Below are 57,671 nucleotides of genomic sequence, written 5' to 3'. Positions count from 1 at the left end.
TCGACAGAGGTGTGACTAAGCTTCCAGCGATTGGTGGTTATACGGAAGAAAGTCGGCCAATTCTGTTAGTTGTCGTCCACCAAACAGAGTTCACAAAACTGAAACATGTTGTGAAAAATGTTGATTCTACTGCTTTTGTCATAGTTTCTGATGCTTACGAAGTATTAGGGGAAGGTTTCAAAAAGTATTAAAGGTGGTATAATATTCATGTATTATAATCATGGTTGAGGAGGAAAAAACATGAACAAAAAGCTTTTAGCAGCAATTTTTGGAACTACTTTATTGTTAGCAGCATGTGGTGGCGGTGAAGAATCAAAAACACCGGATACTACTACTGGTGAAGGTACTTCTGAAACAGTTACAGTAGATGCCGAAAAAATTGTTAATTCAAAATGTATTTCTTGTCATGGTAACAACTTGCAAGGTCAAGGGAACTTCCCAGCATTATCAGACATAGGAGCTCGTTTATCAAAAGATGAAATTTTAGCAGTAATTAATGATGGAAAAGGTGCAATGCCTGGTAAAATCATTTCTGGTGAAGATGCAGATGCAGTAGCAGAATGGCTATCGAATAAAAAATAATGTATGGAATCAGTTGCTCTTTGAGGGCGACTGATTTTTTATTTTGAAAAAAAGAAGGATAATGAAGGTTTTTGTAGAAATTAATGTGTTGGTAGATAATTTGTACTTATGCTTATTGTCCTGTTAATATGATTAAGAGGGAATCACTCCCTAATATTACCTAGAAATTGAAATGTAATTGTAACAAATAGACTGTCGTCTAGTGTTATAATAGGCATGTTAAATTTTTTTATTAATGCGAAACGAATTAGGTGGTTTAAAGATGATATCGATGAAAAATGTCTATAAGAAATATCCAAATGGAATTGTGGCTGCAAATGGTATTGATGTTGAAATTAAGCAAGGCGAATTTGTCTATGTAGTTGGGCCAAGTGGTGCCGGTAAATCTACATTTATCAAAATGATGTATCGAGAAGAAAGACCAACTTCAGGAGATATATTTATTAATGATGTAAATTTGGCTACTTTGAAACCTAAAAAAGTTCCTTACTTAAGAAGGCAAATCGGGGTAGTTTTTCAAGATTTTAAATTGCTCCCTCGTTTAAATGTATATGAAAATGTAGCGTTCGCTTTGGAAGTGATTGAAGAATCTCCTAAAGTGATTCGTAAGCGCGTAATGGAAGTATTGGAATTAGTCGGATTAAAACATAAAGCAAGAATGTTTCCTACAGAGCTTTCTGGAGGCGAGCAACAAAGGGTGTCTATTGCGAGGTCGATAGTGAATACACCGAAAGTTGTTATTGCAGATGAGCCTACAGGAAACTTAGATCCAGATACTTCATGGGAAATTATGAATATTTTTGAGGAAATTAATGCTCGAGGAACTACAATTGTAATGGCGACACATAATAAGGAAATTGTAAATACAATTAGACACCGTGTTATTGTAGTGGAGAGTGGCTTAATCACTCGAGACGAATACGGAGGAGAATACGGTTATGAAAGCTAGAACAGCAGGACGACACTTCAGAGAAAGCTTTAAAAGCATTAGCCGAAACGGATGGATGACTTTTGCATCGGTCAGTGCAGTAACAGTAACTTTATTACTTGTTGGTGTTTTCGTCATGATTATGATGAATTTAAATAAAGTAGCAGATGATTTAGAACGAGATGTAACGATTAAAGTAATGGTAGAGCTAACTGCAGATGAGGAAGCGGTTGCAACATTAGGAGAACAGATTAAAAGTATTGCAGGGGTAGCGGAAGTCGTTACTTCTTCAAAGGAACAAGAGTTGGAGAAGTTAATGTTAGATTTAGGAGACGAATTACGTTTATATGAACAAGAAAACCCACTACATAATGTGTTTTATGCAAAAGCATTAGATCCGCAAGAAACGGAAAAAATAGCACAAAAGATTAAGCGATTAGACAATGCATTTGAAGTGAAGTATGGAGAAGGAAAAATTGAAAAGCTTTTTTCAGCAATCAATACGAGTAGAAATGTTGGGTTAATTTTAATCCTTGGTTTATTATTTACGGCAATGTTTTTAATATCGAATACGATTCGAATTACTATAGTGGCAAGACGACGAGATATTGAAATTATGAAACTTGTTGGTGCAACGAACTGGTTTATCCGTATTCCTTTTGTACTGGAAGGTATGTGGTTAGGAGTTTTAGGTGCGATTATTCCAATGACTGCCGTTACTGTACTCTATTATAATATTTATAAAGTGCTAGAACCGAAGTTGGAACAAGGGAAGCTATTTGCGTTACTGGAATTTTCACCGTTCATCTACCAAGTGAATGGGCTCATTTTATTAATGGGAATATTCATCGGGATTTGGGGAAGTTTCATGTCCGTTCGAAAGTTTTTACGAGTTTAACTAAAAGAATGAATTGTGTTCCATGAGAAGTGCAATTTGAAAGGGGCAAGAAGCGTTGCAAACAAAGTCAAAATGGATGCTGCGAGTGATGGCAGTTGCTACAACCGGAGCACTTTTACTTACTGCTGGACCAAATGTACTTGCAAATACATTAAAAGATTTAAAAGGTGAGCAGCAACAGCTGGATCAGCAAAAAGATGAACTGAATTCGAATATCAAAAAAACAGAAGGTCAAATAAATTTAAATGTATCTAAAATAGACCAAATTATGGCTCAAATACAAGTGCTAGACAATGAGATTATAGCAACAGAAACGAATATTACAAACGCACTAAATGAAATTAAAATAACGACGAATGAAATTGAAAAATTGCATGAGTCGATTACAGAGTTAGAGCGTAAAATAGAAACGCGAGATGTACTTCTGCAAGAAAGACTTCGCGCAGTACAAGTAAGCGGTGGTACTGTTAGTTATTTAGACGTTCTATTAGGCGCTAATAGCTTTGTCGACTTTATCGATAGATTTTCAGCTGTAAATACATTGATGGAAGCAGACCGCAGCATTTTAAGAGAACAAGCATCTGATAAAAAGCAGTTAGAAGAGCAAAAAGCAAGTTTAGAAAATAAACTAAAACAACAAGAAGAAACGAAAGCTAAGCTTCTTAGTTTGAAAGCATCATTAGATGGCCAAAAAGCTTCTAAAGGTGTGTTAATCGATCAATTAGAAGCAGAGCAAAGTAAGTTACAAGAACAAAAAGAAGTGATGGAAACAGAATACGAAGAAGTACTAAATTTAAGCAAAGACGTACAAGATAAAATTGTAGCGGAGCAAAAGCGTTTAGCAGCAGTTGCACGAAAACAAGCAGAAGAGAAAAAGCGTAAACAGGAAGAAGAGCGCAAACGTCAACAAGCAGCGGGTGGATCTTCTACAGCAATCCCATCTGTTTCTCCAGGTTCATGGACTAAGCCAGCTAATGGAAGATTCACTTCTGGTTATGGATATCGTAAGCATCCAATTTATGGCACTGGATTAATGCATTATGGTATTGATTTTGCAAATAGTATTGGTACTCCTGTTATTTCGGCAGCAGATGGTGTTGTTTCGTATGCTTCTCCATTAAGTACATATGGTAATGTCGTAATGGTTACGCATTCTATAGATGGTAAAATACTCACGTCGTTATATGCACATTTAAGCAGTATTAAAGTGAGTGTTGGACAAGAAGTATCAAAAGGACAAATTATTGCGGCAATGGGGAATACGGGGAATTCTACAGGACCTCATTTACATTTTGAAATTCATGTTGGAAACTGGGAAGGTATGGCGAAAAACTCAGTAAACCCTCTAAGATATATATCATTTTAAGAAAATCGACACTCGTCTGTTTAAGGCGAGGTCTTTTTTCAATTTTCTAGTAAGGAGTGAGATGTTTGCAGGTTACTGAATGGTATATTATTCGCTCACTGACGTTGCCTGCTTCTTGGGTATCTGTTATTATTGCGCTTATTGTTACATGGCTTATTTTGTGGAAATTTTATGGGAGAGCTGTGGAAGATTGGTTTTCTGATTCTGCTATTATGTTTATTGTCGTATGGAAATTAAGTGTTATTTTGACAGACTTTAAAATGGTTGTGGAGTTTCCACTGTCTATTTTGTATTTTAATGGTGGGAAAATAGGTGTGTTTTTAGGGCTCTTTGCTGCGTTAACGAAGCTTTATGTATCACTAAGAAAACGTGGATTTAAAGAACAGGATTTGAAAGCGCTATTATTTGGTTTTATAAGCCTGCAAGTAATCTATCAGTTTTTGATGGTATTTTTAAACGATGGACTTATGTGGCAAAAAACAATAACTATTATCTTTTTTGGACTATTTGTCATTTTTGCGTCTGTACGAATTTTACGAGATGACAAAACGATACAACAAATTAGTATTGTCCTTCTACTTGTGCATATAATAGTAGCGATGCTTCAGCCAAATGGACTTTTTCAAACGCCTTTATTTGTAACGCTTAGTGTTACTCTCTTTATTAGCTTATTGCTATTTCAAAGAAAAAGTCAAAGCAAAATGATTCGTGTGGAGGGAAAATTGTGAAGAAAAAAATGATTGGATTATTGGTCGTCGGTTGTTTAGTTGCAATCGCTACTATTTCATTTGTCAAAAAAAATATTGATGAAAAAGAAGCATTTGAAGGGGAACAAATGGGCACAGATTTAGCTTTAAATCCTGCAAATGAAGGGATTGGTAAAGGAGATAGTGCACCTAACTTTACATTAACTACATTAGACGGGGAAGAAGTAACTTTAGCAGATTATCAAGGAAAAAAAGTAGTGTTGAATTTTTGGGCTACATGGTGTCCTCCTTGTAAGGCGGAAATGCCACATATGCAAAATTACTATGAAGATATGGCTGAAAAAGAGAATGTTGAAATTTTAGCTGTAAATTTAACAAGTGGTGATAGCGGAGTAGATAAAGTTCAAGCATTCCAAGAAGATTACGGTTTAACTTTCCCTATTCCACTCGATGAGGAAGGAACAGTAGGGGGAACATATAGTATTCTTACAATTCCAACTACATATATGATCGATACGACTGGTACAATTCAAAATAAAATTGTTGGTCCAATGGATGAACAGATGCTTACTAACTTAGTGAGTAATCTAAAATAATATCCGGCTTTGCACAAGTATTAAATTCTCTTGTCCTCACATATATTGTAGGAAAAGTAGGAGGTATAACTTGCGCAAAAGTCGGATTTTTTTATATGTTGTGTTGTTTATTATTTTGCTAGGGCTTGTGTATGTTTGGACAACGAAGTCACTGAAGGATGAGCAGACGGCGGCAGTTAGTAATAGCCAGGTGATTGATGAAGCTTTTAAAATGATTAAAAAAGAAGCGGTGTTTTCAAAGAGTGAAAAGGTTATTGTAGAAGGTGCAATTCGAGGGATGGCTGGAGCATTAGAAGATCCATATAGTACGTACTTAACGAAGGAAGAGGCTGCTGCTCAGGAAGCAACATTAGCAGAAGAACGAGTTGGTATTGGTGCAGAGATTATGCTATCTTCCGGTAAATTTGTTGTTGTTTCAGCAATAAAAGATTCACCAGCATATAAGGCTGGTGTGAAGCCACAGGATGAGATTGTCAAGGTAAATGATGTGCGTTTAGAAGGAAAAACGATGGCACAGTTAATACAAACTTTAAGTGGAGAAAAAGGAAGTAAAGTGAATATGACGGTGTTTCGAGCAAGCGAGGATCGCCATGTAGAGCTACATATGAAACGTGAAACGATTGCGATGCACACAGTATCGAGTGAAGTGTATAAGATGGATGATTACTCGATTGGTATAGTGACGATTTCTATATTTGGAGAAAAAACCGCAGAAGAATGGAAGAAGCAAACAACTGCATTAGTCGACCGTGGTATTGATGGTTTACTTATTGATGTGAGGGGTAACCCAGGTGGCTATTTGCATAGTGTTTCAGAGATTATTGGAACATTGCTAAAAGATGGTACGACATTTGCATATATGCAAGATCCTAAAGGTGTATTGGAAATGTTAAATACGGAAAGTAAGGAAAAGCCATATTTAAATAAAATACCGGCTGTTTTATTGCAAAATGGGGGAAGTGCTTCAGCTAGTGAAGTACTTGCTGGTGCTATGAAAGATCATAAACGAGCAATGATTATTGGGGAAAAAAGCTTCGGAAAAGGAACGGTTCAAGAAACACATCCCCTTTCCAACGGTGGAAAGTTAAAAATTTCTACGCATAAATGGTTAACACCGAAGCAGGAATGGATTCATGGAAAAGGAATTCAAGCAGATTTAGAAGTGTTGCCTGATGAGTTATATACGTTGGAAGTAAAATCTCTGCAAGGAGAGTTTAGAGTTGGAGAGTACGGGGAAGAAATTCAATATGTGCAAAATGTATTAACGGCTTTAGGATATAATGTCGCACGAAAAGATGGTTATTTCGGAGAAGATACAATGGAAGCGGTAGAAAAGTATCGCCAAGAGAAAAAGCTAGCACAAAGTGATCAAATAGACGCTGCATTATTTCAATCTCTTACTAAAACATTAACAGAGTATAGAGCGAGAAAAGAAAATGATAAGCAGCTGCAAATGGGCGTTAGTTATTTAATTCATGAAATGAAAAAATAATAGGAGCATAGTAAGGAAGAAAGTTTCGTATTAGTCTAAAATCCTATACGCAAAGGTGCCCTCATTTGTTACAATAATAGAATGATAGTTGCAAGTGAGGGGGCTGCGTATGATAGAAGAAATTTTAATAGAATTGGCTAAAGGAATAGGACGATTTTTCCTTCATCCAGCAGTATATATTACGCTTCTTTTCTCAGTGTTATTAGGATATGTTCGAGTGAAAAGAGAGAGAAAACATTTCCGAACGAGGGTTTTATGGGGATGGACTGAAACAAAACGGTTATTGGAAGGCTATGTACTAGCAATTATTATTTCGGTTATAAGTGTCGCTGTTGGACTAGTTGTTCCAACTCCATGGTTGTTTTTTTATAGTGCTTGGATGATTTTATTTATTGTTTTATTTCAGTATCAATTAGGTTCTGCTATTTACGCAATGGCATTAGGGGCTGGAGTTCTCTTTGTTATGTATATAAACGATTGGTCATTTACTCTTTTTTCTTTGGAATTCACAGGACTTAATATGTGGAATGAAGGGTTTACTACGATTGCGATTTTGGCAGGCTTGTTATTGATCGTAGAAGGAATTCTTATACAGAAACATGGTTTTTCTACTGTTTCCCCTTCTTTAGTAAAGGCATCTAGAGGAATTGAATCGGTTGAATACATAACAAAACGTTTATGGATGTTACCAATTTTGTTAGTTATTCCTGGAGATACTATTACAGCGTATATTCCATACTGGCCACAGTTTTCAATAGGTGAGTCTACGTTTTCTTTAGTCGTTTTTCCATTTGTTATTGGCTACCGACAAAAAAGCAGAAGAACACTTGCGGCGAAATTTTTCCCGGCGTATGGAAGAAAAGTTTGGCAATTAGGATTTGTTGTAACGGTTTTTGCAGTAGCGGGATATGTTATGCCAGTAATAGGTGCTGTTGCCATTATGTTAGGTGTTTTAGGAAGGTTTTTGATCTCATTAGTGGAATACAAAAAAGAAACTGCAGGTGGATTTGCTGTGTCTCCGCAATCAACAGGTGTTATGATAGCAGGAGTTTTAGCGGATTCTCCGGCTGAAAAAATGGGCTTACAAATTGGGGAACAAATTGTGAAAGTAAATGGACAAAAAGTGATGACGGAGCAGGAGCTTTATGAAGCTGTTCAAATAAATGCGGCACATTGCCGTTTAGAAGTTTTGGATTTTAACGGAGAGCTTCGTTTACGTCAGCATGTTTTGTTTCGACATGATCATTATCGCTTAGGCTTACTGTTAGTGAGATAAGGAGGGCCTATGGAAACATTATCTTTATCCACGCAAGTAATATTGGCTGTTTTTGCTCCAGCGTTGCTTGTTGTGTTGTTTACGCGTATTACGTTTAATCGTTATGTGGCGCTTGTGTTGACGGTTGCATTGTTTGCAGCGTCGGTGTATGCAGGTTATACGCATAGATGGTGGATTTATCTATTGGATGCTGCTTCTTTGACTGCTGGGTTTTGGTATGCAGTTCAAATGGGAGCACGAAATAAAAAAGGTAACAAAAAATCCGTCTCTCATTGAGGCGGATTTTTTGAAGAAAGTATATAATAGTGGATTTTGTTACAAGCCGGACGCTTTCAGCGGGCACGGCTTCAATCTCCTCGTCGTCGCAAAGATACTGGCCAAATAGAGTTCGGCCAGTGTCTTTCCTGCGGGGCTTTCAGCTCGCGCTTTTTCCGCCCGATTCGCCGGCTGGCTTTTCACTACATCCATTCTGCTTATGAGAGTGTATTTATATTCTTTCGACTCAAATGAGCTGAATTATCCATCTGTTTTTCCATTTTCTGTCCAAATGTAGAAGTATCTCTTTCTAAAAACTGCAAAGTACCGCCAAAATTGTATCTTTGGCGGTCTGCTTACTAGATAGAATGAATTTGCTTCTTCAATTGTCAAAAGTACTTAACTACTTAGCTCTGAAGTTTTTGGCGAACGGAAGGAGAACATTTGCCATAGTATGACCGAAGAAAAAGCTTGTTGGAAGTGGTGTAGCCGCCTTCAACAAGCTTTAAAATTTTACTATTTATCGTATGGGCGAATGTTAAGCCAGGAGTGAGTCGGAAACTACGTCGATAAAGTATTTTACTTTTTCACTAAAAAAACAAATCCTATGTATCAAAACAACAAACTATAGCCAGCGAGTATTGCGATTGTGCCTAATACTACGACCATTACATTAGACGAAATAATCGCCAGTGTAAAAGCAGAAATTGTGCCAATAATGCCGAACAATAAATTGCCTGCTTGCACATATAAAATAGCAGGGAATATTAATGCACCTAAAACGGCAAATGGGATATTTCGTAACACGCCAGAAATTACTGAAGGTAGCTCTTTACCTTCTAAAAAAGTGAGTGGGAAAGCCCTTGGAATGTACGTAACTAATGCCATACCCAATAACATCCACCAATACCATGCGCCCATTTTTCTATGCTCCTTTCGGCAAATTTCGATCACGCTTAGCATAAATAATTTCTACCAAAATAGAAGATGCCAACGTAGCGACTAAAATTGCCCAACCTGTCGATAATAAGTCTGTCCAATAAAAAAATCCATTAATAACAGCTGCAATAAGAGCTAGCATAACTACTTTTCGATTGCCCCGCATAGACGGGACAAGCAGTCCGACGAACATGGCATACAAAGCGATCGACATTGCCGCCTGTAAAAAAGCAGGCAGGTTTGCGCCTATTACATGACCTACGGCGGTGAAAATGACCCAGCTGGCATAAGCGATGAATGCAACTCCAAATGCGAAGGGGGTACGAATTTTATCTTCTTTTTGTGTTGCTAAGACAGAAAAGGATTCATCCGTAATACCGAATGCATAAATTCCCTTCACCCATCTTTTTTCACTCTGCATCTTTTCGTTCAGTGCAGCCGTCATTAAGAAGTGACGAATGTTGACGACAAATGTATTTAAAACGATTAAAATAGGATCAACGCTTTTTGCAATTAATGTTAAGGAAATGTACTGTGCTGCTCCTGCATAAACAAACATACTCATCGCAGTTGCTTCAATAATCGACAAGCCGGATGTTTTGGCTAATAAACCAAAAGTCAGCGCAACGGGAAAGTATCCTATCGCAATACTAGTTCCGGCTTTTATTCCTTGAAAAAATGAATTATTATTCAAATGTATTCACCACCTAAAATGACATAGTGCACAAATTATACTATAATTATAAAGTTTTATGTACATGAAATAAGGGAATAGTGTGAATATACATACATATTGTGGAGGAGAGTACCATGCCAAGCTGGTTTTCAATTGAGACATTAACAAATTTAGCACAAGATTATCGCGCACTCGGGCCGTTAATTGGTATCCTTCTACCGTTTATCGAGGCTTTTCTACCTTTTCTGCCACTCATCGTTTTTATCGTAGCAAATGTTACTGCATATGGAGTGTTATTTGGATTTTTACTTTCTTGGTTAGGTTCAGTTATCGGTGCGTATACAGTATTTTTAGTCATTCGAAAATATGGACGAGCTCGTGTTTTAGGTTTTATTACAAGGCATGAAAAGATACAAAAATTAATATTATGGGTAGAGAGAAATGGTTTTGGACCACTTTTTTTACTCATTTGTTTTCCGTTTACTCCATCAGCACTTGTGAATATTGTTGCAGGCTTGTCCAATATGAAAAAAAAGACGTATTTATGGACGGTTGCATTTGGTAAACTGATTATGATTTTAGTCATTAGCTTTATCGGATCTGATATCAAGGCACTCGTCACTCAACCAATACGAACTGCCATCGTTGTAATTATTATTTGTATTCTTTGGTATGTTGGTAAACATGTGGAAAAAAGACTCGATAAAAAGGTAGAGGCAGAATTTAAAAGTAGCAGCAAAGAGGAGAGCAAAATTGAGTAATACAGCAAAGGAAATAATAGAATGGATAGGTGCAATGCTAGTCGGTATCATAATCGTTATTGTTTTTCGGACATTTATCATGACGAATTACGAAGTGGTAGGCAATTCTATGATGCCGACATTACAAGATCGAGATAGAGTGGCTGTCAGTAAATTATCTAAAATAGAACGAATGGATATCGTTATTTTTCATGGAGAGGATAATGAAGATTACGTAAAGCGTATTATCGGTGTACCTGGAGATAAGATTGTGTATGAAAACGATACACTTTATGTTAATGATAAAAAAGTAATGGAGAAATTTCTCACTTCTTACGCTGCTTTTCAACATCCAGAAGAAAATTTCACGGAGGACTTTGAGTTATTTGAACTCACTGGCAATAAAACCGTTCCACCGAATAAATTTTTTGTATTAGGAGATAATCGGCTAGCTAGTATGGATAGCCGATATTTTTCCTTCATTGACAAAAAAGATGTTGTTGGGGAAGTAAAAGCAAAGTATTGGCCAATACGAGAGGCGAAAATGCAATTTGATTCCGAATAAGTTTCCTACTCTACTGTATATTTTGTACAATAGAGGAAAGGAATTATTCGGATTTTTTTTTTAGAAAGTGGTGAACTAATTTGTCGTTAAGAATCGTTATGGGACGTTCTGGAACTGGGAAGACGTCTTTTATTCAGCAGGAAATCATTGACACATTGCAAGCGTCTCGATTAGGAGATCCGATATTTTATATTGTGCCTGACCAAATGTCTTTCTCCGCAGAGTATAATCTTGCTGCTGAGTCTGGATTGAATGGATTAATACGGGCGCAGGTGACGACTTTTAAACGTTTGGCATGGCGTGTGCTGCAAGAAACGGGCGGGATTGCGAAAGAGGAAATTAGTGGTTTCGGTTATCGGATGCTAATTCGAAGTTTATTGGAGGAAAATAAAGATCAATTTAAATTATTCAAGCGAGCGGCAACGAAGCGAGGATTTACAGATCAAATTGAAGTTCTTTTAAAAGAATTTAATCGATATTGTTTGGATCATCAGTCAATGTCGAATGCATTAAATGATTTAACGAATGTGCAAGCTCCGAAAACATTGCTGGACAAATCTTCGGATTTACTTATGATGCTAGAGTTGATGGAGCAGCGTTTAGGTACGAGTTATATTGACGGGGAAGGGTATTTATCTTTACTTGCGACGAATATTCAAGATTCTACACTGCTTGCAACCTCGGATATGTATATAGATGGATTTACTTCTTTTACATCAAGAGAGTTAGAAATTATTCAGGCACTTATGAAAAAAGTGAAGCGCTTAACGATTTCACTTCCAATGGAGTCCTTTGCAGAGGCAGCCGACGAGCAGTCGTTATTTCATCAGCCCGCTAATACAGGAACCAGATTATTAGAATTAGCTCAGGCAGAAAATGTAGAAGTGGAAGAAACGACTCATTTAGTAGAGCAAAAGCGTTTTAACAATAAAGAGCTTGCGCATATTGAACGTAATTTCGATCAGCTACCACCAACTTCTATCGAGACGGAAGGGCATTTTCAAGTAATTGAGGCGGCCAATCGACGAGCAGAAGTACATGCGGTTGCTCGTAATATACGCACGCTTATGCAGCAAAAAAACGTTCTGTATAAAGAAATTGCGATTTTGCATCGAGATGCTGACAATTATGAAGGACTAATTGAAACGACGTTTGCACAGTATGACATTCCTGTTTTTATTAGCCAGAAAAAGCCGATGTTGCATCATCCGTTAATCGAGTTAAGCCGTTCTATTATGGAGATTATCCGTTCGGATTGGAAGTATGAGCCAATGTTTCGAGCGATTAAAACGGATTTGTTTTTCCCAGTGAGAGCGCCGAAAAATAATTGGAGAGAGCGAGCAGATAGTTTAGAAAACTTTGTTCTGTCGTTTGGGATATACGGGGATAGATGGTTCGATGACAAGCGTTGGATATATAAGAAGTACCGTGGTCTTGAATTTTATTCGAAAGTACAGACGGATGAAGAGTTAAGTGTGCAAGCGGATATTCATGCGATGCGGGATATTGTCGTAACTCCTTTAAAAGCGTTTTCGGAGCAATTGCGTGAAAATGCGACGGGTATGGAAATTGCAACGGCATTATTTACGGTGATTGAAAAGTTAGATGTGTATGAAAAATTGCAGCAGATGAAGCAAGAGGAAGAAGAAAAGGGGCTATTGTTGGAAGCTTCTGAGCATGATCAAGCATGGAATGAATGGATCAATGTGTTAGATCAATTCGTTTTAATGTTTGGAGATAAAGAAATGACATTGGATGAAGCGGCGAAAATTTTAGATGAAGGATATGACCAACTCGAATTTTCTCGAATTCCACCAACGGTCGATCAAGTAATTGTTGGTAGTGTGGATATTGCTAGGCTGTCGAAGATGAAAGCTGTTTTTGTAGTAGGGGTTATTGATGGTGTTTATCCGAAACGAATGGACCATGAAGGGCTGCTGTCAGATACAGAGCGGGAGTGGTTTACGCAAATAGGATTTGAGCTGGCTCCGACATCGAAAATGCGTTTACTAGATGAAAATTATTTGATTTATAAAGCATTCACTGCCGCTTCTGATTATTTGTTCGTGTCTTATCCAATGTCTGATAGCGAAGGAAAGGCATTGCTTCCGTCAATGTATGTGAAGAAGCTACAGCAAATGGTCGAGCATGCACATGTGCAACTAGCGGCTATGGACCCTAGCGAATTGACGGAAGAAGCGAATATTTTATCCACAATTAGTCACCCGCGCACAACGCTTCCTTTTGTCGTTCGACAGCTGCGAGAAGCGTTGGATACTGGTAAGCTACCGGCTGTTTGGCAATCCGTCTATCAATATTATGTAGATGATCCGTATTGGTCGAAGCTTTTAGATCGAGTCGTGAAACCATTAACATATGGCAATAAAACCGAAAAACTGTCTCAGCAAGTAACGACTGCTTTATACGGAGAAACGATTATTTCCAGTGTTTCACGAGTTGAAAAATACTATAGCTGTCCGTTTGCCCATTTTGCTTCTTACGGTTTAAAGCTGGAAGAACGTGCGGAATATCGTTTAGAGGCTCCGGCAATGGGGGATTTATTTCATGCTGCTTTGAAATGGATTGCAGATGAAACAGCTCGATTAAATATTACGTGGGCACAGCTTTCAAGAGCGCAATGTGTGGAGCTTGCTAAACAAGCGGTCGATTATATTGTGCCAGTTTTTGTGCATCAGCTTTTATTGAGTACAAATCGATACCGATATATTCAGCGCAAGCTAGAGCAAATCGTTGCATCGACTTTAATCGCATTAAGTAAGCATTCGAAAGTTTCCGGTTTTGTTCCGATTGCAATTGAAGCAGGGTTTGGACCAGGGGAGCAGCTTCCAGCATTAGAAATTCCATTAAAGCATAACAGAATAATGCAGCTGCGTGGTCGAATTGACCGTGTGGATGCAGCGAATGTAAATGGCAATATGTTTGTTCGAATCGTTGATTATAAATCGTCTAAAAAAGGCATTGATTTGAACGAAGTGTATTATGGTTTATCGCTTCAAATGCTGACGTATTTAGATGTTGCGTCTCAAAATGCTGCAATTTGGCTGCAAGAAGAAGCGGAGCCAGCGGGCGTGTTATATGTTCATCTTCATAATCCTTTTATTCAAACGAAAAAAGAGATGGAAGAAATGGAATTAGAGGATGCTATTTATAAATCGTATAAAATGAACGGTTTATTAATCGATAATGCTGAAGTGATTACGGAAATGGATGAACAAATCGATGGTTTTTCAAAAGTGATTCCTGTTCGCATGAACAAAGATGGGAATTTGTCGAAATCGTCTTCAAAAGTTGTGGATCAAAAAAATATGCAACTGCTCCAATCATTCGTTCGTAAAAGACATGAGCTAGCTGGAAATGGGATGAATGCAGGAGATACAAGGGTATATCCGTACCGTTTAAAAGATAAAATGCCTTGTACGTATTGTTCATATCGAAGTGTTTGCCAATTTGATGCGCAAGATCCGGAGCAACCGGTGCGTTTATTGAAAACAGAGCATCCAGATATTGTAACGGATAAAATTCGAAAGGAGATGAGTGAACGTGGAGATTCCTAAAATGCCGGATGGCTTAACATGGACGCCAGAACAATGGAAAGCGATTTGGGCAACTGGCTCGGACGTACTTGTCTCTGCTGCTGCAGGTTCGGGTAAAACGGCCGTGTTAATCGAGCGGCTCATTCAAAAAGTGATTGCAAAGGAAAATCCGATTAATGTCGATGAATTGCTCGTCGTTACATTTACGAATGCTTCCGCAGCAGAAATGCGTCATCGAATGGGAGAAGCTTTGGAAAAAGCAATCGAGAACGATCCATCGTCTAATCATTTACGTAAGCAACTTAGCTTATTAAATAAAGCGCAAATTTCGACATTGCACTCATTTTGTTTAAATATTGTAAGGCAATATTCTTATATGCTATCGATTGATCCTGGCTTTCGCATTGCGAATGAAACCGAAGCCGCTTTAATGCGGGATGATATTTTAGCAGATGTATTAGAAGAAGCGTACCGCTCGGATAGTCCAGAAGCGATGTATCGACTATCGGATAGCTTCACATCTGACCGAGATGATCAATCAATCGAAACGATGATTGATAAATTATATACGTATGCACGCGTCCATCCAGAGCCGAATAAATGGTTACGTGCCATTCCGAATGCATACACATTAAAAGAGGGAATAACGATTGATGAGCTTTCTTTTATCGAGCCGTTGAAGCGTGCAATCGTTCATCATTTAGAAGAAGCGATTGCTATTACGGAAGAAGTTCGTAGACTTGCTATGTTACCAAACGGACCTGCTCCATTAGCAGAAACAGCGATGAACGATCAAGTGTTGATTCAAGAAGCAATTCGGTTGATGAAAATGGAATCATGGCAAAATGTGTTTTATTATTTTCAGGCTTTTTCATGGGGGAAAGCTTCGTCGATCAAAAAAGACAGTTGTGATGATGCGTTAAAAAAACAAGCAGCAGATAAACGAAATAAAGTGAAAAAAATTGTGAACGAAGTGAAAGAAAATTATTTCACAAGAACGCCTGAAAGATTGCTAGAAGAAATGAGATTGATGGCTCCACAGCTGCAAACTTTAGTAGAGCTTGCGATTACGTACGGAGAGCAATATTCGAAAGCGAAAAATGAAAAAGGGGTAGTCGATTTTTCAGATTTAGAGCATTATGCGCTTGAAATATTAACGGAGCGACAAGAAGATGGCGAGCTTGTTGCATCAGACATAGCGAAAGAGTATAAAATGCGATTCAAGGAAGTTTTAGTAGATGAGTATCAAGATACAAATCGTCTGCAAGAAACGATTTTGCAATTGGTGAAAAATGGAGATGAACGAACTGGGAATATGTTCATGGTAGGGGATGTGAAGCAGTCAATTTACCGATTCCGTTTAGCGGAGCCAATGCTGTTTTTAGGGAAATATCTTGCATTTAATGATTTACCGATGGATGCAGGTGTAAAAATTGATTTAAACGCAAACTTCCGAAGTAGAGAAGAAGTACTTCACGCCACTAACTATATTTTCACACAAGTAATGGGAGAAAAAGTAGGGGAAATTGTTTATGATGATGCAGCTTCCTTAAAACCTCGAGCACCATACGATGAAGCCGAAGTAGCAGCTGAGCTTGCGATTTTATATGAAGTGGAAGACGGCAGCGCAGGCGTACCGGAAGATGAGCAGGAAGAGATAGCTGTATCGATAGAAGAAGAGTTAAAAAAATCACAAGCAGAAGCTAGATATATTATTGCGAAAATCAATGAAATGATGGAGTCGGGAACAACAGTTTACGATCCGTGGAAAAAAGCTAGTCGTCCTGTTCAATATAGCGATATGGTCATTTTAATGCGCTCAATGACTTGGTCTGGAGAAGTGACAGATCAATTTAAAGAAGCGGGAATTCCGCTTTATGCAGAGCTTTCTAAAGGGTATTTTGATGCAATTGAAGTGCTTATTATGTTACATACACTTCGAACGATTGATAATCCTTACCAAGATATATCGCTTGCTTCTGTACTGAGAGCTCCTTTTGTTGGTCTAACAGAATCAGAGCTAGCACTTATTCGCTTATCTGCACCGAAAGAGCCTTTTTACGAAGCATTAAAAATGTTTGTATCATCTGGTGGGGCGGGTATTTCATCTGAAACAGCAGAGAAATTACAGCGGTTTTTATTGCATTTTGAAAACTGGCGTAATTTAAGTAGAAGAGGATCACTGGCGGATCTTATTTGGCGAATATATTTGGATACGAATTATTATGAAATGGTTGGATCTATGCCGAACGGAAAGCAGCGCCAGGCGAATTTACGCGTGCTGCATGACCGTGCGATTGATTATGAAAAGACATCTTTCCGAGGATTATTTCGTTTCTTACGATTTATCGATCGAATGCGTAAACGCGGGGATGATTTAGGTGCGGCACGTTCGATTAGTGAAAAAGAAAATGTTGTTCGATTAATGACGATTCATTCATCGAAAGGATTGGAATTTCCGGTCGTGTTTTTGGGAGGAATGGGTAGACCATTTAACCAAATGGATTTTAATGAACCGTATTTATTTGACCAAACATTTGGCTTAGCCGTGAAAGCAATTGACCCTGATAAACGAATTTCTTTTACTTCTTTGCCGTTTTTATCGATGAAAGAGAAAAAGCAAATGGAGTTAAAAGCGGAAGAGATGCGTGTCCTGTACGTTGCGATGACACGTGCGAAAGAGCGGTTATTTTTAATCGCTTCTGTCAAAGACTTAGCGAAAACACTTGTGAAATGGCAGGATGCACAGTCATTATTAAGTGATGAAATGCTACCAGATTATGTTCGAGCAAAAGCAAAAGGCTATATAGATTGGATTGGCCCAGCAATTGCGAGACATGCCGATTACAAGCAGCTAGCAGATGTTGTTGAAGCGAATTTGGTAGAAGATGCTTCGAAATGGAAGCTCGTTGCGAAAAGTATCGATGAATTGAAATTACCTACACAGCAGGAAGCGAAAGAAAAAGTAGCGTTGGATACATTAATAACAGTTGAAAATGAAAACCTTCTGTCAGAAGTGAAAAATCGTTTTGATACGGCGTATCCATTCGAATCTTCCACACGAAAACGTTCGAAGCAATCCGTTAGTGAAATAAAGAAAATACAGCAGCTTATGGAAAAAGAGGAACAAGATTATTTCCAAGCAGATAAAAGTCTAGGGCATTCTAAACGCATTGCTAAAAGACCGTTTTTCTTACAGCAGGAAACTGCTTTAACGGGGGCAGAAGCTGGGACAGCAGTACATGCTTTTATGCAGCATGTCGATTTGCATGAAGTTAAAACGGAAGAACAAGTGAAACAATTTGCAGTAACGCTAACAGCACGAGAAATTTTAACAGCTGTGGAGCAGCACGCGATTCAAGCAGATAAAATGGTTCGCTTTTTCCATTCGGATATTGCCGCACGCTTAAAAGCTGCGAAAGAAGTAATGCGAGAATTTCCGTTTACGTATGCATTGCAAGATAAAGACGGCGATAGCCAAATTATTCAAGGGGTAGTCGACTGTCTATTTTTAGAGGAAGACGGAAAGTGGGTACTGCTCGATTATAAAACTGACCGTGTGCAAAGCTTTTTAGCCAATGAAGCATTGTTGCAAAAAGAAATGACGAATCGCTACGGTACACAGCTAACGCTTTATGCTCAAGCAATCGAAGCAATTATGCAAGTTGATATTAAGGAAAAAGTACTTTATTTATTTGATGCGGATAAAACCGTTCTAGTATAGGGGGAAATTAGATTGAGGATTCAGCCAACAGAACTGAAGGAACGAATAATTGCAATAGATGTGATGAGGGGTTTTGCTCTTTTAGGTATTTTTGTCGTGAACATGCTATTTTTTCACACGCCGTATATTTATATTAATCCGTATACTTGGTTCCAAATTCCAGGTGATTTTGAAGTGTTTAAGTGGATTGATATTTTCGTACAAGGAAGTGTGTATCCACTATTTTCAATGTTGTTTGGATACGGGCTTGCAATGCAATTTATGAAAACGCAAGAAAAGGGAGCTTCTTTTACAAAGCTAGCTGTCCGAAGGCTTTTAATTTTGTTAGTTATTGGATGTATTCATGCGTTCCTTATTTGGTCAGGTGATATTTTAATTACGTATGCGTTAGCAGGTTTAGTGTTAATCCTGATGATGCGTTTAAAACCAGTTTGGTTGCTATTAATAAGTGCAATTTTGTTTATAGTTCCAATGGGCTTTTTAAATGGACTTGTGTATTTAATGGCAAAGATTGATCCAAATAGTGTTGTTATTTATACAGCCATTCAAAAAATCGAAGCGTCGATTATTGCGTATTCACAAGGTTCATGGGTCGATGTTTTTTGGCAAAGACTCGATGACTGGCTATATATGACACAGTACGGAGCAATTATATTAACGATTTTATTTATGATCGTCCCGTTTCTATTAGTTGGGGCTGCAGCAGCAAAATTGAAGTTAATTGAACGAGCTCGAGAGTTAAAATTGTTTTGGATTATTACAATCATTATTACATTAGCAGCTGGTACTGCGATCAAATGGCTGCCGTTTTTAACGGAAGCGAATGCATTGACAGCTTCTGTGCAAGATACATTCGGTGGACCGCTTCAAGCAATTGCCTATGCGGGAATCATTGCACTCATTTGTACGATTCCATTTATGCAAAAACTGTTATCGCCAATTGCAAAAGCAGGTAGAATGTCGATGACGATCTATTTAATGCAGTCGATTATTGCGACAACTATTTTTTACGCATATGGATTTGGCTTATACGGACAGATCGATATAAGAACGGGAACATGGATGGCTATTGGGATTTACGTGCTGCAAATTGTGTTTGCAGAAGTGTGGTTTATGAAGTTTAAACAAGGCCCAGTAGAGAGTTTGTGGAGAAAACTGACTTATTCGAATATTTCGCTGAAAAAGGATGAAAAAGGATGAAAAAGGATGAAAAAGAAGTTAATATGTAATACACTAGGGTAATAGTAAAAACTATTTGAGGGAGTGTCGTCATAATGAAACTATTATCATACTGTTTAAATGATAAAATTTACTTCGGACCAAAAGTGAAAAAAGAAGAAGCTGTATGGGATGTATTAAGCATACAAGAGACTCTCCAAATTTTACCTAGTTTCCCTGATACAATTGTAGAAGGTGTTACTTTAGGAATAGACTTTATTGAACAAATTCGAAAGCTAGTAGATGCTGCTTCGAAAAGTGAAAATGCAAATACATTTAAACGTTCATTTACGGAAATCGAATGGTTATCACCAATTCCTCGAACTCCGAAAAATATAATGGCTGTTGGAAAAAACTATGCTGACCATGCAAAAGAAATGGGCGGTGTAGCAAGTGATTTTGTTGTATTTACGAAATCACCAACAGCAATCTCAGCAGATGAGCAAACAATTTCAGTTCATGCAGATGTAACATCTTCATATGACTATGAAGGAGAACTTGCAATCGTTATTAGTAAAAGGGGGAAAAATATTCCTTCGAAACTAGCGTATGATTATGTATTCGGCTATACAATTGCAAATGACCTAACTGCTCGAGATTTACAAAAGAAGCATCAGCAATTTTACTTAGGTAAAAGTTTAGAAGGATCATGTCCACTTGGACCATATATCGTGACAAAAGATGAGCTTCCGAATCCACAGGAATTGTCGATCGTCACAAAAGTAAATGATGAAATTCGCCAAAATGGGAAAACTTCCGATATGATTTTTTCAGTAGAGCAAATTATTGCTGAAATTTCTAAATCGGTTACGTTAGAGCCGGGAGATGTTATTTTAACAGGTACTCCAGCTGGTGTTGGAAATGGATTTAATCCTCCGAAATTTTTAAAAGCAGGGGATGTTGTGAAAGTTTCTATCGAGGGTATTGGTACTTTAGTGAGCAAATTCGAGTAATATTTTTCATTTGATGGTAAGATATAAATGTTAATAAACTATCGAGGTGAAAAAAATGGAATTTTTAGCATCGCCACATTTACACATTACGACTTGGGTACTTGCACTTATCCTATTTGTTGTAGCACTTGCAATTGCCAAACCAAAAGTAGTTCATATGATTCTACGTTTAGATTACCTTTTGATTATTGTAACAGGAGTTGCATTATTCATTAAAGGGATGGATTTTGGTCAAGGTATGCTTTATGGTATGAAGTTTATAGCAGGAATTTTTGTTATTGGTATGATGGAAATGACTTTAGTGAAAAAACAAAAAGGAAAGCCTTATACAATGTTTCTTGTATTATTCTTTGTTTTCTTTTTAGTTACTCTTTTCCTAGGTTTCAAATTACCAATGAATATTAACTTTTTAGCATAGTAATTAGAAAAAGCTATCACGAATGTGACAGCTTTTTCTTTTTAAGAATTGGGGAGTGAGTGGCAAATGTTGGGTATATCATTGCTTGTTTTTGTTTTTGTATTGATGATTGTATTTGTTGTCGCTTCTTTTGTTATTTCAAGACAGCAGAAAGAACAATCTCTTGTCAGTTCTGATTTGTCGGAGCTTCAAAATAAGTTTATACATAAAGATGAGGAAAGATAGACGCCGCCAGAATGGTGGCTTTTATTTATTTTCAACTAATATAGTCACATAATAGACTAATTATTAGATGTTTTTTCCTCTTTTAAGTATAAAGGATAGCGATTGAAACAAAGCTTTGATAGAATTACCTTGATATGCTCAACTAAGGAGGACTTTTTGTGCGCTTAAAAAAAATGATTGTTTCTAGCTTGCTAGTGAGCAGTTTATGGTTTACAGGGACTACAATTACAAACGCTGAAGCAGAAGCTTCTATACATAACGAAAGTATTTATGAATTATATGTGGATCGTTACTTCAATCAAACGGTGTCCAATGATTTTAATGTAGACACAAAAAATCCTAGTGCATTTGCAGGAGGAGACTTTTTAGGTGTTGTTGAAAAAATGGCTCATATTAAAGATATGGGATTCACAACAATTTCATTAGGACCAGTATTTGCAACAGAATCATATGATGGAAAGCGTATTCTGGACTTTACCCAATTAGAAAAACATTTTGGAACAGAAGAAGAATTCGAAAATCTTATTAAAGCAGCACATAAAAATGATTTGAAAATTATGATTGAGTTTCCATTGAATAATTTTAGTGCAAATCATATTTGGACTGCGGATACATCTAAAAAAGAATGGGTTACAAAATCTGATAACAATAAGATGCAGGTGGATTTAACGAATGCAGAAGCACAGCAAGCATTAACAGATGTAATCGTTCAGTTTGCTAAAGAATATGAAATTGATGGTGTGAAACTTTCTGAACTAGATGGTGCTCCTGTTTCATTTATTGATAGTATGATTGCTCAATTAAAAGAATTACGCAGCCCGATGTATGTTATTGCATTAGAAGAATCTGAAGCAAACTTTGATGTACATTATTCCGAGCAATTGCTTGTGGATTTTAGAGATGCTTTTAAAAACACAGATTTGCCTACAGATATTATTTTAGAAACGAAAAATGAATTATTAATGGTAGATAATTTGCTTACGGAAAGATTTACATATTATAGTGCGTTGGAAAATATGTTTCCACCTTCTCGTATTAAAGTAGCAGTCGGCACATTGCTTTCATTGCCAGGTACTCCATACATGACTTATGGTACTGAAATTGCAATGAATGGACAAAACGCAGCAGAAAGCCATCAAATAATGGATTTCCGAGTAGATGAGGATATTATCGAGTATATAAAAGATATTAATTCGATTCGAAATAAATCTGAAACATTGCGAAACGGTAAAATGGAGTTTTTGAAAAATGAAGATGGCTATATTGTTTTTAAACGTTATACGGATGAAGAAACATTTATTGTTGTTATAAATAATACGAGCGGTACACAACGTATCGACTTATCGAGTGATATTGTTGGGGAAGATATGGAGCTACGTGGTATTTTCGAACAGGATATTGTTCGACCTTCAGACGACGGAAGCTACCGTCTTGTACTGGATCGTGAAATTGTAGAGCTATACCAAGTAACGGATCGCAAAGGATTTAACACATCGTATATTGCAGCTATGGCTATTGCTTACTTATTATTCCTTATATTTTTAGTAATCGTATGGAAAAAAGGAAAACAACGTAGACAAGAAAGCGAACAAAAGTAAAAAAGTAAGTCTTCAAATAATTTATTTGAAGACTTACTTTTTTTTAAGAATAAGAAAGCATATAAAAATGTCCAATGAACACAGGGTTTACCGGACATATAGAGAAGAGAGTAAGGGAGTATAAGAATGGGGGATTCCGTTACAAGCAGACGCGTTCGGTGGGCACGGATTCAGCCACTTCCGGTGCTCCTGCGGTTACTCGTCGCAGAAAACATCTGCTTTTCCCACCCGAGTCGCAGCTTTTCACTACATCCATCTTACTTATGAGAGTGTATTCATGTTCTTTCTACTTAAGTTCGTTCATGTAAGAGGAAAAAGTTCATCAACACTTCTAGTTAGAAATAGACCGACAATTTTCGTATGAAGTAAATTTGTCATCTACTTCTCCACCTTATGTCCAAATGTAGAAGTGTCTCATTCTAAAAACCTAAAGAGAGCCGCCCAAATTGTATCTTTGGCGGTCATCAAATAATATAGAGTGAGACTTGCTTCTCCTATTCCCAAAAGTACTGAACTACTTGGCACTGAAGTTTCTGGTGAGTGGAAGGGGAAAATTTCCATGAGATAACCGAAGAAAAAGCTTGTTGGTAGCGGCGAAGCCACTTCCAACAAGCTTTAAAAATTTTACCGTTCATCGTATAGCCCATTGTGAAGCCTAGAGCGAGTCGGAAACTGTGTCACTAAGGTGTATTTACCAGGTTTATTTTATAATTTATTTAAAAAGAATAATGCCAGTGTTCCAGGGCCAGCGTGTGCACCGACAGCGGAACCGATAAGATGAATTTCAATAGATTTTGGTTGGAACTTTTCTTCGATTAATTGTTTTAGCTCTAATGCAATTGCTTCATCATCTCCGTGGCTAATAGCAATAACTTGCTCGTTTAAACGATCTCCGCGCTCTGCCATCACATCAATCATACGTTTGATCACTTTTTTACGACCACGAATTTTTTCGATCGGCACAAGCTTGCCTTCTTCCACGTGTAGAAGTGGCTTAATGTTCAGCAACCCACCGATAAATGCACTAGCTTTTGAAACCCTGCCGCCACGAGCCATATAGTCTAAATCTTCCACAGTAAATAAATGCTCCATATGCTCAGCATTAAATCGAATTTTTTCTTCAAGTGTTGCAAGGTCAATTCCTTCATCTCGTAATCTTACAGCTTCTTTTACAAGTAAACCGTATCCAAGAGACGCACAGAGCGAATCTATAATTGTCAGTTTTAACTCAGGATATGTTTCGAGAACTTGTTCTTTCATCATGACTGCCGTACTATACGTTCCAGAAAGAGCAGATGAAAACGCAATATAAAATCCTTCTTCGCCTGATTTTGCAAGCTCTTCAAATAATGTGAGCATGTTTTCAGGTGAAGCTTGGGAAGTTTTCGGATGTTTGCCATCACGAATAGCAGCATAAACCTCTGTGGAATGAATTCCCATAATGTCATCATAATCTTTGTCTTCAATATGCACTCTTAAAGGCAATAATTCTACTTTATTCTCTTCAAAAAAAGATTTTGGTAGATCACAAGCACTATCAGCAAATAATTTCATTTTCGTCCTCCTAGGTACTGATTATTTGTTTAATTTTAAACGTTCTATTAAGAACTCTGCAATACCATCTTCATTATTAGACAATGTTATTTCATTTGCGATATTTTGAAGAGGAGAAATGGCATTACCCATCGCAACTCCAACGCCAGCATATTCAATCATTTCAAAGTCGTTATCCTCGTCTCCGAAAGCAATAATTCGTTCTTGTGGGATATTTAAATACTCGGAAACTTTTGATATTCCAACAGCTTTATTTAAACCATTTCGAATAATTTCAATAACGTCCCAAGGAGCTCCCCAACGGCGATGGTCAATTACTTCCGCATGAACATCTTCTAAATGCTTTCGGATGGAAGCAATCGAATCTTCTTCAGCGTGAATGAGTAAACTAGTTGGATCATTTTTCAAAAATGTACGCAAGTCTCCAGTTGTAATATGGGGATTTCCCATAGAAAAGGCAGAAAGCATTTTTTCATCGTGATGGTGTAAGTATATATCATCCAACACTTCGGCAAGCATGTTTTTGATCGAAAAATCTTGTACTGCATCCACCACTTCTTTTACTACTTTTAAGTCTATTGGCGTATGTACAGAGTCCCATGACATATCTGTAGGATGATGAACGAATGCTCCATTAAAGTTTACAATTGGCGTATTTAATCCTAGTTCTTTGTAAAACATTTCACTAGAACGATAAGGTCTACCAGTCGCAATCATAACTTCATGTCCTGCATTTTTTGCTTGGAATAATGTTTTTTTCGTTTTATCTGAAATGACTTTTTCATCGGTTAATAAAGTTCCATCTAAATCTAATACAATTAAGTGCTGTTGCATGAAAAAAACTCCCTTCTTACTATATTATAAAGTGTATCGTGTAAACGATTGAACGTCAAAAGCAATAGCCTATCTCTTTTGTAAAAATGCAATTGCTTTGTTAAAATAATATTAAAAGAGGGAGGAAATCATTGCATGATTGTAAAATCAGAGTTGTGGGGAAACATCCCTTTATTGCATGTACATAAAGAAGAAACGAATACGAATGCACCGATTGTTATTTTTTTGCATGGATTCGAAAGTGCAAAGGAGCATAATTTGCATTATGCTTATCAATTAGTTCATCAAGGATGTCGTGTAATATTACCAGACGCGCATTTACATGGTGCGAGAGATGAAAATTTAGACAAGGTAGAAATGAGCCTAAGATTTTGGGAAACGATATTAACTTCTATTGAAGAAGTCGGGAAGTTGAAAGAACTTCTAATAGAAAAAGGCTATTTAAGTGATCAAAAAATAGCACTTGCTGGAACATCGATGGGAGCGATTATTTCTTTAGGCTGTTTAACCGTTTATCCTTGGATCGATGCGGCTGCGTTGATGATGGGAACTCCCGCATATGTAGAACTTGCAAAAGCACAAATTGCCCAGTTCGAACAAAAAGGATTCGAAATACCGTTAACGAATGAAGAGCGGGAAAATATGTACACAACATTGGCGACATTCGACGCAACGGAGCATATGGACAAACTTGCCGATAAACCGTTATTTTTCTGGCATGGGAAAAAAGATCTTGTCGTACCATTCGAACCGACTGCTCTTTTTGTAGAAGCATTGAAAAAAGAGTATGGTGAAAAGAATATTACGTTCATACCAAATAAAACGGCAGGACATGCTGTCAATCGAAGTGGATTGCTTGCAGCTACGAAATGGCTGGCAGACCATTTGGCATAAGTGAACATATTTGTTATGATGAGGCTAGTAGTAAGAGGAGGTTTTATAAATGGATTTGGATCAAGATCAAGAAATGAAAGATAGTATGATGGCTGCACTAGAAAACGTTATTGACCCCGAGTTAGGTATCGATATTGTTAATTTAGGTTTAGTATATAATGTAGAGTTGACGGAAGAAGCGGTTGCAGAGGTAACGATGACGCTTACTTCTATCGGGTGTCCAATGGGGCCGATGATTGTAGATCAAGTAAAAACAGCGCTTGGCGAGCTTCCAGAAGTGAAAGAAACGGAAGTAAATGTTGTTTTTAATCCACCTTGGTCGAAAGAAAACATGTCACGTTATGCAAAAATTGCACTTGGCATTCGATAATAAAACATGAAATCCCTGTGAATTTTTTTCATAGGGATTTTTTTTTGAAAGAAAATTTTTGGGTTTATTGAGGATAGTGCTGTTGCAAAAGTATTATTAAATAAAGCAATTGAGTAGGGAAATGGAGGTTTAAAGTAATGTTAGGGGAAAACTTTTATGAACAGGTACAAAAGAAACCATTATTCTTTTTGATTTATAGTGTTTTAGCGATTGTATTTTTTACAGGTATCACATTTACTTTTGTAATTCCTGGGTTACAGGGCTTCAAATGGTACTTCTTTTTTATTGCACTTGTGATGTATTTTGTAGTTGCGAATATATTTGTAGAGTTATTTAAAGAACGATTATCATTGGTTTTTATACTTAGCTTAATATTTAGTGCTTTAGGAATGGGATGGCGTTTATGGCTCGAATGGGGGGAGTTTACTTTAGTCGAATATATAAATCCAGTTGTGCTGATTGGTTACCCTTGTATTGTCACATTTATAATATTAATAGCCTTTGATTTCTCTTCTAAATTTAAGATGAAAAAAATAGTAATTATCGATAAATAAAAGTCACTTTTTCTTATTCAACCAAAAGCTCAGGTTAATACAACAAGAAGATGGAGTAGGGGGTGTCGCTGTAGTTTATGCAACTACAGATTTTAAAAAAGCTAGAAGTTGTATTGAGGATCTAAATTCTGTAGCGAATGATGAAAACTACTATATGGTTTATAGTGTCCCTTTTGATGTAGATTTTACTCAAATTGGTCACTACCCTTTAATTGCAATTTCTAAAGAAGATTTTGAATAATTGCCATACGATGAACGAAGAAAAGCTTGTAGTAAGCGGCGCAGCCACTTACTACAAGCTTTTAAAATTTCCCCGTTCATTGTATAGCCCAGTATGAAGCCTGAAGTGAGCTAGAAACTGCATCACTAAGATTTTTAATCTATTCGGCAAATGGTTAAAGGGCAATTGTCACATTCTATTTCTCTACGCAAATAATTTAAATCATGAATCGTAATCATACTTTTGTTGAAAGTAACAATTTGTCCACTCTTTAAATCATTCAACATGCGATTAACGACCTCTCTACTAGTAGCACAAAAATTTGCTAGCTCTTGATTGGTTAAAGGATAATCAATCAAAATGCTGCCATTTTCTTGCCTCACCCCATATGTATTCGACAATCGCACTAAAGTTGAAAAAAGTGCACCTTTTTTTCCATGTAATAATAAATCTCTAAACCGAGTTTGGTTTTTTAAATTATGTGTCTGGATTACTTTCATCCATTCCATCATACGTTCGGAATCAGAGGTTAAATATTTTTCAAGTAGTGAACGATTCAAAGTTAGTACTTTTGTTGGTTCGACAGCATTTGCGGAAAGAGAATGATAAACTACTTCGCAAAAAACGGCTGTTTCGCCAATATAACTATTTGGTCCCGCAATTCGAAGTGTAAGCAATTTACCGCTTTCCGTGTCTTTGTTAATTCTTACCGATCCAGATTGAATAAGATAAACATCTTCAGCACGTTCGCCTTCTAGGAAAATAGGTTGGTCTTTTTCTATTTTAATAATGGAACCAAATTGTTCAAACAATGAATAAATACCACTAGAAATAGGAGCATTTTCTGCCATAAAAAATCACAACCTTTCCATCTTTTAATTAATAATAGCACATTAACCCTATATAAATGTTGTTTATTAAGAACTATCCATTTTTCTTTACAAATAATATGGAAAAGAACTATAATTATATTAGTCAAAAAAGGTCAAACTTTTTTTAGGGGGAATATTTATATGCAAATGAATCAACAGGAAGAAAAAAGTCCTTTAGAAATGTACGGGCGTAACTTAGTAACAATTGTGAAAGAAGGTAAGATGGACCCTGTTATCGGGAGGGATCAAGAAATTCGGGATGTCATACGAATTTTATCAAGAAAAACAAAAAATAATCCGGTGTTAATTGGTGAACCTGGTGTAGGGAAAACGGCAATAGTAGAAGGGCTTGCGCAGCGTATTGTTCGAAAAGATGTTCCAGAGGGATTAAAGGAAAAAGAAATTTTTGAGCTAGATATGAGTTCTTTAATTGCTGGTGCAAAATACCGGGGCGAATTTGAGGAACGATTAAAAGCTGTATTGAAACAAGTGAAAGATAGTGATGGGCAAATTATTTTATTTATTGATGAAATTCATACAATTGTTGGAGCAGGGAAATCAGATGGTGCAATGGATGCAGGAAATATGTTAAAACCGATGCTAGCACGAGGAGAGTTGCATTGTATCGGTGCCACTACTTTGGATGAATACCGAATGTATATTGAAAAAGACCCGGCATTAGAAAGACGATTCCAGCAAGTGCTCGTTCGGGAGCCATCAGTGGAAGATACGGTTTCTATTTTACGCGGCTTGAAGGAACGTTTTGAATTACATCATGGCGTTCGTATTCATGACCGAGCAATAGTTGCAGCAGCAGAACTTTCGAATCGCTATATTACGGAACGTTTTTTACCAGATAAAGCGATTGATCTAGTGGATGAAGCTTGTGCGATGATTCGAACTGAAATTGACTCGATGCCACAAGAATTAGATGAGGTAACGAGAAGAGTTATGCAGCTTCAAATCGAAGAACAAGCATTAATGAAAGAAAAGGATGCTTCAAGTAAAAAAAGATTAGAGCATTTGCGAAGTGAGTTACAAGAACTAGAACAATCCTCAAGCGCAATGAAAAATAAATGGCTACAAGAAAAAGAAGAGATACAATTCATTCAGCAAAAAAGAGAAGAGTTAGATCGATATCGAAGAGAGTTAAAAGATGCAGAAAGTAATTACGATTTAAATAAAGCAGCGGAGCTTCAACATGGAAAAATTCCAATGCTTGAAAAAGAATTACAAATACATGAACAGCATGAAAATGAAAGTTCGGAATCTCGATTACTACGAGAAGAAGTAACGGCAGAAGAAATTGCTTCTATTGTATCAAGATGGACTGGTATACCAGTAACGAAGCTTGTAGAAGGAGAAAGGGAAAAACTTTTACGTTTGAAAGAAACGCTTGGAGAAAGGGTAGTTGGACAAGATCAAGCAGTTCAATTAGTGACGGAAGCAGTTTGGCGAGCAAGAGCTGGTATTAAAGATCCGTCGAAACCAATTGGATCATTTTTATTTTTAGGCCCAACTGGTGTTGGGAAAACAGAACTTGCTAAATCTCTTGCAGCGAATTTATTCGATTCGGAAGAGCATTTTATCCGTATAGATATGTCCGAGTATATGGAAAAGCATAGTGTTTCTCGTTTAGTTGGTGCACCTCCTGGTTATGTTGGATACGAAGAGGGAGGACAATTAACAGAAGCGGTAAGAAGGAATCCATATTCGGTTGTTTTATTGGATGAAATTGAAAAAGCACATCCAGATGTGGCGAATATTCTTTTGCAAATAATGGACGATGGTCGAATTACAGATAGCCAAGGAAGAATGGTGAGTTTTGCTAATACGATTGTTATATTAACTTCTAATATTGGTTCACAGTATCTTGCAGATACTACGGAGGCTGTGGGAGAAGTGGAGGAAGCGCTCGTCATGACGGCACTCCGTGAGCATTTCAAACCAGAATTACTAAATCGGATGGACGATATTATTATGTTCCATTCCTTAACAGTGCATCATTTTGTGAGAATCACAGAAAAATATGTGAAGCTTCTTCAAGCTAGATTGCGTGAGCAAGAAATTACGTTACAAGTAGAAGAGGAAGTTATTGAGTGGATTGTTGCAGAAGGTACGGACGCTGCGTTTGGTGCAAGACCATTAAAACGATTCATGCAGCGCTATTTGGAAACAGCAGTAGCAAAACTAATTATCGGAGGAACTGTTCTTCCTGGAAGTACGATTATTGCGGCGATTGAAGATGGTCATCTCGTTTTAAAATAAATAGAAAAACGCTCCCAAAATCGGGAGCGTTTTTTAGTGATGTTTTGCTGGAAGTGGATCGTTTGGAATAATTGCACCGATGATAAAAATCATAATTGCAACTGGTATAGACATGATTAAACCGTGATTAAGTACAAAATCTACGTTATTTACAGAGCTTACTACATAATTTAGCATAGATACTAAAATTACTGTCCATACGATTGTCATAATGTATTTCATTTCGTTTCACCTCAAGGCTAGATTTCTATATGTATCATACCATAATGGTCGATATTTCAAAAGAATATTTAATGATTGAAACGATGTTGTTGAAAAAAGTTCATAAATTCGTTATTATTATTACCAGATACTAATAACAGATTATAAGAAATGAGGAACTGTCATGAATGCTGGAATAATTGGTTTAGGTACGTATGCACCAGAGCAAATTTTGACGAATGAAGATCTTGAAAAAAAAGTAGATACATCCGATGAATGGATTCGAACGATGACTGGTATAGAAGAAAGAAGAATAGCTGGACCTGAACAAGATACTTCGCACTTGGCACTTGAAGCTGCCAAGGAAGCGATAAAAGATGCTGGTATTTCACCAGAGCAAATAGGATTAATCTTAGTTGCGACAGTGACGCCAGACTATCCTTTCCCAAGTGTTTCTTCCATGTTACAACATCAACTAGGGGCAACAAATGCTGCTGCAATGGATATATCTGCTGCTTGTGCAGGGTTTATGTACGGTATTGTAACTGCTAAACAGTTTGTAGAATCAGATGTTTATTCTCATGTCCTTGTTGTGGGAGTTGAAAAGCTATCTAAAATAACGAATTGGGAAGATCGCAATACAGCTGTGTTATTTGGAGATGGAGCTGGTGCTGCGGTTATAAGTAAAGTATCTGAAGGTCGAGGGATTTTATCATTCGAGCTAGGTGCTGACGGAAGTGGTGGTAAGCATTTATACCAAGATGGACCTTATCTATCGATGAATGGCCGCGAAGTATTTAAATTTGCAGTTAGACAAATGGGTGAATCTGCTGTTAATGTAATTGAAAAGGCAGGTTTAAACAAAGAAGATATCGATTTATTGATCCCGCATCAAGCGAATATTCGTATTATGGATGCATCTAGGGAAAGATTAGGATTACCAATTGAAAAAATGTCTAAAACGATTCATAAGTATGGAAACACATCGTCCGCTTCTATTCCACTTTCATTGAAAGAAGAAGTTATGAACGGCAAAGTGAAAGACGATGATGTCATTGTTATGGTAGGTTTTGGCGGAGGTTTAACTTGGGGTGCCATTACGCTTAAATGGGGAAGATAATTAATTTATTTTGAAGGGATGAGTTTTATGAATAAACGTAGGGTTGTAGTAACTGGTTTAGGTGCTGTTACACCACTTGGAAATGATATAGAAACAACATGGGCAGGTATTAAAGAAGGGAAATCTGGCGTGGGCATGCTAACAAGGTTAGATGCTAGTCAGTTTTCTGCAAAAGTTGCAGCACAAGTGAATGATTTTGATATAGAGAAATATATTGAAAGAAAAGATGCTCGTAAAATGGATCGTTTTACGCAGTATGCACTTGCTGCTTCAATTATGGCAGTAGATGATGCAAACTTAACGATTACAGAGGAACTTGGACTTCGCACGGGTGTATGGATCGGTTCTGGTATAGGTGGAATGGAAACGTATGAAGCGCAGTTCCGTATCTTTTTAGAAAAGGGAGCACGTCGAGTTAGTCCATTTTTCGTACCGATGATGATTCCGGATATGGCTGCAGGGCAAGTTTCGATTCATTTTGGAGCAAAGGCTATTAATTCGTGTACAGTTACTGCTTGTGCATCAGGAACGAATTCCATTGGAGATGCATTTAAAGTAATTGAACGTGGAGATGCAGATGTAATGATTACTGGTGGGGCGGAATCACCTATTACACATATGTCTGTTGCAGGTTTTTGTTCGAACACAGCACTTACATTGAACACAGATCCAACTACTGCTTCTAGACCTTTTGATGCAAATCGTGATGGATTTGTTATTGGTGAAGGTGCTGGAATTATTATTTTAGAAGAATATGAACATGCAGTTGCACGCGGGGCGAAAATTTATGCAGAAATCATCGGTTATGGTTCTACAGGTGATGCTCATCATATTACTGCTCCAGCACCTGGAGGAGAAGGTGCTGCAAGAGCGATGAAGCAAGCACTCGCAGATGCTGGTATTGAGCCAGAGCAAGTAGATTATATTAATGCACATGGAACAAGCACTCCGTATAATGATGAGTTTGAAACACTTGCTGTTAAATCGGTATTCGGTGAGCATGCGTATAAGCTTGCGATGAGTTCAACTAAGTCGATGACTGGGCATTTACTAGGAGCAGCAGGAGGGATTGAAGCCATTTTTACTGTTTTAGCATTGAAGGAAGGTATTCTGCCTCCAACGACGAATTTAGAAACACCAGATCCAATTTGTGATTTGGATTATGTTCCAAATGTGGCTAGAAAAGCAGATATTGCATATGCAATGAGTAATTCTTTAGGTTTTGGCGGACATAACGCAAGTATTTTGTTTAAAAAATAAATGGTTGGATAAATCCCTGTGAATCTACGCAGGGATTTTTTTTGTACAGTATATGAATCGATAGTTAGGATTCCGTTTCAGTAAATAGCCCCTATGCCTTCGCGCTTGCCGCACCTTGCATGAGCCGACTTGCGCTGCGAACAAGTGGGTCTCATACTTCGGCTCATGCGGCCCGACGCGCTACTGCGTAAAGTAAATCTTTATCTATATAAGTTAGTAATCAAGACGCGTGGAATAATGTAATCTTACTCTTTCTACACACTGAACCAAAATATAGAAGTCCCCCTTTAAAAATTTCCCTCCAAACAATTTAACTCACTAGAAGGTTGGTTTAATAACACTTTAAAGCATAAAAATATTTTCTTGGCATAATAAGTCGGAAAATGTCGAATGATTTAAGCGAGCGAAAAAAATTTCAAAAAAGCATAATTCATATAAACCTTGATAAATATAGATTTACATAACATATATGAACTTCAAAAAAGAGTAAAATAAGGAAAATGAAAAAAAGCATATTGCGAATATAGCGATACTGTAATAGACTTTAAAACTAGGATGACAATTATCAGAAAAGAAGGATTATTTAGTGTTATTAGAAATTTCTTTAAATTACAAGAATATCGAACAATCTCTTGAGAGGAGTTTTATTTTTGAACAACACAGAATCGCTTTTAACGATAAAAGATCTACATACTGGTTTTCGGATTAAGGATACATACTATGATGCAGTTGATGGTGTAACAATTTCGTTAAAGAAAAACGAAATCCTGGCAATTGTCGGTGAATCTGGTTGCGGCAAAAGCACATTGGCGACATCCATTATAGGGCTTCACGATCACAATACAACAAGAGTTCAAGGGCAAATTAATTATAAAAATGTTAACCTAGCAACTTTAAGTGAAGAAAAATTTAACGATGTACGTGGAGAAGAAATCGGAATGATTTTCCAAGATCCACTATCTGCACTAAATCCACTTATGCGAATTGGAGAGCAGATAGAAGAAGGGCTTATTTACCATACAAAATTGTCCAAGACCGAAAGATTGGACCGTGTACTAGAGTTACTCGCACAAGTTGGAATTCCAAATCCAGAACGAACTGCTCAACAATTTCCACATCAGTTATCTGGTGGGATGAGACAGCGTGTTATTATTGCAATCGCCATTTCATGTAAACCAAATATTATTATTGCAGATGAACCGACTACTGCGCTAGATGTAACGATTCAAGCGCAAATTTTAGATTTGTTAATCGATCTTCAAGAAGAAACGGGAGCAGGAATCATATTAATAACACATGATCTTGGAGTTGTTTCGGAAGTAGCTGACCGTGTTGCAGTAATGTATGCAGGACAAATAATTGAAGAAGCACCTGTAGAGGAATTATTTTCCAACCCTAAGCATCCGTATACAAGATCATTATTCAATTCGATACCACAAATTAATAGTGAAGGTGAAAAATTGCAAGTAATTAAAGGCATGGTTCCATCTCTTATGAAGTTGCCGCGTACCGGTTGCAGATTTGCATCTCGTATTCCGTGGATTTCAGAGCATATGCATGAAACAAATCCGACACTTCACGAAGTATCTCCCGGCCATTTCGTCAGATGTACTTGCTGGCAGCACTTCCATTTCGAAGAGGAAGAAGGAGGAAGTTCGAAATGAGTTTTATGCAAATAAATGACTTAAAAGTGTATTATCCAATCCGTGGTGGATTATTTAATACAGTTGTCGATAATGTCCGAGCTGTTGATGGTATTACGATGGAAATAGAAAAAGGCAAGGCGTATGGGTTAGTTGGAGAATCAGGCTGTGGAAAATCAACCACTGGAAAGTCGATTATTGGACTTGAAAAAATTACTTCTGGAAGCATTGTTTATGAAGGGAAAAACGTTACAAATAAACGTCGAGACAGCAATTCCTCCTATAATCGAGATATCCAAATGATTTTTCAAGATGCACATTCAAGTTTAAATCCTAGAAAAAGAGTAGTAGATATTATTGCAGAACCGATTCGTAACTTTCTTAGCCTTTCTGTATCGGAGGAGAATAGAAAGGTAAACGAACTTTTAGCAATCGTCGGGATGCCTGAGGATGCCAAATATAAATATCCACATGAATTTTCAGGTGGCCAAAAGCAGCGATTAGGTATTGCAAGAGCGATTGCAACTAATCCAAAGCTTATTATTGCAGATGAGCCAGTATCGGCATTGGATTTATCTGTACAAGCACAGGTTTTAAACTTTATGAAGGATATTCAAGCGGAATACGGATTAAGTTATTTGTTTATATCACATGATCTAGGTGTCGTAAAACATATGTGTGATAATGTTTCCATTATGTATCAAGGAAGATTTGTAGAATCTGGATCTCGTTCAGATATATATACGAATCCACAGCATATTTACACGAAGCGTTTATTGTCAGCTATTCCGAATGTGAATCCCGTTGGCCGAAGCGAGCGAAAGAAAGAGCGAATTGAAGTAGAAGCACACTACCAATTAGAGCATAAGACGTATTACGATACGAATGGCAGAGTTTATGATTTAACGCCATTAACAAACACCCATTCCGTTGCAACGCATAACGTGAAAGGGGAAAACTAAGATGTGGAAAACAATTGTTAGACGTATATTAATCATGATTCCTCAATTATTAGTACTAAGTATTTTAATTTTCATTTTGGCGAAGCTTATGCCGGGTGACCCGTTCACAGGAATGATTACACCTGAGACAGACCCAGCACGAGTAGCAGAACTTCGTGAAAAAGCAGGTTTGAATGATCCAGTGCTCGTTCAATATGTAAGATGGGTGAAAAATTCATTACAAGGTGATTTTGGTAAAAGTTATACATTTAAACGAGATGTAGCTTCCCTTATTGGGGAACGGGCATTGAATACTTTCTGGCTATCTCTTTTAAGTGTGATTTTACTTTATGCGATTGCTATTCCATTAGGTGTATTATCAGGGCGCTTCCAAAATTCTATTTTAGATAAAATCATCGTGTTGTATAGCTTTATCACATTTGCTATACCAGTATTTGTACTTGCTCTACTGTTTTTATTTTTCTTTGGATACAAATTGGAATGGTTCCCTACAGTTGGAAGTGTAGATATAAAATATGATCCTGGCACAATCGGTTATATATGGAGCAAAATTTATCATATGTTATTGCCGGCCATTACAACTGCAATCTTAGGAACAACAGGTGTCATTCAATATTTACGTTCGGAAGTAATTGATTCTAAAACAATGGATTATGTTCGTACAGCACGTAGTAAAGGTATACCGATTAAAAAAGTGTATTCTAGACATATTTTTAGAAACTCTTTATTGCCAATAGCAGCTTTCTTTGGATTTACGATTACTGGATTATTAGGCGGATCTATTTTCATCGAAACAATCTTTGGTTACCAAGGAATGGGGCAACTATTTATTTCTTCCTTATCTTCTCGTGATTACAGTGTAATTACAGCCCTTGTTATGTTATATGGGTTTTTAGCATTATTAGGAAGTCTACTATCCGATATTATTATGAGCATTGTTGACCCTAGAATTAGGATAGAATAGGCGAATTAATTAAATGTTAAGGAGAGGAAAATAAATATGGAAAAACAAGTAGAGGCAGTTAAAGCAGTAAACTCCTCCCCGAGTGGAATGCAAGTTGTCTTCCGGGAGTTTAAAAAAGATAAATTAGCAATGTTTTCACTTATTTCATTAGTTGTAGTAATCGTAGGAGTTTTTATATGGGCTATGCTCATCGATCAAGAAGCACTCATGCGAGTAAGCTTACGCGATAAATTTGCACCGCCAGGAGACAAGTTCTTCTTAGGGGCAGACCAAGGTGGTAAAGATATTCTTGGACAGTTAGTAATTGGTGCACGTAATTCCATTTTGATTGCTATTGCCATTACGCTTATTACAGGAGTTTTCGGTATTGCAGTTGGTCTAATATGTGGTTATTTTGGTGGTTGGATTGACAATATTTTTATGCGCATTATTGATTTCTTTATCACACTACCATTTTTAATGATTATTATCGTTTTTGTTACGATTATCCCCAAGTATACAGTAGGCTCATTCATTATGATTATGAGTACTTTTATCTGGGTAGGTACTGCTCGTCTTGTACGTAGTAAGGCATTGTCTGAAAGTAGACGAGATTATGTAAATGCTTCGAAGACGCTAGGAACTCGTAATTTCGTTATTATCTTTAAAGAAATTATGCCTAACTTAAGCTCTATATTAATCGTCGAATTAACTTTAAGCTTTGCTGGAAACGTTGGTATTGAAACTGGTTTAACATATTTAGGTTTCGGTTTACCACCTTCAACACCAAGTTTAGGTACGCTCGTAAGTTATGCAAATAACCCATTAGTTTTAGAACAAAAATTATGGGTTTGGTTGCCTGCATCATTATTTATATTGTTCATGATGTTAGCGATAAACTATATAGGGCAAGCAATGAGACGTTCTGCAGATGCAAAACAACGTTTAGGTTAATAATGGTACCGTCATAAGGAATACTAAAGTCCTTATGTTACACATATAATTAGCTGAATACTCAGGTACGAAAATATTCAGCTCTAAGAGAAAAAGGGAGGAAATGTTATGAAGAATAAGTTTTGGTTATTACTAGCTCTTTTGTTAACGTTCACACTCGTTTTAGCTGCATGTAATGGCGGCGAAAAAACAACTGAAGAAAAACCTTCTGAACCTACTACTGAAAAACCAGCAGAAGAAACTGGTGGAGAAGAAGAAGCGGAAACTCCAGAAGCAGAAGAAGGATTATTCCCAGTTGTAGCAACAAATGAAGGCGATGCAATTTCAGGAGGAATTTTGAAAGTTGCAATGGCAAAAGATGAGCCTTTCCAAGGGATTTTCTCTTCAGTACTTTATGAAGATGCTTATGATGCAGATATTCAAGCTTATGCAAGTAACTCACTTTTTGAAGCGGATGGAGATTTCCTTCTAACAGACGAAGGTATTGCATCAATGGTAGTGGATCAAGCTAACAACAAAGCAACGATTAAAATTAAAGATGGCGTAAAATGGTCAGATGGTGAGCCACTTAAAATCGAAGATCTTATTCAGCCTTACTTAATTATTGGACATAAAGACTATGCAGGAGTTCGTTATGATGCAGACTTCCAAAACATTATTGGTGCAGAAGAGTATCATGCAGGTACTGCTGAAACAATTTCAGGTTTAGTTAAAGTAGACGAATCAACTTTAGAAATTTCTTTCAAAAAATTATCTCCAGCTATTTTTAGTGGTGGAGACGGGATTTGGACTTATGCAGAGCCAAGCCATATCTTAAAAGATATTCCGGTTGCAGAAATGATTGAATCTGATGCAGTTCGTAAAACTCCAGTTACACTTGGAGCATTCAAGTTCGACAAAATCGTTCCAGGTGAATCAGTTCAATTCGTAGCAAATGAACATTACTGGAAAGGTAAACCAAAATTAGAAGGCGTTATTGTTAAAGTTGTACCATCAAGTTCAATTTCAAAAGCAATCCAATCAGGTGAATATGATTTAGTTTCATCTTTCAGTGCTTCAAAAATTGAAGAAATCAAAGACTTTGACAACATTACAGTTCTTGGTCGTCCAGAGCTTTACTATCAATATTTAGGTTTCAAATTAGGTAAATACGATTACGATAATAGCGTTGTTATTACGGATATCGAAGGCTCGAAAATGGGTGACGTTAAATTACGTCAAGCAATGGGTTATGCACTTGATGCAGAACAAGTTGCAGAAGTTTATTACAATGGTTTACGTGAACGAGCTAACTCACTAATTCCACCAGTATTTAAATCTTTCTATGATGCAGATCTAGCAGGATATACGTATGATCCGGAAAAAGCAAAAGCATTGCTTGATGAAGCAGGATTTAAAGATACTAATGGCGATGGTCTACGTGAAGATAAAGCGGGTCAGCCACTAGAAATTAAATTTGCTACTATGGCTGGCGATGATATTGCAGAAGATATTACTCAATTCTTCTTGCAAAACTGGAAAGACGTAGGGTTAAATGTAACATTAGCTACAGGTCGTACAATTGAGTTCAATAGCTTCTACGATAAAGTACAGGCGGATGATCCAGAAATCGACATTTTCATGGCTGCTTGGGGAACAGGAACAAATCCATCTCCATCAGGTTTATACTCGAAAACAGCTGTATATAACTTCAGCCGTTACACGTCTGATTTCTTAGAAACAACTTTAATAAATATCGATTCTCCAGAAGCGTTTGATGCAGATTACCGTGCTGGTCAATTCAAAGCATGGCAAGAATATATGGCTGAACAAGCTCCAGTTATTCCAACTATGTACCGTTATGAGCTAGTTCCAGTGAACAAACGTGTGAAAAATTACAGTATTGATTATTCTACTCCAACTGAATTACAAGATATCGAATTAGTATCTGATACTGGTGCGAAATCTACAAAATAATAATAGTACAAAAAAAACCGTTCCTAGACGAAAGTTTAGGAACGGTTTTTCATATAGTTGAGTAAGGATGTGATACATATGAGACTTCTATTATTTTTAATAAGCTACGGATCAGCTGTTATTAGCTGTTCACATTTAGTGCTTTATTTAAACTTTTTATCACTAGGGTACTCTTGGAATACCGTTTTACTTTATATGATAAATTCCAACGATTTTATTGTTTTTTGTCTATCTCTTCTATTAATAACGATTATCGTCTTCTTCCAAGGCCCATTGCGTCTTCCATCTTAGTTAACGTAGATTTAGCAAGAAGATTTGCTTTTTCTGCGCCTTTATCCAAAATGTCATCTAGCTCTGTAGAGTTCAATAACTGTTCGTAACGAGCTTGGATTGGAGCAAAATGGTCAATAATGACTTGTGCAACAGATGCTTTAAAATCACCATATCCTTTTCCTTCGTATTTTTGTACAAGCGATTCAATCGAAACATTCGTTAAAGAAGATTCAATCGTCAATAAATTGGATACTCCAGGTTTATTGTCTAGATCAAATGCTACAATTCCTTCTGAATCTGTTACAGAACTTTTAATTTTCTTTTCAATTTCTTTCGGCGTATCTAACAGTCGAATTGTCGCTTTTTGAACTGGATCTGATTTACTCATTTTCTTTAATGGGTCTTGAAGCGATTTAATGCGAGCCCCATTTTTCGGAAGTTGTATTTCTGGAATTGTAAGCACTTCGCCGTAGCGTTTGTTAAATCTTTCTGCCAAGTCTCTTGTTAACTCCACATGTTGTTTTTGATCATCTCCTACAGGCACGATATCTGTTTGGTAGAGAAGAATATCGGCAGCCATTAACGGTGGATATGTCAATAAAGCAGCAGAAACCGCATCTTTTCCATCCGATTTATCTTTAAACTGTGTCATTCTTTCTAGCTCTCCGATATAGGAAATACATTGCATCATCCATCCAGCTTGTGCATGAGCAGGTACTTCTGATTGGATAAATAAAGTGGACTTGTCAGGATCAATACCAACTGCGATATACAGTGCTGCTAAAGAACGAATATGCTTTCTTAGCTCTTGTGGATCTTGCGCGATTGTAATTGCATGTTGATCGACAATACAAAATACGCAATCAAAATCATTTTGTAGTGCAGTAAACTGTCTAAATGCTCCGATATAATTGCCTAGTGTAATAATACCTGTTGGCTGTACTCCTGAAAAAATTTTCTTCATAGTTTCTCCTCCTAAAATGGGTATAAAAAAAACATCATACATCCCCTAAAAAAAGGGACGAATGATGTATAATCCGTGGTACCACCCAGCTTGCTAAAAAAATAGCCACTTGAACTTCGTAACGTGAAGGAAACGGTATATGCTAATGTAAATTCACATTCACATATACTGCTCGGAAGCCCATTCCATTTGATGTATGTTCTGTTTGCAGCGACCACAGACTCTCTTGTCATACGAATTCAAATGTACTTTTCTTCGTCAAAGCTTAACTATTCTGTTTCGAGTATTATAATATAGAAGAAACTCAAAAATCAAGGTAAAACTTAACTATAATAAACGAGTAATGCGATACACATACAGAGTAAACTAGATAATCCTAAAGCGATAACCGGCTTAAAGGAAAAAGAAAACACTGCGGATGGCACACGCATACTTTTTGCTTCATCTTTCATATGCTTTGGGGTAAAAACTTTTCGCATACTTAGTGTAAAAAAATCAAAGAATCCACTTGAAATAACATAGGACATTAAGCCAAAAAATGTAATTGTTCCACCGACATAAAAAGACATGTTGGCATAAGAAATAAGTTGTAGATTACCATAAATTACAAACGAAAGTACTACTATTAATAGTTGTAAACCAAAAAAGTAGATCAATTTTTTCTTCATATTTCACCTCTATCTGAAAAGATTATAGAAGATTTACTCGAAAAAATCAAAAATACTACTTGAAGCAATGTAAGAAAAATGCAAAAACTTTACCAATCCTCTCCAATTATTAGGACAATGTAATGATTTTGTTACAATATTGTAAAAAAAAAAATAAATTAACTGTACAAGTCAATCGTAAAATGTATAATGAATATTGTAATGAATTTTTCTGAATATTTAAGGAGGTTATTTTGTTGAAGAAAAGCAAGTTAGTTTGGCTATTAAGCCTTCTGTTAGTTCTTGGTGTATTCTTAGCTGCATGTGGCGGTAAAGAAGAAACTACAACTACAGAACCAGAGAAAGAAAAAGAAGAAGAAACAACAACTGAAACACCAGCGGTTGAAGAAGAACAAGTTCTAAACCTTATCATGGGTGCTGAGATTCCAACAATGGATTCTTCACTTGTTACAGATTCAGTTGGATTTGATCTTTTAAACAATGTAAACGAAGGTTTATACCGTTTAAATCAAGATAACGTTGCTGAACCAGCAATTTCTGATGGTGAACCAACAATTTCTGAAGATGGTTTAGTTTACACTTTCAAATTACGTGACGCTAACTGGTCTGATGGTACTCCAGTAACTGCAAACGACTTTGTATTTGCTTGGAAACGTGCTATGAACCCAGATATGGCATCTGAATACGGTCCATACATGATGGAAGGCGTTATCAAAAATGCTGCTGAAATCGCTGCTGGTACTATGGAGTACACTGAGCTTGGCGTAGTAGCAATTGATGACAAAACTCTTGAAGTAACTCTTGAAAAACCGGTTCCATATTTCTTATCACTAATGTCATTCGGAACATTTTTACCACTAAAAGAAGAATTCGTTACAGCGCAAGGTGAAAACTATGCGAAAAATTCTGAAGCAGTATTATACAACGGTCCATTCTCACTTACTGGATGGGACGGAACAGGCTTATCTTGGCAACTAGTTAAAAATGACCAGTACTGGGATAAAGACACTGTAAAACTTACTCAAATTAACTACGATGTAGTAAAAGAAACTGCAACTGCAGTTAACCTTTATACAAATGGTGAAAAAGATCGTACAGGTCTTACTGGTGAATATGCAATGCAATATGCAGCTGACCCAGAATTATTAAAAGAAACAGATACTTCTGTATTCTGGATGAAATTTAACCAAGAACGTCTTGGAGCAAAATCTCCATTAGCAAACGTAAACATTCGTGAAGCGATTGCAAAATCATTTAACAAACAAGATTTAGCTGATGTAGTATTAGCTAACGGATCAGTTCCTGCTTACTACATGATTCCTAAAGATTTCACATTTGATGCAGATGGAAATGATTTCCGCGATGTAAATGGCGATATGGCTATGTTCAACGCAGATGAAGCTAAAGCTGCATGGGACAAAGGTTTAGCTGAGCTAGGTGTTACTGAACTTACTTTAGAAATTCTTGGAGGAGACTCTGATCTTTCTAAAAAAATGGATGAGTACCTAAAATCTCAACTTGAATCTAACTTAAAAGGTTTAAAAATTACACTTAAAGAAGTACCATTCTCAGTACGTCTTGACCTAGATACAGCTCAAGATTATGATATTCAAATTGCTGGATGGGGTCCTGACTTCCAAGATCCTTACACATTCTCAAACCTATTCTTAACAGGTGGCGGAAATAACCAAATGTCTTATTCAAGTGTTGAATATGACAAGTTAGTAAACTCTGCTAACAACGAATTAGCACTTGATACAAAAGCTCGTTGGCAAGCACTTGCTGATGCTGAAAAACTTATCGTAGATAAAGATTTCGGTATCGCACCAATTTATCAACGTGGTTTATTATTCCTTCAAAAACCATATGTTAAAGGTGTTGTTAACCACCCATTCGGTGGAGACTACAGTTACAAGTGGGCTTATATCGAAGGTAAATAATTTACAAACTCTTTAAGATTGAAAATCTCATAGTTAGAGAGTATATGGTATCCTTTTGGGCCATATACTCTCTTTTTGAATGAATCAGAATTCACAAAATATTTTATTATTTTAATTGATTTTGACAACAACATGGTTTATCTGTTTATATAGATAGTAGAGAAAAAGTTTAGTAAATATTTTATGCAGGAGGTGCAAAGATGGCAAAATATATTGTAAAGCGCGTTATTTATATGTTTATAACTTTATTCCTGATTGCGACGGCTACATTTTTCCTAATGAAGGCGCTTCCAGGATCCCCGATTAGCTCTGCTCCAAAACTAAACGCTACGCAACTTGCGATAGTAGAAGCGAAATATGGATTAGATCAGCCGATAGCGGTTCAATACGGTAAATATATGTTGAATCTTGCTAAAGGTGATTTGGGTAACTCATTCCAATTTAAGAATGCGAGTGTAACAGACTTAATTGTTAGTCGACTTGGTCCATCTGTCATACTTGGTACACAAGGATTAATACTTGGTGTAGCCATAGGGATAGCATTAGGGATGATTGCTGCATTAAGGCAAAACTCTATTTGGGATTATGGTAGTACATTTATTGCCGTCTTAGGAATTTCTATTCCATCTTTCGTTTTTGCTACGTTCCTTCAATATTGGTTAGGTGTTAAGTGGCAAATATTCCCAGTTGCTTTGTGGAAAGACGGCTGGATGTCCAGTGTGTTACCATCAATAGCTTTAGCGATGGGACCACTTGCTACTTCTGCACGTTTTATACGTACTGAAATGATAGAAGTATTAAGCTCAGATTATATTACATTAGCAAAATCTAAAGGTGCAAGTGGCTTCGAAGTTGCATTTAAACATGCGTTCCGAAATGCTTTAATTCCTCTTGTTACTGTTTTAGGTCCATTAGCAGCTGGTCTATTGACTGGATCACTTGTAATTGAACAAATTTTTGCAATACCTGGAATAGGAGAGCAGTTTGTTAAATCGATTATGTCTAATGACTTCTCAATCATAATGGGAACAACATTGTTCTTCTCTGTATTCTTAGTATTTGTTATTTTTATCGTGGATATTTTATACGGAATTATCGATCCACGTATTCGTTTATCAGGAGGTAATGATTAATGAGTAGTGAATTAAAAAAACTACCTGCTGAGTCTTTTGAAAGAATTACGATTGATAGCAGCCACTCGGAACGAATTGCAAAGCCGAGCTTAAGCTTCTGGCAAGATGCATGGCTTCGTATTCGTAAAAATAAAGCTGCCATCGTTAGTATATTTATATTAGTTTTTATACTAATAATGGCTTTTGTTGGACCGATGATCAGTCCGCATGATGCAGAAACACAAACAATTACGCATGCTAACTTACCGCCGAAAGTGCCAGGCTTTGAAAAACTAGGATTTTTAGATGGTGTTGGTACGATGGCTGGTAAAGAAGTAGATTTATATGAAATGAAAAAAGTAGATACTTATTATTGGTTTGGTACGGATGGATTAGGACGAGATATGTTCTCACGTGTTTGGGAAGGTACTCAAATTTCCTTGTTTATCGCATTTATGGCAGCTTTAATTGATATGATTATCGGAGTTGCTTACGGTGGTGTTTCGGCTTTCTACGGTGGTCGTGTAGATGATATGATGCAACGTGTTGTTGAAATACTGTACGGTATTCCAACTTTAGTTATCGTAATTCTTATGATCCTGTTTATGGAGCCAGGTGTAACAGCAATCATCATTGCCATAACGATTACCGGATGGATTGGTATGTCTCGTATCGTTCGTGGACAAGTGTTGCGTTATAAAAACCAAGAGTTTGTTTTAGCTTCTAGAACATTAGGGGCAAGCAATCCTCGTATTATTACAAAACATATTTTACCTAATATTTTAGGGATTATTATTATTAATACAATGTTTACGATTCCTGGAGCTATTTTCTTTGAAGCGTTCTTAAGCTTTATCGGGCTAGGTTTACAGCCACCAGCAGCATCATTAGGTACACTTATTAATGACGGGTACAAATTAGTTCAATATCAACCACATATTTTACTATTCCCATCTATTATTTTAAGTTTATTGATGATTGCATTTAACTTACTTGGTGATGGTTTACGTGATGCATTCGATCCAAAAATGAAAGACTAAAAGGAGGAAAGCCGAAATGGAAAAAATTCTAGAAGTTAAAGACCTGGAGCTTTCCTTCCATACATTTGCGGGTGAAGTTAAAGCTATTCGTGGCGTTAACTTTGATTTACTCAAAGGGGAAACTCTTGCAATTGTAGGAGAGTCTGGTTCTGGTAAGTCTGTTACAACAAAGTCAATTATGCGTTTATTACCTGAACATAGCTCAGAATTTAAAAATGGTCATATTCTGTTTAACGGAAAAGATTTGACGAAGCTATCGGATCGAGAAATGCAAAAAATTCGTGGGAAAGACATTTCGATGATTTTCCAAGATCCAATGACATCATTAAATCCTACGATGACAATTGGTAACCAAATTATGGAGCCAATCTTAAAGCACCGTAAAGTGAATAAAACAGAAGCACGAAAAGTGGCAATTGATTTACTACGTTTAGTTGGTATGCCAAAGCCAGAACTACGTATAAAACAATATCCACACCAATTTTCGGGTGGACAGCGTCAACGTATCGTTATTGCAATTGCTTTAGCTTGTAATCCTCAAATTCTTATTGCGGATGAGCCAACTACAGCGCTAGACGTAACGATTCAAGCGCAAATTTTGGAGCTAATGAAAGATCTTCAGAAGAAAATCGATACATCCATTATTTTTATCACGCATGACTTAGGCGTAGTTGCAAATGTTGCAGACCGCGTAGCTGTTATGTATGGTGGGAAAATTGTTGAAATCGGTACTGTTGATGAAATTTTCTATAATCCACAACATCCATATACATGGGGACTTTTAAGCTCTATGCCATCATTGGACGTAGAAGAAGAGAAGCTTTATGCTATTCCAGGTACACCACCTGATTTATTGAATCCTCCAAAAGGGGATGCATTTGCACTTCGTAGTGATTATGCAATGCAAATAGACTTAGAGGAAGATCCTCCATTCTTTCAAGTAAGTGATACTCACTCAGCAGCAACTTGGTTATTACATCCAGATGCTCCACAAGTAGAGCCGCCACTATCTATTATTGAACGTATGAAAAAGTTTCCCGGAAGTCGTTACTTCACTGGAACTGAAGGAGGTACTAACTGATGGCTGAAAAATTACTAGAAATTAAAAATTTAAAGCAATATTTCAATCAAGGTAAACCAAATGAAGTTCGTGCTGTTGACGATATTAGCTTTGATATTTATAAAGGTGAGACACTTGGTCTTGTAGGAGAATCAGGTTGTGGAAAATCAACGACTGGTCGTTCGATTATCCGCCTTTACAATGCTACAGACGGAGAAGTAATTTACGATGGTGTAAATGTCCATGATAAAAAATCTAAAAGCGATTTAAAAATATTTAATCGTAAAATGCAAATGATTTTCCAAGATCCATACGCTTCTTTAAATCCACGTATGAAAGTGTTGGATATTATTGCAGAAGGATTAGATATTCACGGTTTAGTGAAAACTCCTAAAGAACGTAAAGAGCGTGTTGTAGAGCTTTTAGAGACGGTTGGTTTGAACCGCGAGCATGCAGATCGTTATCCACATGAATTTTCTGGTGGTCAGCGTCAACGTTTAGGAATTGCAAGAGCTCTTGCAGTGGAGCCTGAGTTTATTATTGCAGATGAGCCTATCTCTGCTCTTGATGTATCTATTCAAGCACAGGTTGTTAACTTGTTGAAGGAGCTACAAGAAGAAAAAGGGTTAACTTATTTGTTTATTGCACATGATTTATCAATGGTTAAATATATTTCTGATCGTATTGGAGTAATGTATTTTGGTAAGTTAGTGGAGTTAGCTCCAGCCGATGAATTATACAAAAATCCAATGCATCCTTATACGCAGTCATTGTTATCTGCTATTCCACTTCCAGATCCGAATTATGAGCGTACTCGTGTGCGTAAGTCATATGATCCAGCTTCTCATAATTATCAAGATGGGGAAGAAATAGCAATGCGTGAAGTGAATCCTGGTCATTTTGTGTTTTGTTCTGCAAAAGAATTTGAAGCGATGAAAGCCTTATCTAGAGCGTAAATGCTTAAGCTGTCAAAGAGTAAAAACGATCATTCTAATTAGAATGATCGTTTTTTTGATGAAAGTATATAAAAATGTTCCATGAACACAGGGTGTACGGTACATATAGAGAGTAAGGTAGTGTAGGGATTAATGGAGTGGATTTCGTTACAAGCGGACGCTTTCCGTGGGGCACGGCTTCAATCTCCTCGTCGCAAAAAGCCGCTCCTGCGGGGCTTTCAGCTCGTGCTGTTCCCACTGGGGTCGCCGCTTTTCACTACATCCATACTGCTTATGGGAGTGTATTTACGTTCTTTCTACTTAAGTTCTTTCATGTAAGAGGAAAAAAAAAGTTCATCAGCACTTCTAGTTAGAAATAGACCGACAATTTTCGTATGAAGTAAATTTGTCATCTACTTTTACACTTTATGTCCAAATGTAGAAGTGTCTCTTTCTAAAAAACTACAAAGAGCCGTCAAAATTGTATCTTTGGCAGCCACTTACAACAAATTAAACTTTTCCGTTCATCGTATAGTCCAATGTGAAGCCTGGAGTGAGCCGGAAACTGCGTAGCTAGAATGTTTTTGCTTTAAAATCCCGTAGTATCTCAGAAAATCCAATTGCTAGATAACTTCTTGTCAAAATAGTCTATCTTTCAAACGATTCGATTGATAGAATGAAAGAATAAAGTAGAAGGGAAGAGTAAATACAATGAAATTTTTCAAATGCTTTGCATCCATGAGTATAGCAGTGGCGGTTTTATTACCAACAACTGTTTCAGCAGAAGAAACACTTTTTTCGGAACAATTTGCACCAAAAGAATACAGTTTTCAAACAATAGATGAAAAACTGGTTTCCTCATCTAAATTATTTACATACGATTCAGGTCTTAACTTTGAATACCCAGATGCTGTAAGGGGTGTTTATGTTACCGGACATTCAGCAGGTGGAGCTAGATTTAGTAATCTAGTCGAACTCATGGAAACGACAGAGTTAAATGCAATGGTTGTTGATATTAAAGACGACTTTGGAAATTTAACGTATGTTCCGAATGAAGAATCATCACTGACTGCGTATAATATTGGAAAACCGTACATAAAAGATCCAAATGCAATGCTAAAAATAATGGAAGAAAAGCAAATCTATCCGATTGCGCGAATTGTTGTTTTTAAAGATACAGAACTTGCGGAGAGAAAGCCCGAATGGTCATTTGTCGAAGGAAATGATGTATGGAAAAATAGACGTGGAGAAGCATTTGTAAATCCATTTTTAAAAGAAGTATGGGATTATAATGTAGAAATTGCAATTGAAGCAGCAAAAATGGGCTTTAAAGAAATTCAATTCGATTATGTGCGCTTCCCAGAAGGTTTTGAAAACAGAGAAGACACGCTTCGATATACGATGGGTGAGTATGAAACGTCTGAATTGGACACTGTACAGCGTCGCGTGCAAGCTGTAACGGATTTTGTAGCCTATGCAAGAGAACAACTAAAACCATATGGTGCACAAGTGTCAGTGGATATTTTCGGTTATTCGGCAACATTACCTGAAGCACCAGGAATTGGGCAAAACTTTTCGAAAATCTCGGAAAATGTTGATGTTATTTCTTCAATGATCTATCCTAGTCACTGGACATCTTATTTTGGCATTGCGAAGCCGGATTTAGAACCGTATCGACTAGTACAAGAATATGCAAAAGTCGAAAATGCGAAATTAGCGGAGCTAGAATCACCGCCTGTTTCACGCCCTTGGATTCAAGACTTTACAGCTTCTTATTTAGGAGCTGGCAATTATAAAAAGTATGGAAAAGCAGAAGTAGAAGCGCAAATTAAAGCATTAAATGAAGCGGGTATAATGGAATATTTATTATGGAACGCAGGAAATAAATATTCACCAGGAGTAGATTACACTCCTTAATAATCGTTATAAAAAGTGTCTCCAGACGTAGAACTTTCTACTTGGAGGCAATTTTTTTATTTTTTTATTCATAAAATGAAACCTTTTTTCATGAAAAGCGTTTTTATTAGTATAACAGTTGTTTTCATTCTATTACTCCTAATTGAGAATAGTAGAATAATTTTTTTTAAGATGTTTAAAAAAGAAGCGAGATGGGTATAAAAAATATATAGCGAAATAATTTTCCGAAGCATATAACTAGTATGTATATATAACGGAAATGTGACAATGTTATTTTTAAGCAAAATTTTTCTTATAAACATATTTTAAATAGGTGAAAAGTGGTGTATACTAAAAAAGTAGATAACTACATTAAACTAATTATAATCTAATTCATATAACACAACGACTAATTGAGAGGAAGTGTTTTTAATGATGGTAACACTATTTACTTCACCAAGCTGTACTTCTTGTAGAAAAGCAAAGGCGTGGTTAGAAGAACATGATATCCCATACACAGAGCGTAATATTTTTTCTGAGCCATTAAGTATTAGTGAAATAAAAGAAATTTTACGAATGACAGAAGACGGTACGGATGAAATTATTTCAACTCGATCCAAAATTTTCCAAAAGTTAAATGTGGATGTAGAAAGTCTTCCACTTCAACGTTTATACGAACTAATCCAAGAATATCCTGGATTATTACGTAGACCAATTATTTTAGATGAAAAACGTCTACAAGTTGGTTATAACGAAGATGAAATACGTAGATTTTTACCAAGAAAAGTTCGTGCGTATCAATTGCTTGAAGCGCAACGTATGGTTAACTAATTAAGTAAAGCTGGTTGTTTTTCAAAGAAAATTTGAAAAATAGCCAGCTTTTTAGTATTATGCTTGCATTAATGCTTAAACTTTCTTACAATGCATATAATCTATTAATAATAATGAAAAGGTGAGTATGAATCCTTTTCTTTTTTTGATAAACAACATACAATAGTAATAGACACTGCACTCGATGAAGCGGTAAGAAGCGAAAGGAGATGTGTTAAATGGATATCGAGCGTATCAATGATAACACTTTCAAAGTATACATTTCATACATCGACATTGAAGAAAGAGGCTTCAGCCGAGATGAAATCTGGTTTAATAAAGACAAGAGCGAGCAGCTTTTTTGGGAGATGATGGATGAGGTTCATGATGATGACCATTTTGATGATTTAGATGGTCCACTATGGATACAAGTTCATGCGATGGAAAAAGGTTTGGAAGTGATTGTTACTCGAACAGAAATGACGAGAAATGATGAGCGATCAGATGCTCATTTTGAAATAGAAGATCATTCCAATAAAATTTTTAAAAATGGTGTTTCCGGTGCAATTGGTCCACATGAGTTTGATGATTTTTCGAGTTTGATGGATGATATTGAGGAATTACCGTCAGCTTATACATTTGCTTTCAAAAACTTTGATGATTTACTTCCTCTTGCTAAAAAGATGGCTCAATCAGAATTGCCGACATCTTTATATAGCTACGAGGATAAGTATTTTTTACATGTCGAATTTGATTATGAAGTGAATGATTTAGTGTTTGTACTGAACACATTAAGTGTTATTTCAGAATTTGCTAGTCGTGCAACTACTACGATTCATATGATACATGAGTATGGGAAAGAAATAATTGCAAACGATGTGTTTAGTGAGCTGAATAAACATTTTTAAACCTTCTGTAACAGGAAGGTTTTTTTTATTGCTTCCAAAATAAATACTTGATTTTTAATCTGAAAATTCGTACATTTAAAATGGAGGTGATAGCAATACTTACGGCCATGACAAAACAAGGAGACGTCATTATTTCGGTCAATTATTCAAAAGCTTATTTAAAACAATTAAGAACTACAAACATTTTTCGATGTTTGCAATGCCATGAACAAGTTATATTGAAAGTCGGAACGATTAATATTCCGCATTTTGCACATAAATATGACTCGGAGTGCTCACAAGCATTTACAGAAGGAGAAAGTGCCGACCATCTCAATGGGAAAATTCAGTTGTATGATTTTTTCAAGCAGCAGAAAATTCCTGCGACATTAGAAGCTTTTTTGCCAAAGCTGAAGCAAAGGCCAGACATATTAGTTCAAGGGCTCCAGTCACTTGTTGCAACCGAATTTCAATGTAGTCAAATGGATGTAACTAGTATGACCGAGCGCAACAACGGTTACAAAAGCCATCAAATTATGCCACTATGGATTTTGCGAACACCGCCTATATCGGAGCTCCCAACTCGTGAAATAGGTATGATGAAATTATCTGCATTTAGACAGCAATTTTTTATCGGATACCCCAAATTCGGTACAATGATTATAACGTATTGCCCCAAGACAAAACAATTTCACTATATTACAAACACACTTCATATTCAATCAAACACTTTTATTATCAAAAGGAAAAGCTTGCCTATCGCAAAGCAAACATGGCCTTTTGCATTAGTAAAGCTTATTTCATATGAAGAATTTCAGCACTATTTACAGCTATATAAAGAACAGCGGATCAAACATTTAGAAAATCTTTATTTTCATAATAAAAGGGGAATTCAATCCACTTTTTTACGAATTTGTTATAAGTGGCAAGTGTACCCGAAACTGCTTCCACAGTTTATCGGTGTACCATCCGCTCATGCAAAAGCATTTCAAGTGCATGCCGTAGAATGGCAAATTCAATTTATCGACCATCTGTTAGCGCTTCAAGTCCCAATTGATCAAGCGAACCATCAACACTGTGAATCTTTTCTTCGGGATCGTCCAATTGGGCCAACAGAAGCAAATGGAAAATTACAAGCTGTTCAATCATACTTAAAGTTACTGCAAGCATGCTTGATCAACTCAGAAACTAGTATATATAGGAGTACATTTAATATTTTCAAAATGAATAAAATTCTTTACAGTGATTTTCTTGCAAATTGACCAGAATATTGAGAAAATAATAAGTGATTTGATTTTCGAAACAAATGGAAGGGGAGTTCATCTTGACAGCTGAAACGAAAAATAAAATCCTTACACGTGAGGAAGTAGAAGAAAAATTAACTTGGAAATTGGAGGATATCTTTGCTTCGAACGATGTATGGGAAACAGAATTTAAAGAGGTAGCAGAACTATCAAGTAAAGCTGCTTCGTTCCAAGGAACGTTAGGGAATGGTGCGGAGGCTCTTGTAGCAATGCTAACGTATCAAGATGAACTAACGAGTCGATTACGTAAATTATATACGTATGCACATATGCGCCACGATCAAGACACGGCAAACAGCACGTACCAAGCGATGGAAAGTCGTATTAAATCACTTTACGTGAAAGTATCAACAGAATTATCGTTTGTTATGCCTGAAATTTTATCATTGGACGAGGCAAAAATTTTAGAATACGTTGCGGAAAATACTGATTTAGCAGTGTACAAGCAAATGCTAGAAGAGATTAATAAAGTGCGTCCACATATTCTACCAAAAGAGCAAGAAGCATTACTTGCACAGTTTTCAGAAGTAACAGGTGCATCTTCGGATACATTTGGAAAATTAAATAATGCAGATTTAGAATTTCCTTTTATTAAAGATGAAGACGGTAATGATGTCCAACTAACACATGGTCGCTATTCTCGATTTTTAGAAAGTGAAGATGGTCGAGTTCGTAAAGATGCTTTCGAGGCAATGTACGAAACATACGGTAAATTCCGCAATACGTTTGCATCGACTTTAACTGGAAACGTAAAAGGTGATAATGTAAGCGCAAGAATTAGAAACCATTCTTCTGCTCGTGAAGCAGCGATGTCACAAAATCACATACCTGAAACCGTGTATGATAATTTAGTTGGAACAGTTACTAAAAACGTACATTTACTTCATAAATATGTAGGCTTACGTAAAAAAGTACTTGAGTTAGACGAATTGCATATGTGGGATTTATACACGCCACTTGTAAAAGAGGCGGATATGGAATATACGTATGAAGAAGCTTGTGAGACGATGCTAAAAAGTTTTGAACCACTAGGCGAAGAATATGTATCAATCGTGAAGCAAGGTTTAGAGAGCCGTTGGGTAGACGTTGTAGAAACGAAAGGGAAGCGTTCAGGTGCTTACTCGTCAGGTACTTATGGTACAAACCCATATGTGTTGATGAATTGGCAAAACAACGTGAATAATTTATTCACATTGGCACATGAATTCGGACATAGTCTTCATAGTTATTACACTCGTGCAAATCAACCTTATGTATACGGCGATTATTCAATTTTCGTAGCAGAAGTAGCGTCTACATGTAACGAGGCTTTATTGAACGATTATTTACTTAAAACAATCGACGATCCTAAAAAACGTATTTATTTATTAAACTACTGGTTAGAAGGATTCCGTGGAACTGTATTCCGTCAAACGATGTTTGCTGAGTTCGAACATATTATTCATCAGTTAGATCAAGACGGCGAAGCGCTTACTGCGGACAAACTAACAGAAGTGTATTATGAGTTGAATAAAAAATACTTTGGTGATGAAATTATCATTGATGAGCAAATCGGTTTAGAGTGGGCAAGAATTCCACATTTCTATTACAATTATTATGTGTATCAATACGCGACTGGCCTAAGTGCTGCAACAGCTCTTAGCAATCAAATACTGACAGAAGGTAAACCAGCGGTAGATCGTTATATTAACGAGTTCTTGAAAGCAGGCTGTTCTGATTACCCAATCGAAGTGTTGAAAAAAGCAGGCGTAGATATGAATACTGCTGCTCCAATCGAAGAAGCATGCCGCGTGTTCGAAGAAAAACTAAACGAGCTAGAGCAATTACTTTTAGCTGAATAAAATAACAACCAAAAGGCTAAACTTTCTATACGAAGGTTTAGTTTTTTCTTTAAATAGGCTGGATTCTAATCAATATTGCACGTAGTAAAAGGTTAGACGTCTAATGTATGACGATTTTGTGAAAGTAAAGCCTAATATATTGTATTTCAAGTTTAGGCATGATAAAGTAAGAGTGTGAAATAAATCACAAGATAACATACACCCCTTTGTTTGAACGTGAACATTTCTCCCATCCCCTTTGTAAAAAGAAAACGCCTTTTCCTCATGGAGGAGAGGGCGTTTTCTTTGTTTTTAGAGGAAGATGAACTACTTATTAGTTGGAAAAATGGAAGGTTTAGTTGAAATTTTGGGGCATTTAGTTGGAAATAAAATTTTGATGACATATGATTTTCTCTTGAATACATAAAACAGCTAAAAAGGGATGAAATCATCTCTTTTTAGCTGTTTTTTATTTAGATCTCCAAAATACGTTATTCGGCAAAATGGATCGCTCTACTTCCTGCAACAACAAACGCTTTTTCATCTCTCGTTCAACCTGTTGCTCGGAAATATTATAATAGCAAGCAATTTCAGACGTAGTTAATGAATGGAACCGATCAAAAAGGACTTCAAGAGATGGTGGCTGTTGTTTTTTGGGCTCATCATAAAGCATTTCTTGTAAAATTTGCACATAAATTTCATATGGATAAATACCAGAAACTTTAATGCCTTCATCTTCAATATTTTCATTAAAGAAAACGATACTTGGAAATGAAGTGACTTCCATTTCACTAGTAATAGATAAATCACTTCGAAAAGAGCGTGCACACTCTTGAGAAAGAATATCTTTTGTGAATTCACTCAAATCAATTTTAACCTCTTTTGCAAGCTGTTTTAGTACAGAAAACGAGCTGACATTTTGCGTTTTTAAAAATAGGTGTTCTTGAATTTTATTGAAAAAGCGAAGAGCTGCTTTTTTACCTTGGAACTCTGCAGCTTTTACTGCTATGGATGCAAGGGCAGGATGCTCTATGTCTTCAAAATCAAACCTATTTTTCTCGTAATCTGCATTTTGAACAATACAAGCAGAATTCAACTTATCTAATTGTGTACTTAGAACCGTTCGGATAGTGAAATACTGATCGAATTCAACTTGCAGCTTCCGAATAATCGGTTGCAAATCCCAACAAGCAGCACAAAGTGGATCAAGAAAAACGTACATTTCGATAGGCTTGTTTAAAACTGGGGGAGCAATCGTTTCAATCGGAACTTGTATTCTTGTCACATTTATTCCTCCTCATGACTCATTTGATTGACCATGTGGTTTGCAGTAAGTTCAAGTCTTCTATAAAAATCATGTCGAAATTTTCCTTCGAGCCCTATTGTATCCATTGCGTTGCGCATGCATTCTAACCAGGCTGCTGCACGTTCCGGAGTAATAGGAAAAGGAGAATGACGCATTTTCATCATTGGATGTCCGTGTTCTTCCGTATATAGATTAGGCCCACCTAAATACTGTGTCATAAATTGCTTTTGCTTACGAGCAGTTTCCGATAGGTCCTTAGGGAATATAGGTATTAATTTAGGGTGTTTTGCTACATTGCTATAAAAAGTATCAATTAGTAGGTGTAATGTTTCTGCTCCGATTTGATCGTAAGGCAGTATAGGTTTTTCTGTCATTTTTGTTACCCCTTTGCATTAACTCTAATCTCATTCTATCAATCTGTTTCAAATATCTCAAATAATTAGACCCTCATCCCAATTAATAACAACAAAAGTGACCTAGAAATGGTCGCTTTTGTTCAAAAATAAGAAAGTATATCACGCGTGCTGATTACTCATTTTATTCATTTCAGTAGTTTCGGTAGTGATTTACGCTACAGAGTCGGGCACTTACCGCGGGCACGGTATCATCCGCTCGGTGCTCCTGAGGTTACTCGTCACAAAAGAGATTACAAAAAGTCGCCAAAATTGTATCTTTGGCGACCTTCAAAGTATATAGAACTAACTTGCTTCTCCTATTGCCAAAAGTATTTAACAACTTGGCACGGAAGTTTCTGACGAGCGGAAGGAGAAAATTTGCCATACGATGACCGAAGAAAAAGCTTGTTGGATGTGGCGTAGCCACATCCAACAAGCTTTTTTAATTTTACCGTTCATCGTATAGCCCAATGTAAAGCCTAAAGCGAGATAGAAAATACATCGCTAAAAATGGTTTTTCCTATTAACCCATAAAGTTGTTCATGACTTTTTGAACGTAGTTTTGTGTTTCTTTAAATGGAGGGATACCGTCGTATTTCTTCACTGAGCCTGGTCCTGCATTATATGCAGCTAGTGCAGTTTCGATATTTCCACCGAATTGATTGAGCATTTGTTTTAAATATTTTGCTCCGCCCATGATGTTTTGCTCTGGGTCGAACGAGTTGTTGACACCTAAGTATTTTGCAGTACCTGGCATTAATTGCATTAATCCAGAAGCGCCTGCTGTACTAACTGCTGCCGGGTTGAAATTAGATTCCTGTTTAATAACTGATGAAATAAGCTTTTCAGGCAAATCAAACTTAGCTGCTGCTCGTTGAATGATGTCATCATAATTAGAAGGAGTAGCACTTTTTGAAGTGTACATATTCGTTAGGCTAGCATTTTGCAAAGATAAATTAGGTGGGACAAATACAGATGAGCTCCCGCCGTAAAGTAAAGATGCAAGTGGGTCTTGTGATTGCTCGTTTTGTTCGGGTTGCATTAATTCTCCTAGCATCTCTGTAAAAAGCGAAGAGGTAGAATTTTGTGGCCCTTGTGAAACAGATCCTAATGTTTGTAATGCACTGATTTCCATCAAGGTTCTTATTGATTGGATGTCCATTTAACTCTCAACCTTTCAATGATTGAATATATTTCATAAGTCGTGCAATTTTTTTATCGGTTTGTCGAACCGGAATTTGATATGTTTTTAATAAATGAAGAAAAGTTCGTTCTCCATTTTCGATATCTTTACTCTCATATTCTATCTCAAAATCTTCCGTTTGACTATAAAGGGAATGATCAAAAAATAGAATTCCATCTTTAAAGTCGATTTGTGCACGATTTGTTTGCATAGTACCAATGCAAGCAAGGTCCCCTTCGTCTTTTATTTGTTCCAAAAAAGGGACGTTTGGAAAGCTTAACGTATTTAAAATAGTATCTCGTTCTGCAGTAGAAATGTATTGAGTTGTTTCCGTCATCATATGCTGTTGTTCTGGTACTTTTATCGTTAGTTCGTTACGATCCGCAAGCACCCGCATGCGAAAGCCGATTTTCTTGTCCTTAAAATAGTTGTTAGGTGTGTCATAGTAATAGTTTGTTTGTGTGTGAAAATCCGTTTGTTGTATGTGAAAATGAGCTAATAAATGGTAAAATTCTTCTTTTGTTACTAAATTCTTAAATTCAATTTCGATTTCTTTATGCATTATTTCACGACCTTTCATATTATTTCACGTCTGTTAATTGTCCTATTTCTTGGGGGTTTGTACAAATAGGAAAAAACTAATACCCTTTAATACTAAAACACTCGTTTTCGACTTGCATTACGTCCTCATTCGTACTATACATAAAATGTGTCTTAAAAAATAGTCACTATGCCTCCGCGCTTGCCGCACCTTGCATGAGCC

The 57,671-nt window shown here is 36.7% G+C and carries 52 protein-coding genes, 1 pseudogene and 1 other annotated feature (1 of these 54 running past the window's edge); of the genes and pseudogenes, 41 read left to right on the top strand and 12 right to left on the bottom strand.

The features are described 5' to 3' along the window. From RUH95_RS08990 to RUH95_RS08945, 10 genes and pseudogenes are all read left to right on the top strand, one after another. Positions 1 to 191 (top strand): annotated as a pseudogene (locus tag RUH95_RS08990) (YitT family protein) (it extends 637 nt beyond the left edge of the window). Positions 192 to 240: 49 nt separating this feature from the next. Further along, positions 241 to 582, top strand: coding sequence for a cytochrome c551 (gene cccB, locus RUH95_RS08985; RefSeq protein ID WP_313892526.1), 342 nt, complete (start codon positions 241 to 243; stop codon positions 580 to 582). Between the two features lie 262 nt (positions 583 to 844). Continuing rightward, positions 845 to 1,531, top strand: a complete 687-nt coding sequence (gene ftsE, locus RUH95_RS08980) for a cell division ATP-binding protein FtsE (protein WP_313892525.1) — start codon at positions 845 to 847, stop codon at positions 1,529 to 1,531. Continuing rightward, positions 1,521 to 2,408 (top strand): permease-like cell division protein FtsX, encoded by an 888-nt coding sequence (ftsX, locus tag RUH95_RS08975; RefSeq protein WP_313892524.1) that lies wholly within the window; start codon positions 1,521 to 1,523, stop codon positions 2,406 to 2,408. Before ftsE ends, ftsX begins: the two co-directional genes overlap by 11 nt. A 55-nt stretch (positions 2,409 to 2,463) precedes the next feature. Further along, complete coding sequence (locus tag RUH95_RS08970) at positions 2,464 to 3,774, top strand: murein hydrolase activator EnvC family protein (RefSeq protein WP_313892523.1); 1,311 nt, start codon at positions 2,464 to 2,466, stop codon at positions 3,772 to 3,774. 65 nt (positions 3,775 to 3,839) lie between these two features. Next, on the top strand, positions 3,840 to 4,502 hold the full coding sequence (locus tag RUH95_RS08965) for a hypothetical protein (protein WP_313892522.1): 663 nt from the start codon (positions 3,840 to 3,842) through the stop codon (positions 4,500 to 4,502). Continuing rightward, positions 4,499 to 5,077: a peroxiredoxin family protein gene (locus tag RUH95_RS08960; protein WP_313892521.1), complete on the top strand. Its 579-nt coding sequence runs from the start codon at positions 4,499 to 4,501 to the stop codon at positions 5,075 to 5,077. Before RUH95_RS08965 ends, RUH95_RS08960 begins: the two co-directional genes overlap by 4 nt. A 70-nt stretch (positions 5,078 to 5,147) precedes the next feature. After that, positions 5,148 to 6,569, top strand: coding sequence for a S41 family peptidase (locus tag RUH95_RS08955; RefSeq protein ID WP_313892520.1), 1,422 nt, complete (start codon positions 5,148 to 5,150; stop codon positions 6,567 to 6,569). Positions 6,570 to 6,678: 109 nt separating this feature from the next. Further along, complete coding sequence (locus RUH95_RS08950) at positions 6,679 to 7,845, top strand: PDZ domain-containing protein (RefSeq protein ID WP_313892519.1); 1,167 nt, start codon at positions 6,679 to 6,681, stop codon at positions 7,843 to 7,845. A 9-nt stretch (positions 7,846 to 7,854) separates the two neighbouring features. Next, complete coding sequence (locus tag RUH95_RS08945; protein WP_313892518.1) at positions 7,855 to 8,121, top strand: CsbA family protein; 267 nt, start codon at positions 7,855 to 7,857, stop codon at positions 8,119 to 8,121. A 591-nt stretch (positions 8,122 to 8,712) separates the two neighbouring features. Here the strand turns inward: RUH95_RS08945 and RUH95_RS08940 are convergent. Continuing rightward, entirely contained in the window at positions 8,713 to 9,021 is a 309-nt protein-coding gene (locus RUH95_RS08940; RefSeq protein ID WP_313892517.1) for an AzlD domain-containing protein, read from the bottom strand. A 4-nt stretch (positions 9,022 to 9,025) separates the two neighbouring features. Continuing rightward, the gene (locus RUH95_RS08935) at positions 9,026 to 9,733 is read right to left on the bottom strand and encodes an AzlC family ABC transporter permease (RefSeq protein WP_313892516.1); all 708 of its coding nucleotides are present in this window, start codon (positions 9,731 to 9,733) and stop codon (positions 9,026 to 9,028) included. Positions 9,734 to 9,849: 116 nt separating this feature from the next. On the opposite strand from RUH95_RS08935, the gene RUH95_RS08930 reads away from it, so the two are divergent. The 9 genes from RUH95_RS08930 to RUH95_RS08890 all read left to right on the top strand — a co-directional run bounded on the left by RUH95_RS08930 (position 9,850) and on the right by RUH95_RS08890 (position 22,710). Further along, positions 9,850 to 10,476 (top strand): TVP38/TMEM64 family protein, encoded by a 627-nt coding sequence (locus RUH95_RS08930; RefSeq protein WP_313892515.1) that lies wholly within the window; start codon positions 9,850 to 9,852, stop codon positions 10,474 to 10,476. Beyond that, positions 10,469 to 11,020, top strand: a complete 552-nt coding sequence (gene lepB / locus RUH95_RS08925) for a signal peptidase I (protein WP_313892514.1) — start codon at positions 10,469 to 10,471, stop codon at positions 11,018 to 11,020. The genes RUH95_RS08930 and lepB overlap by 8 nt, the downstream gene beginning before the upstream one ends. Before the next feature lie 80 nt (positions 11,021 to 11,100). Then, positions 11,101 to 14,595, top strand: coding sequence for a helicase-exonuclease AddAB subunit AddB (gene addB / locus RUH95_RS08920; RefSeq protein ID WP_313892513.1), 3,495 nt, complete (start codon positions 11,101 to 11,103; stop codon positions 14,593 to 14,595). Between the two features lies 1 nt (position 14,596). After that, positions 14,597 to 18,298 carry a helicase-exonuclease AddAB subunit AddA gene (gene addA, locus RUH95_RS08915; protein WP_313892689.1) on the top strand — a complete coding sequence of 1,234 codons (3,702 nt, stop codon included), beginning with the start codon at positions 14,597 to 14,599 and terminating at the stop codon, positions 18,296 to 18,298. Positions 18,299 to 18,310: 12 nt separating this feature from the next. Continuing rightward, positions 18,311 to 19,498 carry a DUF418 domain-containing protein gene (locus tag RUH95_RS08910; RefSeq protein ID WP_313892512.1) on the top strand — a complete coding sequence of 396 codons (1,188 nt, stop codon included), beginning with the start codon at positions 18,311 to 18,313 and terminating at the stop codon, positions 19,496 to 19,498. A gap of 74 nt (positions 19,499 to 19,572) precedes the next feature. Beyond that, positions 19,573 to 20,469, top strand: coding sequence for a fumarylacetoacetate hydrolase family protein (locus RUH95_RS08905; protein WP_313892511.1), 897 nt, complete (start codon positions 19,573 to 19,575; stop codon positions 20,467 to 20,469). A gap of 55 nt (positions 20,470 to 20,524) precedes the next feature. After that, positions 20,525 to 20,887 carry a YisL family protein gene (locus RUH95_RS08900; protein ID WP_313892510.1) on the top strand — a complete coding sequence of 121 codons (363 nt, stop codon included), beginning with the start codon at positions 20,525 to 20,527 and terminating at the stop codon, positions 20,885 to 20,887. A 66-nt stretch (positions 20,888 to 20,953) separates the two neighbouring features. Then, a complete protein-coding gene (locus tag RUH95_RS08895) occupies positions 20,954 to 21,112 on the top strand; it encodes a hypothetical protein (protein WP_313892509.1) in 159 nt (52 codons plus the stop codon). Between the two features lie 158 nt (positions 21,113 to 21,270). Beyond that, a complete protein-coding gene (locus RUH95_RS08890) occupies positions 21,271 to 22,710 on the top strand; it encodes an alpha-amylase family glycosyl hydrolase (RefSeq protein ID WP_313892508.1) in 1,440 nt (479 codons plus the stop codon). Between the two features lie 705 nt (positions 22,711 to 23,415). On the opposite strand, the gene RUH95_RS08885 is transcribed toward RUH95_RS08890, so the two are convergent. Then, positions 23,416 to 24,264: a DegV family protein gene (locus tag RUH95_RS08885; RefSeq protein WP_313892507.1), complete on the bottom strand. Its 849-nt coding sequence runs from the start codon at positions 24,262 to 24,264 to the stop codon at positions 23,416 to 23,418. A gap of 21 nt (positions 24,265 to 24,285) precedes the next feature. Next, positions 24,286 to 25,098 (bottom strand): Cof-type HAD-IIB family hydrolase, encoded by an 813-nt coding sequence (locus tag RUH95_RS08880; RefSeq protein WP_313892506.1) that lies wholly within the window; start codon positions 25,096 to 25,098, stop codon positions 24,286 to 24,288. A 135-nt stretch (positions 25,099 to 25,233) separates the two neighbouring features. Here RUH95_RS08880 and RUH95_RS08875 point away from each other — a divergent pair, with 135 nt between their 5' ends. The 3 genes from RUH95_RS08875 to RUH95_RS08865 all read left to right on the top strand — a co-directional run bounded on the left by RUH95_RS08875 (position 25,234) and on the right by RUH95_RS08865 (position 26,916). Next, the gene (locus RUH95_RS08875; RefSeq protein ID WP_313892505.1) at positions 25,234 to 25,992 is read left to right on the top strand and encodes a prolyl oligopeptidase family serine peptidase; all 759 of its coding nucleotides are present in this window, start codon (positions 25,234 to 25,236) and stop codon (positions 25,990 to 25,992) included. 49 nt (positions 25,993 to 26,041) lie between these two features. After that, the gene (locus RUH95_RS08870; RefSeq protein ID WP_313892504.1) at positions 26,042 to 26,362 is read left to right on the top strand and encodes a metal-sulfur cluster assembly factor; all 321 of its coding nucleotides are present in this window, start codon (positions 26,042 to 26,044) and stop codon (positions 26,360 to 26,362) included. Between the two features lie 137 nt (positions 26,363 to 26,499). Continuing rightward, positions 26,500 to 26,916 carry an ABC transporter permease gene (locus RUH95_RS08865; protein WP_313892503.1) on the top strand — a complete coding sequence of 139 codons (417 nt, stop codon included), beginning with the start codon at positions 26,500 to 26,502 and terminating at the stop codon, positions 26,914 to 26,916. Positions 26,917 to 27,291: 375 nt separating this feature from the next. On the opposite strand, the gene RUH95_RS08860 is transcribed toward RUH95_RS08865, so the two are convergent. Next, positions 27,292 to 27,987: a Crp/Fnr family transcriptional regulator gene (locus tag RUH95_RS08860; protein WP_313892502.1), complete on the bottom strand. Its 696-nt coding sequence runs from the start codon at positions 27,985 to 27,987 to the stop codon at positions 27,292 to 27,294. Positions 27,988 to 28,149: 162 nt separating this feature from the next. Here RUH95_RS08860 and RUH95_RS08855 point away from each other — a divergent pair, with 162 nt between their 5' ends. Continuing rightward, positions 28,150 to 30,276 carry an ATP-dependent Clp protease ATP-binding subunit gene (locus RUH95_RS08855; protein WP_313892501.1) on the top strand — a complete coding sequence of 709 codons (2,127 nt, stop codon included), beginning with the start codon at positions 28,150 to 28,152 and terminating at the stop codon, positions 30,274 to 30,276. A gap of 33 nt (positions 30,277 to 30,309) precedes the next feature. Here the strand turns inward: RUH95_RS08855 and RUH95_RS08850 are convergent, their stop codons facing one another. Beyond that, on the bottom strand, positions 30,310 to 30,498 hold the full coding sequence (locus RUH95_RS08850; protein ID WP_313892500.1) for a YjzD family protein: 189 nt from the start codon (positions 30,496 to 30,498) through the stop codon (positions 30,310 to 30,312). Positions 30,499 to 30,661: 163 nt separating this feature from the next. Here RUH95_RS08850 and RUH95_RS08845 point away from each other — a divergent pair, with 163 nt between their 5' ends. The 8 genes from RUH95_RS08845 (at position 30,662) to RUH95_RS21565 (ending at position 39,606) form a co-directional block, all read left to right on the top strand. Then, positions 30,662 to 31,597 (top strand): beta-ketoacyl-ACP synthase III, encoded by a 936-nt coding sequence (locus RUH95_RS08845; RefSeq protein ID WP_313892499.1) that lies wholly within the window; start codon positions 30,662 to 30,664, stop codon positions 31,595 to 31,597. A 27-nt stretch (positions 31,598 to 31,624) separates the two neighbouring features. Then, positions 31,625 to 32,857, top strand: coding sequence for a beta-ketoacyl-ACP synthase II (gene fabF, locus RUH95_RS08840; RefSeq protein ID WP_313892498.1), 1,233 nt, complete (start codon positions 31,625 to 31,627; stop codon positions 32,855 to 32,857). A 650-nt stretch (positions 32,858 to 33,507) separates the two neighbouring features. After that, entirely contained in the window at positions 33,508 to 34,521 is a 1,014-nt protein-coding gene (locus RUH95_RS08835) for an ABC transporter ATP-binding protein (protein WP_313892497.1), read from the top strand. Then, positions 34,518 to 35,462, top strand: a complete 945-nt coding sequence (locus RUH95_RS08830; RefSeq protein WP_313892496.1) for an ATP-binding cassette domain-containing protein — start codon at positions 34,518 to 34,520, stop codon at positions 35,460 to 35,462. The genes RUH95_RS08835 and RUH95_RS08830 overlap by 4 nt, the downstream gene beginning before the upstream one ends. Position 35,463: 1 nt before the next feature. After that, positions 35,464 to 36,426, top strand: a complete 963-nt coding sequence (gene opp4B / locus RUH95_RS08825; protein WP_313892495.1) for an oligopeptide ABC transporter permease — start codon at positions 35,464 to 35,466, stop codon at positions 36,424 to 36,426. Positions 36,427 to 36,462: 36 nt separating this feature from the next. Further along, a complete protein-coding gene (locus RUH95_RS08820) occupies positions 36,463 to 37,359 on the top strand; it encodes an ABC transporter permease (protein WP_313892494.1) in 897 nt (298 codons plus the stop codon). 108 nt (positions 37,360 to 37,467) lie between these two features. Then, positions 37,468 to 39,315 carry an oligopeptide ABC transporter substrate-binding protein gene (locus RUH95_RS08815; RefSeq protein ID WP_313892493.1) on the top strand — a complete coding sequence of 616 codons (1,848 nt, stop codon included), beginning with the start codon at positions 37,468 to 37,470 and terminating at the stop codon, positions 39,313 to 39,315. Positions 39,316 to 39,393: 78 nt separating this feature from the next. Continuing rightward, positions 39,394 to 39,606, top strand: coding sequence for a YuzI family membrane protein (locus tag RUH95_RS21565; protein ID WP_483880131.1), 213 nt, complete (start codon positions 39,394 to 39,396; stop codon positions 39,604 to 39,606). Here the strand turns inward: RUH95_RS21565 and trpS are convergent. Next, the gene (gene trpS / locus RUH95_RS08810) at positions 39,566 to 40,552 is read right to left on the bottom strand and encodes a tryptophan--tRNA ligase (RefSeq protein WP_313892492.1); all 987 of its coding nucleotides are present in this window, start codon (positions 40,550 to 40,552) and stop codon (positions 39,566 to 39,568) included. The two genes, RUH95_RS21565 and trpS, sit on opposite strands and share 41 nt — an antisense overlap. A gap of 50 nt (positions 40,553 to 40,602) precedes the next feature. Then, positions 40,603 to 40,823: a binding site (T-box leader), on the bottom strand. A 52-nt stretch (positions 40,824 to 40,875) separates the two neighbouring features. Next, the gene (locus RUH95_RS08805; protein WP_313892491.1) at positions 40,876 to 41,220 is read right to left on the bottom strand and encodes a DUF3899 domain-containing protein; all 345 of its coding nucleotides are present in this window, start codon (positions 41,218 to 41,220) and stop codon (positions 40,876 to 40,878) included. A 236-nt stretch (positions 41,221 to 41,456) separates the two neighbouring features. Here RUH95_RS08805 and RUH95_RS08800 point away from each other — a divergent pair, with 236 nt between their 5' ends. From RUH95_RS08800 to pepF, 10 genes are all read left to right on the top strand, one after another. Next, on the top strand, positions 41,457 to 43,160 hold the full coding sequence (locus RUH95_RS08800) for a peptide ABC transporter substrate-binding protein (RefSeq protein WP_313892490.1): 1,704 nt from the start codon (positions 41,457 to 41,459) through the stop codon (positions 43,158 to 43,160). 200 nt (positions 43,161 to 43,360) lie between these two features. Then, the gene (gene opp3b / locus RUH95_RS08795; protein ID WP_313892489.1) at positions 43,361 to 44,293 is read left to right on the top strand and encodes an oligopeptide ABC transporter permease; all 933 of its coding nucleotides are present in this window, start codon (positions 43,361 to 43,363) and stop codon (positions 44,291 to 44,293) included. Further along, positions 44,293 to 45,312 carry an oligopeptide ABC transporter permease gene (gene opp3C / locus RUH95_RS08790; protein ID WP_313892488.1) on the top strand — a complete coding sequence of 340 codons (1,020 nt, stop codon included), beginning with the start codon at positions 44,293 to 44,295 and terminating at the stop codon, positions 45,310 to 45,312. Before opp3b ends, opp3C begins: the two co-directional genes overlap by 1 nt. Positions 45,313 to 45,328: 16 nt before the next feature. After that, the gene (locus tag RUH95_RS08785; RefSeq protein WP_313892487.1) at positions 45,329 to 46,393 is read left to right on the top strand and encodes an ABC transporter ATP-binding protein; all 1,065 of its coding nucleotides are present in this window, start codon (positions 45,329 to 45,331) and stop codon (positions 46,391 to 46,393) included. Continuing rightward, positions 46,393 to 47,328 (top strand): ABC transporter ATP-binding protein, encoded by a 936-nt coding sequence (locus tag RUH95_RS08780; protein WP_313892486.1) that lies wholly within the window; start codon positions 46,393 to 46,395, stop codon positions 47,326 to 47,328. The genes RUH95_RS08785 and RUH95_RS08780 overlap by 1 nt, the downstream gene beginning before the upstream one ends. Before the next feature lie 690 nt (positions 47,329 to 48,018). Beyond that, positions 48,019 to 49,224, top strand: coding sequence for a putative glycoside hydrolase (locus RUH95_RS08775; RefSeq protein WP_313892485.1), 1,206 nt, complete (start codon positions 48,019 to 48,021; stop codon positions 49,222 to 49,224). A gap of 414 nt (positions 49,225 to 49,638) precedes the next feature. Next, the gene (gene spxA / locus RUH95_RS08770) at positions 49,639 to 50,034 is read left to right on the top strand and encodes a transcriptional regulator SpxA (protein ID WP_142642252.1); all 396 of its coding nucleotides are present in this window, start codon (positions 49,639 to 49,641) and stop codon (positions 50,032 to 50,034) included. 218 nt (positions 50,035 to 50,252) lie between these two features. Then, entirely contained in the window at positions 50,253 to 50,921 is a 669-nt protein-coding gene (gene mecA / locus RUH95_RS08765; RefSeq protein WP_313892484.1) for an adaptor protein MecA, read from the top strand. A 107-nt stretch (positions 50,922 to 51,028) separates the two neighbouring features. Beyond that, positions 51,029 to 52,162, top strand: coding sequence for a competence protein CoiA (locus tag RUH95_RS08760; RefSeq protein WP_313892483.1), 1,134 nt, complete (start codon positions 51,029 to 51,031; stop codon positions 52,160 to 52,162). 62 nt (positions 52,163 to 52,224) lie between these two features. Next, a complete protein-coding gene (gene pepF / locus RUH95_RS08755) occupies positions 52,225 to 54,045 on the top strand; it encodes an oligoendopeptidase F (protein ID WP_313892482.1) in 1,821 nt (606 codons plus the stop codon). A gap of 448 nt (positions 54,046 to 54,493) precedes the next feature. Here the strand turns inward: pepF and RUH95_RS08750 are convergent, their stop codons facing one another. The 4 genes from RUH95_RS08750 to RUH95_RS08735 all read right to left on the bottom strand — a co-directional run bounded on the left by RUH95_RS08750 (position 54,494) and on the right by RUH95_RS08735 (position 57,470). Beyond that, positions 54,494 to 55,309 carry a DsbA family protein gene (locus RUH95_RS08750; RefSeq protein ID WP_313892481.1) on the bottom strand — a complete coding sequence of 272 codons (816 nt, stop codon included), beginning with the start codon at positions 55,307 to 55,309 and terminating at the stop codon, positions 54,494 to 54,496. 2 nt (positions 55,310 to 55,311) lie between these two features. Then, a complete protein-coding gene (locus RUH95_RS08745; RefSeq protein WP_313892480.1) occupies positions 55,312 to 55,704 on the bottom strand; it encodes a globin domain-containing protein in 393 nt (130 codons plus the stop codon). 544 nt (positions 55,705 to 56,248) lie between these two features. Further along, a complete protein-coding gene (locus RUH95_RS08740; RefSeq protein ID WP_313892479.1) occupies positions 56,249 to 56,887 on the bottom strand; it encodes a lytic transglycosylase domain-containing protein in 639 nt (212 codons plus the stop codon). Positions 56,888 to 56,894: 7 nt separating this feature from the next. Continuing rightward, on the bottom strand, positions 56,895 to 57,470 hold the full coding sequence (locus RUH95_RS08735) for a CYTH domain-containing protein (protein WP_313892478.1): 576 nt from the start codon (positions 57,468 to 57,470) through the stop codon (positions 56,895 to 56,897). Positions 57,471 to 57,671: the final 201 nt, after the last annotated feature.

Source organism: Psychrobacillus sp., from assembly GCF_032154225.1.
GTDB lineage: Bacteria > Bacillota > Bacilli > Bacillales_A > Planococcaceae > Psychrobacillus.
The sequence above is the reverse complement of the archived record's forward strand: the minus strand, read 5'-3'. Positions and strand labels throughout refer to the sequence as shown.

Excerpts from the sequence above, each read along its gene's own strand:
- cccB (WP_313892526.1), top strand. The coding sequence starts at position 241 with ATGAACAAAAAGCTTTTAGCAGCAATTTTTGGAACTACTTTATTGTTA.
- ftsE (WP_313892525.1), top strand. The coding sequence starts at position 845 with ATGATATCGATGAAAAATGTCTATAAGAAATATCCAAATGGAATTGTG.
- ftsX (WP_313892524.1), top strand. The coding sequence starts at position 1,521 with ATGAAAGCTAGAACAGCAGGACGACACTTCAGAGAAAGCTTTAAAAGC.
- RUH95_RS08950 (WP_313892519.1), top strand. The coding sequence starts at position 6,679 with ATGATAGAAGAAATTTTAATAGAATTGGCTAAAGGAATAGGACGATTT.
- RUH95_RS08945 (WP_313892518.1), top strand. The coding sequence starts at position 7,855 with ATGGAAACATTATCTTTATCCACGCAAGTAATATTGGCTGTTTTTGCT.
- RUH95_RS08940 (WP_313892517.1), bottom strand. The coding sequence starts at position 9,021 with ATGGGCGCATGGTATTGGTGGATGTTATTGGGTATGGCATTAGTTACG.
- RUH95_RS08930 (WP_313892515.1), top strand. The coding sequence starts at position 9,850 with ATGCCAAGCTGGTTTTCAATTGAGACATTAACAAATTTAGCACAAGAT.
- addA (WP_313892689.1), top strand. The coding sequence starts at position 14,597 with ATGCCGGATGGCTTAACATGGACGCCAGAACAATGGAAAGCGATTTGG.
- RUH95_RS08905 (WP_313892511.1), top strand. The coding sequence starts at position 19,573 with ATGAAACTATTATCATACTGTTTAAATGATAAAATTTACTTCGGACCA.
- RUH95_RS08900 (WP_313892510.1), top strand. The coding sequence starts at position 20,525 with ATGGAATTTTTAGCATCGCCACATTTACACATTACGACTTGGGTACTT.
- RUH95_RS08895 (WP_313892509.1), top strand. The coding sequence starts at position 20,954 with ATGTTGGGTATATCATTGCTTGTTTTTGTTTTTGTATTGATGATTGTA.
- RUH95_RS08885 (WP_313892507.1), bottom strand. The coding sequence starts at position 24,264 with ATGAAATTATTTGCTGATAGTGCTTGTGATCTACCAAAATCTTTTTTT.
- RUH95_RS08880 (WP_313892506.1), bottom strand. The coding sequence starts at position 25,098 with ATGCAACAGCACTTAATTGTATTAGATTTAGATGGAACTTTATTAACC.
- RUH95_RS08875 (WP_313892505.1), top strand. The coding sequence starts at position 25,234 with ATGATTGTAAAATCAGAGTTGTGGGGAAACATCCCTTTATTGCATGTA.
- RUH95_RS08870 (WP_313892504.1), top strand. The coding sequence starts at position 26,042 with ATGGATTTGGATCAAGATCAAGAAATGAAAGATAGTATGATGGCTGCA.
- RUH95_RS08865 (WP_313892503.1), top strand. The coding sequence starts at position 26,500 with ATGTTAGGGGAAAACTTTTATGAACAGGTACAAAAGAAACCATTATTC.
- RUH95_RS08860 (WP_313892502.1), bottom strand. The coding sequence starts at position 27,987 with ATGGCAGAAAATGCTCCTATTTCTAGTGGTATTTATTCATTGTTTGAA.
- RUH95_RS08855 (WP_313892501.1), top strand. The coding sequence starts at position 28,150 with ATGCAAATGAATCAACAGGAAGAAAAAAGTCCTTTAGAAATGTACGGG.
- RUH95_RS08850 (WP_313892500.1), bottom strand. The coding sequence starts at position 30,498 with ATGAAATACATTATGACAATCGTATGGACAGTAATTTTAGTATCTATG.
- RUH95_RS08845 (WP_313892499.1), top strand. The coding sequence starts at position 30,662 with ATGAATGCTGGAATAATTGGTTTAGGTACGTATGCACCAGAGCAAATT.
- fabF (WP_313892498.1), top strand. The coding sequence starts at position 31,625 with ATGAATAAACGTAGGGTTGTAGTAACTGGTTTAGGTGCTGTTACACCA.
- RUH95_RS08830 (WP_313892496.1), top strand. The coding sequence starts at position 34,518 with ATGAGTTTTATGCAAATAAATGACTTAAAAGTGTATTATCCAATCCGT.
- opp4B (WP_313892495.1), top strand. The coding sequence starts at position 35,464 with ATGTGGAAAACAATTGTTAGACGTATATTAATCATGATTCCTCAATTA.
- RUH95_RS08820 (WP_313892494.1), top strand. The coding sequence starts at position 36,463 with ATGGAAAAACAAGTAGAGGCAGTTAAAGCAGTAAACTCCTCCCCGAGT.
- RUH95_RS08815 (WP_313892493.1), top strand. The coding sequence starts at position 37,468 with ATGAAGAATAAGTTTTGGTTATTACTAGCTCTTTTGTTAACGTTCACA.
- RUH95_RS21565 (WP_483880131.1), top strand. The coding sequence starts at position 39,394 with ATGAGACTTCTATTATTTTTAATAAGCTACGGATCAGCTGTTATTAGC.
- trpS (WP_313892492.1), bottom strand. The coding sequence starts at position 40,552 with ATGAAGAAAATTTTTTCAGGAGTACAGCCAACAGGTATTATTACACTA.
- RUH95_RS08805 (WP_313892491.1), bottom strand. The coding sequence starts at position 41,220 with ATGAAGAAAAAATTGATCTACTTTTTTGGTTTACAACTATTAATAGTA.
- opp3b (WP_313892489.1), top strand. The coding sequence starts at position 43,361 with ATGGCAAAATATATTGTAAAGCGCGTTATTTATATGTTTATAACTTTA.
- opp3C (WP_313892488.1), top strand. The coding sequence starts at position 44,293 with ATGAGTAGTGAATTAAAAAAACTACCTGCTGAGTCTTTTGAAAGAATT.
- RUH95_RS08785 (WP_313892487.1), top strand. The coding sequence starts at position 45,329 with ATGGAAAAAATTCTAGAAGTTAAAGACCTGGAGCTTTCCTTCCATACA.
- RUH95_RS08780 (WP_313892486.1), top strand. The coding sequence starts at position 46,393 with ATGGCTGAAAAATTACTAGAAATTAAAAATTTAAAGCAATATTTCAAT.
- RUH95_RS08775 (WP_313892485.1), top strand. The coding sequence starts at position 48,019 with ATGAAATTTTTCAAATGCTTTGCATCCATGAGTATAGCAGTGGCGGTT.
- spxA (WP_142642252.1), top strand. The coding sequence starts at position 49,639 with ATGGTAACACTATTTACTTCACCAAGCTGTACTTCTTGTAGAAAAGCA.
- mecA (WP_313892484.1), top strand. The coding sequence starts at position 50,253 with ATGGATATCGAGCGTATCAATGATAACACTTTCAAAGTATACATTTCA.
- RUH95_RS08760 (WP_313892483.1), top strand. The coding sequence starts at position 51,029 with ATGACAAAACAAGGAGACGTCATTATTTCGGTCAATTATTCAAAAGCT.
- RUH95_RS08745 (WP_313892480.1), bottom strand. The coding sequence starts at position 55,704 with ATGACAGAAAAACCTATACTGCCTTACGATCAAATCGGAGCAGAAACA.
- RUH95_RS08740 (WP_313892479.1), bottom strand. The coding sequence starts at position 56,887 with ATGGACATCCAATCAATAAGAACCTTGATGGAAATCAGTGCATTACAA.
- RUH95_RS08735 (WP_313892478.1), bottom strand. The coding sequence starts at position 57,470 with ATGCATAAAGAAATCGAAATTGAATTTAAGAATTTAGTAACAAAAGAA.